This window comes from Patescibacteria group bacterium, from assembly GCA_041667185.1.
Taxonomy (GTDB): Bacteria; Patescibacteriota; Patescibacteriia; order SG8-24; family SG8-24; genus JBAYFM01.
The window spans coordinates 1-44,259 of record JBAYFM010000014.1; the positions used below are offsets into that span (position 1 = coordinate 1).

Below are 44,259 nucleotides of genomic sequence, written 5' to 3' on the forward strand. Positions count from 1 at the left end.
AGTGCTGGAGTGCTGGAGTGCTGGAGTGCTGGAGTGCTGGAGTGCTGGAGTGCTGGAGTGCTGGAGTGCTGGAGTGCTGGAGTGCTGGAGTGCTGGAGTGCTGGAGTGATTCATCACTCCCTGACTCCGTCACGTCGCTCGCGAGCGACGTGGCTCCGTCTCTCACAACTCCCTCACTCCTGCACTCCCGCACTCTCTAACTTTTCCACACCCCCCTTACCGCGCTGGTAATAAAAACCCCGCCGGCAGGGGCAGGGTATGGGTCGGACGGGGTTATTTTTTTGGCGTTGGCGCGGGGGCGGCCTCGGCCTTGATGGCCGCGCGCTCCGTTTGGATCTGTTTCAGCCAGAATTCGTATTGGGTATTCACTTGGTCCTGTTCGTTCCGCAGTTTGCTGAAGTCGTTGCGCAGACGGATCTGCTCGTCAACGATATACCAGGACCAGCGGGCCGCGCCGGCGGCGATGAATAGGGCGAACACAGCGATGATGATGGCCGCCACGGTCGGGGTCGGGATGACGTCAGCACTGTCTTTTTTGGAACAGAACCACATAGATATTTATGGTAAACATGTTAAGACTGAATTCACTTTAACATCTTTTGCCGCCGCAAACCAAGGGGATGGCTTATTTGAGAGTGAGAGAGTGCAGGAGTGAAGGAGTGAAGGAGTGTGGGAGTTTTTGTCGGGTCTCCCTAACTCCTGCACTCCCGCACTCTCCCGTTCATTGGACCATCCTTTTGACTCCGGACTCCGAAGGCGGTATCCTTGCTTTCGACTAACTTCGCCAATGTATGCATTATTCTCGCTTGTTCGGAAAAACCTCGAAGACCGCTCCGGCCGACGCTGATTCCGTGAACGCCCGCCTGCTCGTGCAGGGCGGCTTCATCGACCAGCTCATGGCCGGCGTCTATTCTTATCTGCCGCTCGGCTTGCGTGTGTTCGAGAAGGTCAAGAACATCATCCGCGAGGAGATCAACGCTATCGATGGCCAGGAGATCCTGATGCCGGCGCTCTTGCCCCGCGAGAACTGGGAGCAGACCGGCCGCTGGTCCGATCCGGGTCCCGAGGTGATGTTCCAGTTCAAAGGCCGCGGCGACAAGGACCTCGGTCTCGGTTGGACGCACGAGGAGATCGTCACGCCGCTCGCCAAGAAATTCATCCGTTCCTACAAGGACCTGCCGTTCGCTGTCTACCAGATCCAGGACAAGTTCCGCAACGAGCCCCGCGCCAAGTCCGGCCTGCTGCGCGGCCGCGAGTTCAGCATGAAGGATCTCTACAGCTTCCATCGCGACGAGGCTGATCTCGAAGCGTATTACGAACGGTCCAAGCAGGCGTATCTCAATATCTTCCGGCGCTGCGGCCTCAAAGCGCTCATCGTCGAGGCTTCGGGCGGCGCGTTCTCGAAATATTCCCACGAGTTCCAGGTGCTCACCGAGTTCGGCGAGGACATCGTCTATTATTGCGAGCAGTGCGCGTACGCCCAGAACCGCGAGATCAGCGAATATAAGGCTGGCGACAAGTGCCCCAAGTGTGGCGGCGCGATGCAAGAGGGGAAAGCGATCGAGGTCGGCAATATCTTCCAGCTGAAGACACGCTTCACCGACGCTTTCGATGTGGTTTACGATGACACGGACGGCGCCAAGAAGAAGGTCATCATGGGCTGCTACGGCATCGGGCCGTCGCGCGTGGTCGGCACGGTCGTCGAGCTGCATCATGACGACAAAGGCATCGTCTGGCCGAAGGCGCTCGCGCCGTTCGCGGTTCAGCTGGTGCTTTTGACCGCCAAGGATCCGGCCATGACCGCCAAGGTCAAGGTGGCCGCGGACCAGCTTTACGCCGAACTCGAAGCGGCCGGCATCGAGACGTTGTACGACGACCGCGAGGACGCCCGGGCCGGCGAGAAGTTCGCCGACGCCGACCTCATCGGCCTGCCTATCCGGCTGGTTATCTCGGAAAAGATGCTGGCTGCCGGCTCGGTCGAGTGGAAAGAGCGTACTGGGGCCGCGAGCGAACTGGTCAAGGCGTCCGACGTCGTGGCGAAAGCCGCGGAATTCATGAAATGATCCCGCTCAGGTGCGGAAACGATAAAAATATGGCCGGCTTCCCTTTCCGGGAGCCGGTTTCAGTTCCGGTTCACCCCCGCAGGTCTTGTAGCGCCCGCCCGAGTCGTGTATCATGGTGCGCGACCGTTAATTAGCCGCCTGAATTTTTCGGCGGAAACGTTCGGATCGTTCGCCGACTGACGCGTATGAAAAAAACCGCCAAGCGGTTCTGGAAATTGGGCCGCGAAGAATTCAATACCCAGTTCTTCGACATCACGCGCAAGAATACTTTGCTGGTGCGCGAAGGCAACAACCAATACAATCTGCTCGACCTCGTGAAGAAATACGGCAGCCCGCTCGAGGTCTTTTTTCCGTTCATTGTCGAGGCTCGCGTGCGGCGGCTCATCGACCTGTTCGGAGCCTACATCAAGATCCACGGCTACAAAGGCAAGTTTTTCTACCACTATCCGATGAAGGTCAACCAGAACAAGTCCTGCGTGCTGACCTTGATTTCCGAGGGCGCGAATCTCGAAACTTCGTCGGTGAATGAACTTTGGATCGTCAAAAGACTGTGGGAGGAGGAGCGGATCAATGGCAAGACGCGCGTGCTCTGCAACGGCCCCAAGACCGAAAAATATATCGCTTTGATCGATGAACTCGACCGCAAGGGTGTGGCCATCACGCCGATCATCGAATCCCTGCAGGAGCTCGAACAGATGAAACGTTATCGCGGCGAGGTCGGCGTGCGCGTGGACATGCAGGTCAAGGTCCGGTCGCACTGGGACAAGAAGTTCAATCATTTCGGCCTGGCCGAAACGGACCTGCTCCGGCTCGGCAAGATCAAGAATCTGGGACTGTTGTCGTATCATATTTCCAGCCAGATCGAGACCGTGGACGGGCTCGTCGCGCCGATCCGGCGCGCGCTCATGCTGTACGCCAAGCTGCGCGAGAAGAATCCTAAGCTCGACACCATCGATATCGGCGGCGGCGGGGGAGTGCCTTATGAGAAGCGGCAGTTCTATTCGGGCAAGACGGCCATCAATCGCATCGTCAAGACCTTCAAGACTGTCTGCCAGCGCCTGCAGATCAAGGAGCCGAACATCATCTGCGAGTGGGGCCGCTACGTGGCCGCGCCGTCGCAGGTGTCGCTGTTCCGCGTGCTGGGCGAGCGCTCGATCCATCCTTCGCTCGCGAAGAAGTGGTACGTCATCGACGGCAGCTTCATGAACGACCTGCCGGATACTCTGCTCGTCCATCAACGCTGGCACGTCGTGCCGGCCAACAATCTGGCTTCGCGGCGGCTGCAAAAGGTCTGGCTCTCCGGTTCGAGCTGCGACTCCGATGACAAGTACACCGCCGGCGGCGCTCACGTGGTCCTGCCGAAGCTTGAGGAGGACGAGGAGCAGTACATCGCCGTGCTCGACACCGGCGCTTATCAGGACGCTCTCGCGAGCCAGCATTGTCTTTTGGCCGGGCCGTCGAAGCTAGTCGCCGAGAACGGCCGTGTCTTCGTCGTCCGCAAACGCGAAACACCGGAGGATATCGGCCGCCGCTTCGGTTGGTAAATAAGCCTATTTTTAAAGGTGTCAGGCACTTTTAGCACCCCAAAAGTACCTGACACCTTTTGTGGATAAGTCGGTCTGGTTGTGGCGGCGGACAAGGTCGTCGGTTGTCTTTAAGGCTGGTCCGTATATACTGAATCTGATCGGGGTCAGGCGGTTTTTGACCAAGGAACAGAAAGAACATGAACCAGATGACAGCGCGACAATCTGACACGCACCGTCCGAACAGTGTTCTTCGCCAGATCGTTCTTATAGGCGGTCCGTGTTCCGGCAAGAGTTCGGTCTTGCGCGAACTCGGGGCCGATCTGAGCGGTCAGTTGCAGTGCGTGCCGGAAGCGGTCACGGCGCTCGTGACGCAGTTGGGGCTGAAGCTTCCTTTCGCCGGCTTGGACGAACAGAAGGATTTTGTCACAGCGGCCCGTCTTGCCTACCAGAGTTTCGAGGCCGCGGGCGAACTCCAGGCGCGGTCAGATGGAAAGCAGGGGTTGTTGCTGGATTGTTGCGTTCTGACTTGCGCCGCCTACTGGCCGGATACTCTTGAGGCTTTTGAAAAGCAGTATAGCGTCAATATCCGGCAAGAGCGGCTGAAATATGACGGCGTAATCTTTCTCGATGTGCCGTCTCCGGATGTGTTCAGGGAGGCTTGCGCCGATAATCCGGCCCGTCATCACGACTATGGCGAATCCGTAGCCATCAGCAACAAGCTGTTGCGGATGTGGGGCGATCATCCGCAGTTTGTCCGGATATCGGCATATCCCAGCTGGGAAAGAAAACTAGAGACGATCCGCGCCGCTATCAGGTCGTTTCTGACTCCAAAACAATGATCGTCAGACGAAGTCCGGAATATCAAAAGAGGCCGCCCGACAGGCGACCTCTTTATCTTTTTGCGGACTATTTCTTGCCCTTGAGCGAATCCTTGAGCGCCTTGCCGGCCTTGAACTTCGGCACGACGACCGGCGGAATCTGGATCTTCTGGCTCGGGTTCTGCGGGTTGACGCCCGTGCGCCCGGCGCGTTGCTTGGCGGAAAAAGCTCCGAAACCGGCAATAGTTACCTCGCCGCCAGCTTTGAGCGTCTCCGTGACGGTGTCCGTGAAGCATTCGATGGCCGCTTCGGCCTGTTTCTTGGAGATTTCGACCTTTTCCGCGATCTTGGCGACGAGCTCTGCTTTATTCATAGCTCTTTTAACCGCTTAGGGTTAATGAATATTTATATATTTGATAAGTGGTTGGATGTCCGTGGCGCGGCCCTGTTCCTCGGTGATGACGATGCCGCACACGATGGCTTCGCCCTCGGTCGGAGTTTCGGCCTGCATCGGGAGCTGGGTCAGGAAATGGCTCACGGCCGCTTTTTGCTCCACGCCGATCACGCCGTCGCGCGCGCCGCACATGCCGATGTCCGAGATGTAGGCGGTGCCGCCCGGCAGGACGCGCTCATCCCGCGTCGGGACGTGCGTGTGCGTGCCCCAGACCGCCGTGACGCGGCCGGCGGCATGCCAGCCGAGCGCGACTTTTTCCGAGGTCGCTTCGGCGTGGAAATCCACCAGGATCACCGACGGCTTGAGGTGGGCGTGAGCCTTGATCACCTCGTCAAAAGTGCGGAACGGATCGTCGCCGGAGACCCGGCTGAAAATCCTGCCCAGCAAGTTTAGCACAAGGACGTTTTTCGTGCCAATAGTGAGGAATTTCGACCCTTGGCCGGGCGTGCCGGGCGGGTAATTCGCCGGCCGGATCAGCCTGGCGCTGAGGTCGCGGTCGGCGAAGATGTCGTGGATCTCCTGGCGGTCCCAGACGTGGTTGCCCGAGGTGAAGAAGTCGATCCCCGCGGCGATCATTTCGCGGAGCAGATCGGCTGTGACGCCTTTGCCGTGCGCCAGATTTTCCGCGTTCGCGATGATCAGGTCGGGATCGTGCTCAGCCTTGATCTCGGGCAGGACTTTTTTCACGGCCTCCCGCCCGATCCGTCCCATGATGTCGCCAAAAACAATTATTTTCACAGCTTTTTAGCTATCAGCCGCCAGCTGATCAGCGCGCGTACTCTACCACCCGCGTCTCGCGGATGACGGTCACGCGGATCTCGCCCGGATACTTCAGCTCAGCCTCGATCTTCTGGGCGACGTCTTTGGCCAGGCGGAAAGCGCCGAAGTCATCGATGATCTTCGGTTCCACGAACACGCGGACCTCGCGGCCGGCCTGGATGGCGTAGGCTTTCTCGATGCCGGGGAAGCTGGTCGCGACCTTCTCGAGTTCCTCCAGGCGCTGGATGTACTGTTCGTAGGATTCCTTGCGGGCTCCCGGACGTGCGCCGGAGATGGCGTCGGCGGTCTTCACGATCACGCCTTCGATGGTGAGCGGCTTGTCCTCATGATGCCCGAGCGACTGGTAGCAGATGGCCTCGGGCAAGTTGAACTTCTTCATGATGTTGTAGCCGATCTCCGGATGCGCGCCCTGGACGTCGTGGTCCACGGCCTTGCCGATGTCATGCATCAGGCCGCCGCGCTTGCAGACGACTACGTCAGCCTTGAGCTCCTGGGCGATCATGGTCGCGAGCGTGGCGACCTCGATCGAGTGGCGCAGGACGTTCTGGCCGTAGCTGGTGCGGTACTTCAACCGGCCCAGGATGGCGATCAGCTTGGGGTCGAAAGCCGTGAGCGGGATGCCGAGCTCGTAGAGCGCGTCCTCGCCGGCCTTCTTGATGTCGACGGCCAGATCCCGTTTGGCGGCCTCGACGGCATCTTCGATCTTGGCCGGCTGGATGCGGCCGTCCTGGATCAGCTTCTCGAGCGCGATCTTCGCGACCTGGCGGCGGATGGGGGAGAAGCCGGAGACCGTGATGGCCTGCGGGGTGTCGTCAACGATGATCTCCGTGCCGGTGATCTGTTCGAGGGCCTTGATGTTGCGGCCTTCCTTGCCGATGATGCGGCCCTTCATCTCGTCGTTCGGCAGCGGCACGGTCGTGGTCGTGGTCTCGACGGCGTGCGACGAGGCGACGCGCTGGATGATCGGCGCCAGGATCTCGTTGGCCCGCTTTTCGAGTTCGTCCGAACTGGCCCGCTCGATCTTGCGCAGCCGGCTGGAGAATTCTTCGCTGGAGATGTCCTCGACCTCTTTCATCAGGATGGCCTTAGCCTCGTCCCGGTTGAGTCCGGCGACCGCCTCGAGTTTCACGACCTGCTCGGCCTTGATCTTCTCGGTCTCGGCCTTGATGGCGTCGATCTGCGTCAGTTTTTCCGCGACCTGTTCCTGTTTCTTCAGGAGCGTCTGAGCCTGCTCGCGGTTGGCGATCTCGATCTTTTCGAGCTTGCCCTGGATGATGCGCAGTTCCTTGCGGCGGTCCTCGTCTTCGCGCTTGGAGTCCTCGATCATCTTCAGGGCTTTCTCTTTGCCCTCGACGAGCAGCTTCTGCTTCTTGAGTTCCGCTTCCTGGACCGTCTTTTCGGCCCGGGTTTCGGCGGAATCGATCTTCCGCCGGGCGATCTGGTGGCGGATGGCGTAACCGGCTCCGAGGCCGGCTCCGGCGGCGACGAGCGCTGCCAGTACGAGCGTTAGCGTTGGCATAAAAATATCCTGGCCCGCGGGGCCGGATCATCAGACTGCTGTTGTTCGCCAAAACTCAAACTGCGGCGTCTAATTGCCGCCTGTAGTGTTCTGAGTTTCGTCTGAACCGAGGAGCGGCTTCCCGCTGAGCGGGGCCGCGTTCATGGAGTCGAACGCTGTCGGAAAAAAAGTCTGTAAGACGTCGCGCATCCATTCCCGATCCAATTCTGGCGAATTCGGCATAGTCTGTTCGGGAGTAGCGCCGGTCTGTCGGGTCTGGGGCACGCGCCTCAGCCGTCTCGCGACCGCCGCACTTCCGCAAGATCCAACCTCTGGGTATTACCGATGATTGATTGATAAATTAACCACGGATAGAAAATATCACGCCCGGGCCTTTGAGGCAAGACCCTGCCCACTGGCCGACGGGCGGCGCGGCCGGGCGAGGGGCGTTGGTTTGACATTTTAGCCGGCTTTTTTTACGATGCGCTATTGATTCGTTCCTTTTTAAATCAGCTCACTCCCACCAGGTTGAAAGCAGCGTTTTTGAGCTCAAGTTGGGCCTAAAAACGCCGCTTTCAACCGAAGGCAACTGCTAAGCGCGGATTCCCCGCGACTACAGCAAGCCAGCGGCTTCGCCAAAGGAGTGTTGTCATGACGACCAAGAACGTTGTCACCGACCAACAGTTGGGCATCCTCGCCCGCCGCCAGAACGACTTGTTCCGCCGCGTTCGCGAGGGCACACTGCCCGTCGACCGCGTCCTCACCGGAATGCAGGATCTCATCGAGGGCAAATTCGATACTGCCCCGGCCAGCACCTGCCATCTGATTGACTGCGATGCGCGGCCGCTCACCAAGTATGGTTGGTCGATCAGGTCCGAAGACCAGCTCCCGAACGTCGTACACGATCAGATCGAGTTCGATCCGACCAATGTCGTGTTCCACCTCGACGACGCCCAGAAGAAGGGCGTGGTCCTCGGTCACGACCTCAAGCAGAAGCTTGCTGGTAAGACGGTCTACAATGCCCGGGTGCTGGATTATCTGCTCGCCCATCCCGAGATCATTCCTGAGTCATGGAAGACCTACGAGCAGGACCATATCCGCTACACCGTCTTCTGGGGCACGGTCTATCGCGATCCCGACGGCGATCAGCGCGTCTGCTACCTGTACTGGATCAATAGCAGGTGGCACTCGGGCTACGGCTGTCTCAGCAACGACTTCGGTGACCATCTCTTCGCTGCGGTCTCTGCGAGTTAGCGATTAGTGCTTGGGGTTTTGGAGCCTTGGTACGTCGGTCGCGACCGACGTGCCTTGGGTGAGATCTTCGCCTTTTGATCCTCAGCTCGTGGATTCTCCACGACTACGGCAAGCCAGTGGCTTCGCCAAAGGAGTGTTGTCATGATCGACTGCAACAGCCGGCCGTTCATCCCGAGGGGCTGGTCCGTCTGGGACGAGGAACAGCTCCCGAACGTCGTCCGCGGCCAGATTGAGTTCGACCCGTCCAAGGTCGCGTTCCACCTCGACGACGCCCAGAAGAAGGATGCGATCGTCGGGAACGACCTCAAGAAGAAGCTCACGACAGGCATCATGGTATACGGCGCACAGGTGCTCGATTACCTGCTCGCTAACACCAACCTTATTCCCGAGTCGTGGAAGACCGACGAGCAGGGTCGCACCCGTTACATCTACTTTTGGGGCACGATCTATCGCGATTCCCGCGGCCGCCCGTGCGTCCGCTGCCTAGACTTGTATGTCGGCAGGTGGGGCTGGGACTGCTGCTGGCTCTGCGGCGATTTCGGTGGCCAGCGCCCGGCCGCGGTTTTCGCGAGTTAGCGCTTGGGGCTTTGGAGCCTTGGCGCGTCAGTCGCGACCGACGTGCCTTGGGCGAATCTTTGCCCTTTGATCATCAGCCCTCGGTTCTTTCTCTCCGTCCGATGGAGCCTCGCACACTTCTGTGCAGGCTCCTTTTTGTTATCTGAAAAAGGGGGACCACCCCTTGAGTGGGAGAGTGCGGGAGTGGAGGAGTCGGGGAGAACCGATTTTATTTTTTCTCAGATCACCGGTCCACGCTGGCGACGGCGCGGCGGCCAGGCATTTTTTACACTAGGGGACGCACATCAACAAAAAAATGGCTTATTTTAGCGCCGCCATTTTCACTCCGGGACAGTCCCCAAAAAGGGACTGTCCCTTAAACGGGAGAGTGCGGGAGTGCTGAAGTGTAGGAGAGACAAAGCCGCGTCGCTTGCGAGCGATGTGACTCCGTCTCTCCCCATAGCGACACCTTGACTTTTTGGCTGAAATCAGCTAATCTTTCCGTTGTTCATTGATCGGAGGTGAGTGATGTTCGGACCATTGGAATTAGCCTGTTCTCTCTACAAAAGATTGCTTTCATCCTCCAACATCATCAGACAGGACATCGATCCTTTCCTGAAGCAGATCCGCGAAAACGGAGCCATTCCGCTCGGCTGCCGCTACGCCGCGGATGGTGAACTGGAGTATTGCTGGCTCATCTATCGCCGTAACTTCGCCGTTTCGACCGCGGAACTTGCGGGCCAGCTGCGCGATCTCAGCCCGCCTCACGCCAAACTGGTTCTCATCTTTCTGTGACGACATGACCCGCACTCTGCGGGTCTTTTTTTATCCGCCGCCGCTCCCGTGGCTTGGTTGTAAGAAAACTTGGCTCAGCGCGTCATAAATGATAGGCTAGCGCCGCTGTATAAGGAGGTATTCATGACACGCTCTGGCTATTATCAGCCGATGCACTTTTATAATGAGCTCATTCCGGAGATCCTGCGCGACCGATCCAGACTCCTGGCCCTGCTCATCACGCGTTGTGGCGTTGACCGCTACGCCAGCGGTCGGGTGATTACCAAGCGAACCGGACTCGAGATCGAGATCCGGTCCGGCGCGATCGACTATCCGGTCGATATCACTGACCGGCTGCGCCAGGAACAGCTCGATTCCTTCATCGTCGTCTTCGCCGATGAGGATGATCTCGATGCGGCTGCAGACCTGCTGCGGCAACTGCGCCGGGAACTGCCAAGCGCGGTCCTGACCCTGATGATCGACGATACTTCGATCTTCCTCGTCCCGCAAAAACGTCTCCAGCAGATCCTGAACAGCGTCAGTGACCTGCATCTCGTCGTCACCGGCTTCGTCGGCGGACGACTCCCGATGCGCAAAGTCCTGGACCACCTTCTTTTGAGTTGGCCCCACTGATCGTCGGCTACCGCCCCCCCCCTCTCGGGCGGTTTTTATTTTCCGACGCCCGTCGGAAGCGGGGTCAAGCCATTACCAGCGGGGAGCAGGACATGGATAATGAGGCTATGCTAAGCGATTATATCTGCGCGAGGCTTCAGCAGGGGCAGAGCGGTCCAGCTTGACTGCGAGATCTGGGCCCAGCGGTATCTCGACCGTCTGCGTAGCGTAATCGTCGGGTACGGGGATAAGCTCTCCTCTTTCGCACGCAGACAGTCCTAGTCCCCCCACTCGCGCATCCGCGCGGCAAAGAGCACGCTCGCTCCTGCCGTTCGGGTGCTCTCTTTTTTCGCCGCCGTCACGTCGTTCGTGAACGACGTGGCTCCGTCAACCCCCCCCAGTCTTTCAATCCGGGGAAGTCTTCATATCGGCGTCCGGCACGGACGAGACCGGCGCGAAAAGACCGCTGTTGTGAGCGGTCTTTTTATGTTAGTGACACCCTCTAAAAATCGCGAAGTCGCGACCGTTACTTGCCGGGATCATTTTCCGCCGCGTGATCGAGCGGCAGTGCGATGTGAAAACGGCTGCCACCACCCTCTTCTGACTCGAACCAGATATCGCCGCCCAGCATCTCGATGAACCGTTTCGATAAGTTCAGACCAAGACCGGTACCCTCGATACTGGCACCCACGGCATTCGAGGCTCGGAAAAACCGACCGAATAATTTCTCCTGCTCGGCTTTCGGAATGCCGATGCCGTGATCGGCCACATCCACGCGCAAACGCTGGACGCCGGAAATGGTTTCCTCCGTCAGGCTGATGTCGATGGCGGCGCCGCGCGGCGAGAATTTTGCGGCGTTGCCGATGATATTGATCAGCACCTGAATCACCCGCTTGCCGTCGGTCCGCAGCTGAGAAGAAATGTTTGCCGGCTTCTGCCACTGCAGGTTGGTGCCCTGATCGGCATGATTGAGCCGAACCTCATCGATGGCCGTCGAGACCAGCGTTATCATGTCAGCCGCTTCCGGCTTCATGACGATGGCGCCGCGTTCCAACCTGGAAAATTCCAGCAATTCATTGACCAGGGAGATCATCCGGATATTGGTGACGCCAGCCTGACGCACCATGTCTTTCTTGGATTCAACGGTCATGCTGTCCCAATCGTCCAGCAACATCTCAAGGGCCCACTTCACCGCCCCGGACGGCGTCTTGAGTTCGTGGGCGACGTAATTGACGAAGTCCCGCTGCTCGCGGATCTTTTCGCGCAACTGTCCGTCGCGTTCCCGGATCGCCACGGACATCATATTGAAGACGCTGATCAGCTGGCCGACCTCGTCGGGACCGATAGCGCCGCCCACGGCGGCATTATAGTCTCCGGTCCGGACTGAAGCGACGGCTCGCCGCAGCCGAGCCAGCGGCACGAGAAGTTTACGCAAGCCGAAGAACAACGGCAGACAGGCGACTAGACCCAGAAGAAAACCCACCTCCAGGGCAGTAACCAGGATCGACACCGTCTCGCGGTCGCGCTGTTCTTGCGAATAATACGTATAAATATAGGCGTCCGGCTGATCATCTAAGGCTGACTTCAGGGCGGCCGCATGATAAGAAAAACTGGAAGCGGTCGAGCCGCTGGCCACGACGCCGTACTGCGACCCAGCATCGGTGATGACCTTCAGATCAGCCAAATTCGGAACTTCGCCATAGGATTCGATCAGGCTGCTGTCCAATGCCAGGACACCGCCGCTATCGCGATAATCCACAACCCCGGAAACGAACTCCAGCGGACGAGAAACACGCACCGCTTCGCCACGTTCATCAGACAGCACGACCGACAAGACCGCCCTCCCCCCAGCGCCCCTCTTAATCTCCGTGCCGCTGGCCGCCGGTTTTTCTTCGTCAGTCAGGCGCTCGACATCCCATTCCTTGACCCGGCCAGAAACAGACGTGTTGATCAGCGCATTCTCGGCGACCGCGATCGCGTCTTCAACCATCAGATTGTAATAACCGGCTTCCTGACCCAGCATCAGCACCTGATTGCTGTCGCTCCTACGGTCGGAGATCCCGGTGAACAGGATCGCACCAGCTGCGGCTGATGCGTAAACAAAGATGAATAACACGATAACAAACAGCAGTACCGCCTTGGCGGTCAAGCTGCGGCGGATGAGCAAAGACGGACTGGCGACGAGATCCGCATCCTCGCTCACCGCTGATAAGACGCCGATGCTCATGAACGCCTGTTGCGTCAGCAGAAGCAGAAAGACCATCAACATCGCGAACGGCGAAAGCGTAGCGCTGGTGATCGCTCCGAAGATCGTAGATAACAGGGTTTGAAAACCGCCGATCGCCAGGACCAGATCGCGTCCCAAATGATGGCGTTTATAATTTATGGCGGCGCTCACGGCCAGAAACAACATGCCGAACAGGAGCGGCAGATAGGCCGCGGCGGCATCATCGGGCCGGGTCGAAGGATAAAGAGTGCCGATGATGTAGGGCGAAAAATCGCGCTGCCGCTGCAAAGTCACGAAAAAGAACAATGTGACCGCGGCCAGGATCGATGACATCTGCACGATCACGCGCGAGCGTTTCAGATAAAGCTCGGACGCTAACAAAGCCACCCCCAGGCCCGACGGCAACATCAAGTCCGGCGCACACTGGATGACCTGACGGCCGAATTCCACGGCGCCATGCGCCGCCAGAGTTTCGCCGATCGCGATCATCACAAAAGCTGCGAAAGCGGTGGACTGGAACAAAAAGCCGAAAAAGAACCTCTTGGTCCACTTGCGCGGACCATGCGTGAACAACAACACAAGACCAGTGAAGGCCAAAAAGGGGTTCACTGCCATGAGAAAGAAGAGCGTCGTCTGCAGTATTTGATGCCACATAGCCTTAACTGGAGTCTTATCCGAATAATAACGGCCCTTCTAGCTACTTTAATATATTATACCACCGATCCGACCGAAAATGACGGACAAAAAATCTCCTTTGCGCCCTTCGATTACCCGGACGCATCCAAATGAAAGATCCGCGCGACGAACACGCGGCCGAAATGAATAATGAACTGCGGTCAGATCAGATCGCAACCGCGCCGCCATCATAAACGCCGGCCATCTGGCCGCTTGCGCTTTTTTCAGACCCATGTTAAGACGGCGCGGCCATGAAAAATACACGGCCAACAAGATCCAAAAAACAGTTCCAATCCTTCCGCCAAACTAATCCCTGGTGCGAGCTCGGCTCGCGCTTTTTTTAAATTTAGTATGAGCATCAAGACGCTTTCCGCCGCCCTGGTCGGACTCGACGCTGTGCCGATCGAAGTCGAAGCCGATATCGCCCAGGGGATGCCGAACTTCGCCATCGTCGGACTCCCCGACAAAGCCATTCAGGAAGCGCGCGAGCGGGTGAAGGCCGCGCTCAAGAACTGTGGCCTCCCTTTTCCGCGCAACCGGCTGACGGTCAATCTCGCGCCGGCCGACATCAAGAAAGAAGGCCCAGCCTACGACCTGCCGATCGCGGTCGCCATCCTGGTTGCCGGCGAATGCATTCCCGATCCGGGCGCGCGCAGCCCGCGTCGGTTGTTCCTCGGCGAGCTCTCTCTCGACGGAGCGCTCCGACCGATCACCGGCTGCCTGCCGGCCGCGCTGCTGGCTCTGGAGCAAGGCTTTGAAGAATTGTACCTGCCCGTCGCTAACGCCGCCGAAGCCGCGCTGGTGCTCGACAGTTCCGGAACGACCGGCTGCGGCCTGAAGATCTTTCCGGTCCCGGACCTGCCGCGGCTCGCGCTGCACTTGCGCGGCGAAAATCCGCTTGCGCCCTACGAGCCGACGGACCAACCGAGCGCGGTGGCCGCGTCCGCGGCTCCGGAGACCGACTTCGCGCACATCAAGGGCCAGTTCCAGGCCAAGCGCGCGCTCGAGATCGCCGCGGCCGGCGGCCACAACGTCCTCCTGTCCGGACCGCCGGGTTCCGGCAAGACGCTCCTGGCGCGCTCGCTGCCGACCATCCTGCCGGAACTCGCGCGCGAGGAAAGATTGGAGATCACCAAGATCTACAGCGTCGCCGGGCTCACCGGCCACGGCCGCCTCGTCGCCGAACGGCCGTTCCGCGCGCCGCACCACACCGCTTCCGGAGCCGCGCTCATCGGCGGCGGCACCTGGCCCCGGCCCGGCGAGGTCAGCCTCGCGCACCGCGGCGTGCTCTTCCTCGACGAGTTCCCGGAGTTCGCGCGCTCGGTGCTGGAGAATTTGCGCCAGCCGCTCGAGGACGGCGCGGTCACCGTCTCGCGCGCCCAGGGCTCGTTGCGTTTTCCGGCCAAATTCATGCTCGTGGCCGCGCAAAATCCCTGTCCCTGCGGTTTTGCCACCGACCCGGAAGCGACCTGCACCTGCCTGCCGGCGCAGGTCATCAAATACCGCAAGAAGATCTCCGGGCCGCTGCTCGACCGCATCGACCTCCACGTCGAGGTGCCGAAGATCAAGGTCGAGGAGATCTTCACGGCCGCGGCGGCGGAATCCTCCGACGCCATCCGCGTCCGGGTGCAGGCGGCCCGCGAACGGCAGCGAGCGCGCTTTGCCGGAACCCGGATCCTGACCAATGCCGAGATGAGCAATCGCCTGCTCAAGAAATTCTGCGCGGTGTCCGGCGAGACCGAAGCGCTACTGCGCCAGGCGGTCGAAAAAATGAGACTGACGGCGCGAGCCTACTACCGCACCCTGAAACTCGCACGGACCATCGCTGATCTCGAAGGCGCCGAAGCGATCGGTCCGAGCCACGTCGCCGAAGCGCTGCAGTTCCGCGAGCGGGCGCCGAATTAAAAAATACCGGCCAGGTTGGCCGGTACTGCGAAGTAGCGCTATGACGATGGATCGGGCGCGGCCGACCTCTAGACTTTCCGGCCGAGCAATCTGAGCAAGCGCTCGATCTCGCCGACGCGCTTGTCGACCTGTTCCCGCTCGACTGCCAGCTCCTCCCTGATCGTCTCGATCTCGACGAGACGAAGCAGATCATCGGTCAGTTGGTTCAGGTCCAGATCGCCGGACGCGTAACGCCGCAGCAGATGGAGGTCGGCTTCCAAGCTATTGATCTTGTTGCAGATCAGGCTTTCTTTCTTAAACATCTCTTCGGCGCACAACTCGCTGCCGTAAAGATCCCATTGCGACTTATTGGCGTCGCGCTTGTCGTGCAGCTCCTGGCGTGCAGCCCGCAGGTCGCTCTCGACCCGTTCGATCGCCCGCGACAACTCCGATGTGGACTGATGATTCGTCATTGCTTCCTCCTGTTTGTGGCGGTAAAGAACGCTCCTGTCTGCCGGGACGTTAGCATCAAGAATGATCGCGGTCAAACGCGGCCGCCAGCAAGCCGACAAAAAAACCGACGCCAGGAGAGCGTCGGTTCCAAGACTGTCGCAACGTCGGAGACTACTTGCTGATCGGATCGTTGAGAGCCGGCTCGCCGGTCTCAAGCGTGACCGCGGAAAGCAGGACTTGCAGGAAATCTTCCGGCAGACTGTTCGTGTGCCGCTCAAGAAGTCCGAGATAGTCGAGATAGGCGTGATCACTCTCGATGAGACCGAGATTCAGATTGCCACCGCTTCGCACGATGCGGACCAGCGTGTCCGGACTCTCCGCCCGGATGCGCCGCAAGGTCGACATCGCCGCCGCGCACACTACGTTCGGCACCATCGTTCCGGTCTTCAAGCGCACTTGCTCCAAGACTGCCATGGGATCCTCCTGAGTGATTGGTTTTGAGCTAGGGTCATTTCCTATCAATCATTCCATCTGGCGCGACACAGCCCTCTCCTCCGCCACGTTGTTATCAAGGTACGAAACAGCTTAGGTTAGCACTTTCAGCGCCGCCAGTCAAGATACACCGCCAACGCGCGCTATATATAAGGAAAGCCCGCCATCCTGAGGAGGACAGCGGGCTTAGAGACGGAGACGCGTCAGTTCACAGGATTGTCGATGCTGAGACCCTCGACGGTGGCCGACACGGCGGAATCGAAGACTTCCTTGAAATCCGCCTTGAGGTAGCCGTCGTCGCCCACCACGCCCATGACCGACAGGTAGAAGAAGTCGTGAGCGCTCAGGAGGCCGCACAATTGCTCGTGCGCGCAGGGTTGCAGGTGATACAACGCGAGCGGATTCTCGACCAAGATTTGGACGATCGTGTTGTAGGACGCGGCTACGACCGGGGCAGGCAGGATCACGCCGGACTTCAGGGTCTTGGTGTCGAGCTGTTGCATGGTTTTCTCCTCTTTTTGGAAATGGGGTGGACCCCGTTGGAACTGATAGTGATATCAAAGAACAAGTCATCATAGCAGAAAAAGGCGGTTTTGTCAATCCTGGGCCGGTCGCTACGGTCTGGAACATCCTGCGAGGCGACGGATGACTTATCTGCTCATACCGTTCTCGAAAGGAACCGGAGTATATTCCGCGGCCTATGACGCAGTCTGACCGCGAAGCTGGCGGACAGTTACAAATTCGCGGCTAAGGCCGCCACTTCTCGGCGCAACCCGCATGACCGCGGGTTACAAAAACCGCCCTGGAGATCAGGGCGGCAGTTCGAGATTCGTCAGCCTTTATTTTTTGAGCTGGACCTTGTGCAGCTTGTTCAGCTGCTTGAGGGTTTTTCGCAGCATGGCGAGCAGTTGGTCAAAATTCACGCTTCTCAAAAGATGCGCTTTGTCCTCAGGGTCGGCTTCGGCTTGAGCGAGAGCTTGTTCCAACCAGCGCGCACCGAAGGCCAACAACAGGTGCGAGGAAACGTGCGGATAGTTATGCTCTCCGAACGCCTGCTTGCCGGACTGGTAGTCCGTACACTCGTTTATCGCGTCCTCGAGCTCGGCGAGGAAACGACCACCTGCCTCGCCGTTCGGCCAGCCGAGCGGCTCCTCAATCATGTAGGCCATGAGCTGGCCGATCTCTTTCGGGAAGTGGAACTCTGGCTTGAACGGAACAAGAATCATACCGCTCAGGCCGAGTCGCTCTTCCTTAATGAGCTGGCGGCAGGCTTGCAGCACTTCGGAAATCTGGCGCTCCAGAAGCTCGGCGACGTCCTGTACATAAAGCATGCCACCATGACACTGACCGAGGTATTCCTGCTTCTCGAAGCGGATGAAGACGTCCATGACGGCATCCTTGAGCGGCATCCCCTCCCACCGTTCTCGGTACTTGGCCTGGACCTCATCGCGGACGAACTTGCGGACCAAAGCTTTGTGCGCGCACAGACTGGCGTCGTCGCAAAGCTCCGGGCCGATTCGTCCGGCGAGCAGGTCAGCGATCATCTCATCCTCGTTCTTCGTCGACTCGCGAATGAAACGCGGTGCGTCGTTAACGTCCTGGGCGTACTGACACTCACAGTACAGATAGGGCTCCGGCTCCATATCCGTAAAGGTCGGATTGGAGAGCATAATCAGGGCAACCTCGTGCCCCTTGGGGTTCCAGCGACGGAGCACCTCAAAGTGCAATCCGGTCTTCTCATCAACCTTGACGAAGTCCATGGGCATGGCTAGCTCCTTCAACTGTTGCGTTGGCAAAGAACGGTTGTCCGCACTTTAACTACCCGCAGCCCTCCTGTCAAAAGCCAGCGCCTCACGGCGGCAGGCCGAAACATGGTAAGATACCCTTGTAATTAACCTCAACTTATTTATGCCTCCAGCCGCTACTCCAGCCGCCTCGGCCGTCAAGCCTAAACGCCGCCTTTGGCTTTGGGTCCTGATCGTCATCGGCGGCCTCGTGGCCTTATCCGTCGCCGGTTTCATCGCTCTCCTGGTCATCATCGCTAATTCCGATGGCCTGACCTCGACCAACGGCGTCGTCACCCAGAATCTCATGATGAAATCGGGCGGCGCGGCCGGTTTGGCCATCTCGTCCGCTCCGGTCTTTGATACGGCCGAATCCGCCAACGAATCCTTCAGCCGCGGCGGCATGATGCCGCCTGTGCCGGTCGAGCCGCGCGCCGGCCAGACCGCCGCCGAAGTCGACCAGAAGATCATCAAGAACGGTTCGCTACAGCTCGTGGTCGATGATGTCTCCGCTGCCACCGCGAAGATCACCGCCGCCGCATCCGGCAAAGGCGGGTTCACCCAGAATTCGACCATTACGGAACGGGCCGACGGCACGCACTCCGGCTACATCACGATCCGCGTCCCTGCGGGAGATTTCGAAACCCTGATGGCCGAGATCAAGACTTTTGCCACGGCGGTCAAGAACGAATCTGCGAACGGCCAAGACGTGACCGAGCAGTACTCCGACCTCGAGGCCCAGCTCCGGAACGCGCAGGCCCAGGAAAAGACCTACCTCGCAGTGCTCGACAAAGCGAAGTCGGTCGAGGAGATCCTCAAGGTCCAGGATTATCTCGGCCAGATCCGCGGCACCATCGAGTCGCTCCAGGGTCGGCTGAAATATCTCAGCAACGTCACGTCCTACTCGACCATCAACGTCTCGCTCGAAGAGGAGCCGAGGATCCAGCTGCCGACCAAGGAATTCCGTCCGGGCACGGAACTGAAAGCTGCGGTCCAGACACTGGTTGCGTCCCTCCAGGGCATCGTGGTATCCATGATCTGGTTCGTGGTCGTCGTCGGCGGTTCGCTCCTGCCGATCGCCATCCTGATCTGGATCATCGTGCTCGTGGTCAAAAAACTGCGCCGGAAAAAATAACCCGATTTGCCAGGTGGGGACACTCTTGCCCTCAATACTTGGCTCAACCCAGCCAACCATTTCTGACCTGGGGACAGTCCCCAAAAAACTCCGGGCTCGCCAGGCCCGGGGTTTTGGTTCAAAAAATAAAAAACCGACCCTCAGAGAGAGTCGGCAGATACGTTCCGCTGAAAGAACTGGACGCCGAATGCGCGGCGAAATATGGAGGGTCGAGATGGTCGCCAAGCAGCAGCTCCACCCGACCGGCCGGCAATCTTCAGTTGGCACTCAACTGCCGCAGGATCACGGCCAACCGCTCCTCCAGGATCAGCTGATCCGCGGTCATGATGCCGCCGTGCGCTCCATACAAGAGCGGTGGCAGCAATTCCTCGCGCACCACTTTACCGGTCTTGGGCCTCACGACCCGGACGAAGAAACGCGGCGCGAACTCCTCGGTCACGAAGACTCGGAACAGCAGCCCGTCCTCGAAATGACGCCCGAACAGGTGCTTTTTTATCTTACGATTCGTCATGATCGCTTTCTCCTGTGGTTGGAAAGAACGCGGTTCCTAGAAATTAAACGAATCTTCAATATTTGTCAAAACTAGCGGCTGATCGCCAAAGAGCAACTGACGTCCGCGACTAAAAAACCGGACCTGAAGTTCAGATCCGGTTCTATTCCTGGCTTATTTGATGTAATCCAGCGGATTCAGTCGATGACTGACGCTGCTGGTCATGACCTCGAAGTGCAAGTGCGGTCCGGTCGAGCGGCCAGTCGAACCCAGAAGTGCGATGGTGTCGCCGCGGGTCACGACATCGCCGGTCTTGACCAATAATTTGGTGGCATGCGCGTAACGGGTGAAAAGTCCGCCGCCATGATCGAGCAGCACCATGTTGCCGTAACCGCCGCGGTTCCAACCCGCGAAGACCACCCGGCCACTCTCAACCGCGAACAACGGCGAGCGCATCGGGCCGCCGATATCCAGGCCGGTGTGGCCGCGCTTGTAGTATTGGGTGATGCGGCGCGAAGTCGTCGGCCAAAGCAGTATGCCTTTGGAGAGGCGGTTCGGATCCACGGCCACGTTGCCGATCTTGGGCGCGGCGACATACTGCGGAGTCGGCGGCAGCGGCAGCCGGCCTCCGGGGAGAACCAATTCGGAGCCGACCTGAAGACCGGTCGAGCCAGCGAGACGATTGTATTCGCTGATCTGGGCGGCGTCGCTCTTGTAGGTCTTGGCGATCTTCTCAAGCGTGTCGCCCTTCTTTATCTTATACAGGATGCCGTCGACTGGCGGGATGCGCAGTTTCTGACCGATGCGAATGAGCGCGCGCGCGCCGAGGCCGTTCGCCTGCAAGACCGTCGCCGTCTTCAAACCAAAACTCCTGGCGATGGTCTCGATCGTATCGCCATCAGCGACCTCGTGTTCGATAATCTCCGTCCTGGTCGGCACGAAGACCTCGGATGACACCACTTCGGGCTGGCTCCAGATGGCGTTCAGATACATGGCCACGCTCTCCTCATCCTCGTCGGATGGCATAGCCTCGTCTTCCGCGGTCGCGACGCCGACTTCTTGATTGGCCCCCTGGGCGCTCAGCGCCTGGCCATCAAGATAAGAGACGTCGTTCATCGGCTCGAACTGCTCCTCTGACTCCTCGATCAGCAGATCATCCTCGAATTCCAGGGTCAACTTGGAGATCAGACTTTTGTTGCCGTCGATATTGGTATCCTGGTCGCCGTTGCTGGCGTAAAGGTTGGTTGCGGTGATCAAGAAAGTCAGGATCAGGATGCCGATATTGGCCGCCCAGCGCCGGGTCAACAAAGTGTTGAACTTTTCCAAGCTTAAAATGTGAGTCCGGACGAACTGGCGGACCACCAAATAAAGCCGGTAAACCAAAGTCAGCAAAGGATGAAAAATGGCTCTCCATAGCCAAGAAAACGGTTTTTTGGCCGCAAAAATAAAGAAGGTTAAACACTTTTTTAAGGTGATCAACCCCCTAAAAGCCCCGAGGAGCAATTTAATTCCGAGTTTTTTAGCAAATCGCGGTATATGGGAGAATTAGGTTTATCTTGTTTGGCTCACTGAAAACTGCTGTATTGAGCCATATTTCCACCGTACTCCTACCTTGATTTCGTGTTAGACAGTGTAGCAAAGAACGGCTGAACGGTCAATATACCCGGTCGTCCGGCGGCGATCCGGACTGGATTGACAGAGCGGGTCAGATTTCCTATCATTTGGCGGTAACAAGTCGCGGATTTTTATTATTTTCTGCCGGTTTCCGCCCGGCCGCACGTTTCAGAGGTATGAACTATCCGCTTATACTGGCCCTCGCCGCTGCCGCTCTGGCTATCGGTTACGGAGCACTGCTCATCCGCTGGGTCCTGTCGAAACCCCAGGGTGACGAAAAGATGATCTCGATCGCGACCGCCATTCAAGAGGGCGCCAGCGCTTATCTCGTCCGGCAGACCAAGTCGGCCGCCGCCGTCGCCGCCATCATCTTCGTGCTGCTGCTCTGGAAGGTCAACGCCGTCACGGCCGTCGGCTTCCTCGTCGGCGCCGTGCTCTCCGGCCTCACCGGTTTCATCGGCATGCAGGTCTCGGTCCGCGCCAACATCCGCACCACTGAGGCGGCCAAGGGCGGTCTGGGCAAAGCGCTCATCATGGCTTTCCGCGGCGGCACGGTCACCGGCATGTTCGTCGTCGGTCTCGCGCTCCTGGGCGTCGCTGCTTTCTACGCCGTCACGCACGACGTCAACGCGCTCGTCGGCCTCGGCTTCGGCGGTTCGCTCATCTCCGTCTTCGCCCGTCTCGGCGGCGGCATCTTCACCAAGGCCGCTGACGTCGGAGCCGACCTCGTCGGCAAAGTCGAAGCCGGCATTCCGGAAGACGACCCGCGCAACCCGGCCGTCATCGCTGACAACGTCGGCGACAACGTCGGCGACTGCGCCGGCATGGCCGCCGATCTCTTCGAGACCTACGCCGTCACGGCCGTCGCCGCGATGCTCCTGGGCTCGCTCGTCTTCGGCTCCGAGAACGCCGTCCTCTATCCGCTCGCGCTCGGCGGCGTCTCCATCATCGCTTCGATCATCGGTAGTTTCGCGGTCCGCCTCAGCGCCAGCAAGAACATCATGGGCGCGCTCTATAAAGGCCTGATCGTCGCGGCTGGCGGCGCGCTGATCCTCTTCTATCCCGTCACCAAGTGGCTGATGGCTTCGAACGGCATCTACAGCACCAACCGGCTGTATCTCGCCTCGGTCGTCGGCATCGCCGTCACCGCGCTCATCGTCGTCATCACTGAGTACTACACTGGCACCAAATATCATCCGGTGCAGAGCATCGCCAAGGCTTCGGAGACCGGACACGGCACCAACATCATCGCCGGCCTCGCCGTCTCGATGCGCTCGACTGCCCTGCCAGTCATCACCATCTGCGCTGGCATCCTTTCGGCCTTCGCGCTCGCCGGCATCTACGGCGTCGCGGTCGCCTCGATGGCCATGTTGTCGCTCACCGGCATCATCGTCGCCATCGACGCCTTCGGTCCGATCACTGATAACGCTGGCGGCATCGCCGAAATGGCCGGTCTGCCGGAAGAGGTCCGCAATGTCACCGACCCGCTCGACGCCGTCGGCAACACTACCAAAGCCGTCACCAAAGGCTACGCCATCGGCTCGGCTGGTCTTGCCGCGGTCGTCCTCTTCGCCGCCTACACCGAGGAGCTGAAGAAGCTCGGCGCGGACCTGGTCTTCTCGATTTCTGAGCCTAAAGTCCTCATCGGCCTCTTCCTCGGCGGCCTCATCACCTATCTGTTCGGCGCCATCGCCATGGAGGCTGTCGGCCGCGCGGCCGGCGGCGTGGTCGAAGAAGTCCGCCGCCAGTTCCGCGAGATCAAGGGCATCATGGAAGGCACCGCCAAGCCGGATTACGCCCGCTGCGTCGACATCGTCACCAAAGCCGCCATCAAGGAAATGATCGTCCCGGCTCTCCTGCCGGTCGTCGCTCCGGTCGTCGTCGGCCTGGTCTTCAAGGATCAGCTCGGTCCTGAGGCCTTGGGCGGCATGCTCGTGGGCGCCATCGTCACCGGTCTCTTCGTGGCCATCTCTATGACCACGGGCGGCGCCGCCTGGGACAACGCCAAGAAGTACATCGAGGCCGGCCATCACGGCGGCAAGAAGTCCTTTGCGCACCAGGCTGCGGTCACGGGCGACACCGTCGGCGATCCTTACAAGGACACCGCCGGCCCGGCCATCAACCCGATGATCAAGATCTTGAACATCGTTGCGCTACTCATCGTCGCGCTGATGGTCTGATCAGATGATCAGATTCTGGAAATAGAAAAAACCGGTCCGCAAGCGCGGGCCGGTTTTGATTCGTGCGAGATCGGCGGAAGCTGAGGTTACTTCTGCGCCTTGATCCGATAATTGTGCTCCCCGTTGCGTTCAATGACGATCTTCGCACCACGGGGAAAGCCGATACTGTGGGTCTCGTTTGTCAGCACGCAAACTTGGCCATCGTCGAAGTGGATGATCGTCGTCAAACGATGGTCGGTGCTGGGCACATACTCGGCACGGTCGAATGCGCCTTGGGCCACTCTATGCCAGGTCACAAGCCCCTCCTCGTACTGCATACCCATTGTTACGATCAGGGCAATGAAGCCACCGAGGAAGACAGCGCAGAAACCAACAGCGCTCGGGTCACAATTGTGAATAAAGACGTTGTCGTAAAAGCAAACACCAGCTATTACGATCCCGAGGAGTGGGCCGAAAACGATCGCCGGCAGCGGCTTGGAAGCCGCTTCGTGACTGGAAACATCCGAACGCTGATCAGGCTGCATGATTTCCTCCTTTGAAAGGAACCGCCAGCATCTTGTCAGTTGATAAACAGGATGTCAAACATAAGAAAAACCGGTCCGCGAGCGCGGGTCGGTTTTGATTCGTGCGAGATTGACAGAAGCTGATGCTACTTCTGCACCTTGATCCGATAATCGTACAGCTTGTTGCGTTCGACGACGATTTTCGTGCCGCGGGGAAAGTCGATGTCGTGGACCGCGTCTGTCAGCACGCAAGCCCGGCCGTCATCGTAATAGACGACTGTCGCCAGGTGATGATAGCGGCCGCGCGGCACGTATTCAACGCGGTCGAAGACGCCCTGGGCCACTTCCTGCCAGTCCGCGGCCAACTTCTTCTCTGTACGATCGGATGACTCGCCCCCGGAGCTGGCAAGGGTGACAATAACAAAGATGGCGCCAGAGAGGGTCAGGGCGATGTCAAGATCGCCGATCAAAATGCAGATGCCGAAGGCGATGCCGCCCAATACGATCCCGACGCCCAAGCCGATGACAATCACCGGCAACGGCTTGGCAGCCGCTTCTTGACTGGAAACATTCGAACGCTTATCAGGCCGCATGATTTCCTCCTTTGAAAGGAACCGCCAGCATCTTGTCAGTTGATAAACAGGATGTCAAACATAAGAAAAACCGGTCCGCGAGCGCGGACCGGTTTTGATTTCGTGCGAATGAAGGAACTGGCGGTGCGGCTGCTAGCGGCTACTGCTGCACCGGCGCGATCTTTTCGATCTCGATCGTCTGGACGTAATCACATCCGCCCTTGCCAAGACGATACTCGTCAGGGGAATCTTCACAATAAACGCTCGCGACTGGCAGCCGTTTCCAGATGACGCTGACGGGTGTTCCCGCAACGATTCCGTTGACCGATGACGGATCAAAATGGCTGTCAGTGAGGCAGGAGCTGCTGTCGCGGAAACGCAGCAGGGTCTGGATGGTGTTTGCGGCGCCATACGTGCTCTGGGTCACGTATTCGACCCGCTCCAACACACCGCGGCAATAGACGCCGCGCTCGACCAGCTCCTGCTGGCACTGTGCTTCGGTCTTTTCGATCGAGCTGCACTTTTTGAACGTCGGTGTTGTGGACACCGATTGACAGCCGACCAAGGGCAGACAAAACATCGCCGCCGCCAAAGATATCTTCGCCAAACGTTGCCGATTACGGACCATCGTCTCCTCCTTTGTCAAAGTACCGCTGACACCTTGTCTCACTGGTAATAAAATGTCAATCATAAGAAAAAACCGGTCCAGCCAGTCCCTCCGTTCGCGAACGGAGGGACGAGCGTGGGTCGGTTTTAGTTCGAGCGGATGAGAGACTATTCGTAGGAGACAAAGAACCGATGCGTGCGACGCCAACGATGATCACGGGTGCTCCAACGGAGACGTAACCGCGGCTTGCCGTCGATCAGGACCGCGTACGGAATGACTTCTTCACCGGAAGATAATTTCCATGCATCCTCCCACTGCTTGCTGCGCGTGGTATAATATATTCAAATATAATCGAGCGGACTCTCTTATTCGATCAAGATCGCCATCAAGGCTATGTGGCATCAAATACTGCAAACCACGCTCTTTTTTCTCATCGGGGCAAACCCGTTTTTAGCCTTGGCCGGCCTTATTTTATTGTTCACGCACGGTCCGCGCAAGTGGACCAGAAGGGTCTTTTTCGGCTTTTTGTTCCTGTTCACCGCCTTCGCGTCCTACGTGCTGCTCGCGATCGGCGAAACTCTGGCGGCGCATGGCGCCGTGGAATTCGGCCGCCAGGTCATTCAATTCGAGATCGACATGATGTTGCCGTCCGGTCTGGCGGTGGCCCTGTTCGCGTCCGAGCTTTACCTGAAACGTTGGCGCACGACCGTGCAGGCCTCTTCGCTTCTGGCCGCGGTCACGCTGTTCTTTTTCGTGACTTTGCAGCGGCAGCGCGATTTTTCGCCCTACATCATCGGCTCCCTCTATCCTTCGACCCGGCCTGATGATGCCGCCGCGGCTTATCTGCCGCTGCTGTTCGGCATGCTGTTCCTGGCCGTGAACGCCGCCATAAATTATAAACGCCATCATTTGGGACGCGATCTGATCCTGTCGATTGTCGGTTTCCACACCTTGTTCGTTACGATCTTCGGAGCGATCACCAGCGCTACGCTTTCGCCGATTACGATGGCGGCAGTATTATTGCTCCTTTTGACGCAGCAGGCGCTCATGGTGATGGGCGTCCTGTCAGCGGTGAGCGATGACAAGGATCTCGTTGCCAGCCCGTCTTTGTTCATTCGCCGCAGCCTGACCGCTAAAGCGGTACTGTTGTTTGTTGTCATATTGTTCATTTTTGTTTACGCATCAGCCGCAGCTGGCGCGATCCTGTTCACCGGAATTTCCGACCGGAGGAGCGACAGCAATCAGGTGTTGATGTTGAATCAGGAAGTCGGTTATTACAGTTTGTTGGTTGAAGACGCGACTGCGGTCGCCGAGAATGCGCTGATCAACACGTCTATTTCCGGCCGGGTCAAGGAGTGGAATGTCGAACGCCTGACTGGTGAAGAAAAGCCGGCGGCCGGCGGCGCGGAGATCAAGCAAGATGCCCGGGGGAAAGCGGTCTTGTCGGTCGCCATGTCCGACGAGCGCGGTGAAACAGTGCGTGTTTCTCGTCCGTTGGAGTTCGCCTCCGGTGTCGCGGATTATCGCGATAGCGGCGGCATCCTGGCATTGGACGGCAGTCTGATCGAGTCTTACGGCGAGGTTCCGAACTCGGCTGATCTGAAGGCCATCACCGGCGCTGTCTTGCAGTACGGCGTCGTGGTCAGCGGCTCGACCTCTTCCAGTTTTTCTTATCATGTGGCCGTCTTGCGGTCAGTCCTGGATGGGCGCCCGGATGCCTATGTTTATACGTATTATTCGCAGGAACAGCGCGATCGCGAGACGGTTTCGATCCTGGTCACGGCTTTGGAAATAGGTTTTCTTCTGGGTTGGTTCGCTTGTCTGCCGTTGTTCTTCGGCTTGCGCAAACTGCTTGTGCCGCTGGCACGGTTGCGGCGGGCCGCCACTTCCGTCCAGACCGGAGATTATAACGCCTCCGTGGACGGCGCTGTCAGTTCCGACGAGGTCGGCCAGCTGATCAACGTCTTCAATATGATGTCCGCGGCGATCAGGGAGCGCGATGGACAACTGCGCGAAAAGATCCGCGAGCAGCGGGATTACATCAATTACGTCGCCCACGAGCTCAAGACGCCATCCGGAGCGGTGAAGTGGGCTCTGGAGATGCTGCTGGATGATTGGGACAGCATGACGGTTGAATCCAGGAAAGACATGGTGCGCCAGGCCAGCATCACCAATATCCGGATGATCTCCGTGGTCAATGAATTGCTGGAATTTTCCAGGCTGGAGCGCGGCGCCATCGTCATGAAGCCGGAAGAGGTTGATATGGCGGATTTGATCTCGACGGCCATTGAGGAGGTCCGACTCAATCATGCTGACCAGAACATCAATCTGCAGTGGCAGAAGCCGGCAGACGCTTCTTTCCAGTTGCGAACCGACGGCAAACGGGTGACCCAGGTACTGATCAACATCATCGGCAATGCCGCAAAATTCTCGCCGCATGGCGCCGCCATTGATATCAGCCTGGCGGAAGAAACTATTTCCGGCGTCCGGCGTTTGCGCGTGGATGTGGCCGATCACGGCATCGGCATTCCGAAAGCCGAGCAGGAGAAGTTGTTCGGCCGGTTTTTCCGGGCTTCGAATGCCGTGGATGCCAGTATCGAGGGCACTGGTCTCGGTTTGAATTTGTCGAAACGGTTCATCGAGATGTTGGGTGGCGATATCTGGTTCGAGTCAGAAGAGGGCAACGGCAGCCGTTTTCATATCGCGCTGCCGCTTGATCGCACGGTGGAAATCGATCTGGGCAAGTAATGGTCGTGATTTTCAGAGGGCATCTGGCATAAAAGACCGCTCGCAACAGCGGTCTTTTTGCGCCCGCTCCGTCCGTGTCGATCATTGCTATAAAAAAACGGACGCAGTTCGCGTCCGTATCGCTTTACTTCTTTCCGTATCGCCGCAGCAGCTCTTTCGCATGCGCGAGGGCCGCGTCGACCTCCGCGCGGTCGAGCGGATGGTCATCGTAAGATGGCGTGAGATGTACCGGACCGCATGACTTCCGGCATAGCTCCGGATAGGCCTGATGGTAGCGGTCGATGTCCTGGGGCGAGTGGAAGCCCTTGCCGGCGCAGACTGGGCATTTTTCTTTCGCGTCGTTCGCGTTCGTGTCTTCGCCGGTGCCATCGCAGGCGAAACAGTGCTGGTGTCCGGCCGGGACCGGTCCGGTCGGGCCGAAAGGAACGAGAATGGGGTAGTCGGTCATGGCGTGCCTCCAGTCAAAATACCGCGAGCTACTTTGGCGTCCGGGGCGAACGGTAGTAGTCGCAGCCGGGTATCGGCTTGCCGGTCCAGATCGGCAGCGTGGCGTAAAAACGATTGAGATCGAGATTGCGCTTGGCCATGAGCAGGACTCGCCGGCGAGCGGCGATATCGCAACGGCGCCAATAGCGCCACCACGGCGTTCGCTGGTATTCTTCGTAGGCTGCATCGGCCAAGTCGCCCAATTCTTCGGACGTGTGGTTGCGTTGCAGTTGCTGAGCCAGTCTCATGTCGTTTTCGAAACGGCGTCGATGCACAAAGAACCCGGTGGCCGTGAGCACGACCACATTGCGGCCTTCCTCCGGCAGATGTTTGCTTCCGTATTTCATGAAAAGACCTCCGTTCAGCGAAAGAACTGTCCGATCGGTACTTTAAGACATCAAGCTGAAAATATCAAACCAGGACCGGGTCGGCGGCCGAAGCCGCGAGCCGGTTTGACGAAAGTCGCCGGATAGCGGAAACTGTGAGCGCCCGAACAAACTCAAGGAAGGAGGATGACGATGCAAGTCGAAATCCAGATGTTCTGGCAGTCCCAGCCGTTGCTCCTGGCGAATGTCCAGGATACGTTCCAGCAAGGCGATCTTTATTGCGTCAAGCTGTTCGATGGCGCCATCCAAAAGTTCCCGCTGCAGCACATCTATCGCATCATCGAGTATCCCATTCCGGGCATGGTCGCGAAGCGGTAGGTCGTTGACAGTTCCGTCCGGCGGCAGTAGGATCACGCGTCCTTTCAACTGCCAGTCCGAGGAGGTTCGCATGCGCTCATTGAGTCTCGAAGAGAACGAAGTGCTCAGTTTCATCCGCGCCAACAGTTGCGTCTCCGTGCGGGACGTCTGCGACGTCAGCTACGCGGACGAAGCGGTTGTCGATCGCATCCTGAAGAAGCTGATCGATCTCCGGCTCATCCGCGAGACCGACGCCGGCCTCGCGCCCGCCGATTCGGCCGCTGCCGACGAGTGATCACGGCTGCGCGCTGCTTCCGTCAAACGCCTGAATCCAGGCGTTTTTTATTTGCCGCATCAAAAAAAACACCGCACCAGAGTTGATGCGGCGTTCGGCGCGAGCGGCGGCGTTCAGCGCCGGCCGCGGATCCGGCAGAGGCGCTCGATGTCGGCGGCGGCATCGCGGAGGCCGAGGTCCTGAGCGATCGCCAGAGCGTCGAGGTTGGTGTTCGTGAATTTCAATCGTTCGACGACAGCGCTGTCGATCCTCGCGAGTTCTGCGAAGAACCAGCTGGTCTGGCCAAAGTAATCAGCGAAGAGCAGGTGTCGGGCCGCGTCTGCGCCCAGGCGGCGTCCGACAAGCTCGATGAGGCCTTGGACGAGCCGGACCTGGACCGGGTAAGGATGGTCGTTGATCAGACAGGCGGCCAGGTTCGGTTCGACCAGGTCGGTCTCGGCGATGAGCCGGCGGCGGATCTTGGCGGCGATGACCTCGGTGAGTCCTTCGTTGAGATCCCTGAAGGACCGTTTCGGTCGCTCCCACCCGCCATCGTCGATCATGATTGAGAGACCGCTCTGCATGAAGACGGTCGCCCGATCCTTGCCGAGTTCCGGATCGATCACAGCCCGGAACGAGGCGAGATGCGCCAGCTCGTGAGTCAGATAGCGCAGGGAGTAGGAGAGCAGGATGAGCCGCGGCAGGTAGACGTGTCCATACGTCATGAGAGCCTGACCGTGGCCCCGCCATTGCCGGGCGAAGGCGCATTCGCTTTGGATGTGCACGTGCGTCGGGTCGAGCCGCGCGGGATCAAGGCCGATCTCGCGCCGGATGTCGTTCAGGATCGCGAGTGTTTTTTCGATCGCCCGGTTTTCCTGAGCGGTCTTCGGCAATTCTTCTTCGGGTTCGGCCAGGAGTCCGAGGAGCTTGAGGATCGTCTCCCCGTCCAGCGGGTCGAAATCCGTCCGGTCGATCGTGACGAGGCTCGTTCGCGGGTCGCATTCGCGGGCGATTCCGGTCGACATGACAACCTCCTATTTTTTGGTGGGAAAGGAGCAACAGACCAAAATGCCCCAAAAACGGGATTTTGTCAACGGTCGGCTGCCGGGTCAGGATCATTGACAGCGCGGCAAAAATATGAATAAATGAAGCGAAGTTCTTTGAATCCGCCAACCCGGAGGTGTTCCATGGATTTTCTGATCTCTTGCATCGTCGCGGTCGCAGTGATCGCAGTGATCGTTCTTGCCGGATACGTCATCTTGGCCGTCGCGGCCAGGTTTCAGGATCCGGAGCTGTGTCTGTGGCCGAGCATCACCCGCTGCCGACTCTGTGAAAAACTGGTCTATGTCTGGCAGAAGAATGAATTTCGCGACTACGAGATCGAGATCCGGAATCCGGGCGGCTTGCCCGAAGAGCTGTTGGCCGGCGTCTCGGCGCGAGGGATCGTCCATTGCCGCTGCCAAGGCACGCCCAAGGCCACCTTCACGGCCTATGCGGCTCCAGGCCGCGAGCGGCCCCCGGCGCGGCAGACGGTCCGTCGGTTGCGATCGAACCGCTGCGATAATTAGATCGTTCCTTTCACCACCACCAGGAGGTTATCATGAAGGTCGGAGAATCTGGCGCTGAATCGATAGGGTTGTTGGCTGTCGTGCGCGAACCTACATCATCGCCGCGGCTGGAAGATTGCGCTATCGTCAGGCGGTCGTTCTTCCGCCGGAAATACGGTTGCGGCCACCGCGGCCCCAAACTCTTCGCTTTCTCGATCTGGGGGAGCGAGGTCCGGCTGATCGACGAGTTTCTGTTGCAGAACGAGGAGTGTCCGGTCTGCTTGCTGACCCGCTGGCAGCCGCAGATCATCCGCTGTCCGGATTGCGAACAGCCGATCATCCCCGGCGATCCGGTGGTCCTGCCCTGCCGCGACGAGCGCGATGACGGCAAGGATTGGCTTGTGGTCGTACCCGGAGATTCCGGCGGCGACCAGGTTGTCTGCTGCCCTTGCGGCGACAATTGTCTCGGTCTCAGGGGCCAGTTCAAATGGAACGGCAGTGCGGTCGAATTTCCCCGGACGGACAAGCCTGACAAGTGATCGAATTCTTACGACAAGATCCGCCCGTGCGCGGATCTTTCTTTTTATATAAAAGCGCCGGCGGCAGAGGAGCCGCGCGGCGCGATTTTTTGTCCGAAAAAGATCATTGACCGGTTAATTCCTCGAGTCTCTCGGTCGGTCGGTCGCTTTTAGCGGCCTCTCTCGCGAGTCCGAAGAATTTTTTCCAGTCGCCGTCGGCATAGGCGAACGCGCGTTCGAACGGAACGGTGTCGGCATAGGCTAAGTGGCCGATCATGACGGCGTTGTTGAGTGCGCGGAGTTCGGCATTCCGATAAGCTTCGGTCCGGAACCCAGAGCGAAAGGCCAGGAAATCCGAGTGCATCCCTGAGAAGAAGGCCTGGCGCGCGGTTTCGAGGTCGGCGGGGCGGCTAGCGTAGAGCTCTCCGAGTTTCAGGGCCGCGGCGCGCATGAAGTCGTCGTAGCGCCGGCTGTCGGCGATGTCGTCGCGGAGCGCGGCCACGCGCAGGTCGTCGGCGCTGTACTTCCTGATCAGGAAGTCGATGGCGCCCTCGCGGCCGACGAACTCGGCCAGCGATTCGTTGAACTCGGTCTGGCCGGCGGCGAAAACCGTGCCATGCGCGAGTTCGTGGATGACGAGCATCGCGATCTCGCTTTCGTCGAGTTCGAGCATCAGCGGCAGGATCGGATCCTTGAACCAGCCGAGCGTGGAATAAGCGAGCGCCGGACGCAGGTAGACATCGTAGCCTTCGGCCGCCAGACGATCGCGCTCTTTTTTGGCCTTGCCTAGGTCGAAGTAACCTTTGTAGGCGACGCTGCCTACGACAGGGAACCACCAAGTGGCCGGTTCGAGCCGGTCGCGGTAGCTCGCGGTGACGACGTAGGCCAGAGGTTCTTTCGGGCCGGGATAGTAGGTCGTGTAGTTGTCCGAACTCCCGAGTCCCAGGTCGCGTTCGGCGAAGCCGCGGATCCGCTGGATGTCGCGCAGCTTGTCCTTGTCGGCGTCGCTCAGATCATCCGAAGCCAGCGCTTCCTCCAGGCCGATCGAGTCGTAGGTGAGCCGCAGTTGTCCGGAGCCGATATGCGCCAGATAGCAACTATTGAGAACCGTCAGGCTGATGATCGTGAGCAGGGTGGAAAGGGCTCTATGACGGACGATCCCGAACCGCAGGTCTTCCGAAAATAGCCTCATGATAACCTCCAGATCCATTGTCAAAGGACTGCTGAGTCAACCTTAATGAGGTCGCCGCCGGGCGTCAAGCGGGAAAAATCGGCAGTTTTGTGTTAAGATAATTCAAACTTTATGCTGACTTGGACCCCGGAAATGAGCATTGGTATTCAGGAGATTGACGCTCAACACCAATCGTTCGTCGCCACGCTGAACGAGATGATGGCGCTTTTTGAAAGCGGTAATGCCGACGCGGTTGCGGGTCCGATCATCGATGGGTTGTGTGCTTACGCTGAGTATCATTTCGCCACGGAGGAGAAATATTTCCTCATGTTCGATTATGAGTTAGCCGCTGAGCACATCATTGAACATCGCCGCATGGCCGAGCGTCTCGCGCAGTTTCGCCGCGCTCATTTTGAAAGAGGCGAGCACATCATCGGCGAACTTTTCGTCTTCGCGGCTGATTGGCTTACGGAACATCTGATGGTGCAGGATCGCAAGTACGTCGAGTGTTTTCATGAACACGGCTTATATTGAGGATCAGGCGCCGCCGCGGCGCGTTAAAATATTTTTTTTTAGCAGGTGGTCATATGATCAGCTGGACGACCCAATACAGCGTCAACATCAAAGAGATCGACTCGCAGCATAACGCGATCGTCGCTGTCATAAACGAGCTGGCCGAGTTCATCGATAAAGGCGGCGAACGCGAAGTGATCGGCACGATCATCCGCAAGCTGATCAGCATCGCGGGTTTTCATTTCGCCACCGAAGAGAAATATTTTGTCTTGTTCAAGTACGAGGAAGCCGAGGTCCACATCAAACTCCATCGCGCCATGACGGCTCGATTAGAGGATTTTCGTCGCGATTTTTTTGAGAACGGCAAGGATGTCACCGCTGAGCTTTCAAATTTCACGATGGTCTGGCTCGCCGATCATGTGCTGAATCAGGACAAGAAATACGTGAAGTGTTTTTCCGAGCACGGACTCAAGTAGTCTTTAGTCAAAGGCTGCTGATTGATAGTTATCCGGTTCGTATCATCGGCGGGCAAAGAAAAACCGCGGCGCAAGAGCGTCGCGGTTTTAGAAGCGTTCATTTCGGCGGTTGCGGATCCGGCTCCTGATCGTAGAAATGCCGGATGTCATCCATGATTTCGGGGCAGCCGAGCGCGTCGGCCGCTCGGAAAGCCTCGTCCGGTTTCGTGCCCATGGTCCGGAGCAGGAGCAGGGCCGGACGGTTATGGGCGTAGAGCCGGTTCAGGAAACGGCTGGTGCCGGCGAGGTAGTCCTGGTGCAACTCCCGCTGAGGGTTGCTGTCAGGGTCGGCTTCCAGCAACTGGTTGCGCAGGTACAGGACGATCTTGATCTGGGGCAGATAGAGCCAGGATTTCGCGAGCAATCGGAGATCATCGGGTGAGAGGATCTGCGAATGTTCGGCGAGACCGAGTCGGAGATCATGAGCGACTATTTCCGTCATGGCCTCGTTCAGACCGTTGAATAGTGGATCGTCCATTGCTGGCTCAAGACCGTAGAGCGATAAACCCGATCGCCGCGGCAGGATTTGCAGGTCACGGCTGTCGTCGGATTGGGTCGCGGCGGTCACTTCGATCGCCAGGAAAGAAAGCAGGTGCGCCAGCTCATGGGTGAGCTTGTGAGCGAAATCGACCAGGTCGGTCTGGCGGCGCAGGTAGACGTGGCTGTAGGCGCATTTGCCGCGGCAGCGGTGGCCGAACTTGGCGTCGAATTCGTCGTCCGCGAGGATGTGGATGCGGGCTTCGGAGATCGGCGAATCAGGCAGGCCCAGCTTCGGCAGCAGGTCGTTCGCTGCGGCTACGGTCTCGATGATGAGGCTTCGCTCGTTGTCGGTCTTGGGCAGATCGACGACATGGTGAATGTCAGGCAGTGAACTGAACAGGGCATTGCAGATCAGACTGGTCTTTTGGGGATCGCAGCCGACACAGGTCACTTCGTCAACCCAACGCTCGCACATGGTGGTTCGGTCGTCGTTTCCGGTCATGGCAACCTCCGTTTTCAAAGGACGGTTCCGGATGTCGGAACAGAATATCTTAATCGAAGCCGCGGCAGTCGTCAACTGTCGCTTCTTTCCCCTTCCCCTGCACTGTACAGTGCAGGGTGCGGGGGATTAGCATCTTTTATTCAACCTCGGCTGACGCCCGAGGTTACATATTGGTGGTGAAAAAAACCGCCTGTGATGTGCACAGGCGGTCGAAGTTCAGCGCTCGAATTTCTGCAGGAACTCGAGCAATTCGGACGGAGTCACGAAACCGATGATGCGGTCGTCTGTAGGCTGGCAGGCGCCATCAAAAAAGATGATGACGGGAATGCCGCTGACGCCGTTCGCTTGCGCCAGTTCCGGGTTAGCGTCGGTGTCGACATGGACGCGTCCGTAGTTCGCCAGCGCGCGCTGTACTTGCGGATCGGCAAGCGTCTCTTTTTCGAGCAGTCGGCAGTAAGGACACCAGTTGGCGCCGAAGACGACCAGGGTCGTCTGATTCGCGGCGCAGGCTTCGGCCAGACAGTTGTGGTCCGGGCTCTGTTGGCACCAGCCATTTTCCTGGATCAGCAAGCAGTGATTCAGGATGAGGATGGCGCCCACGATGAACAGCTTGATGCCGACAAGTTTGCGTAGTTTGATCCGCCAGTCGCCGTCGAAGTGCAGGTGGATCGCGCCCAGGATCAGGCCGAGGCCGAGGAATGCGATGCCGAGGTCCAGGTCGGCCGGTCGCTGCAGGATCGGGAAGACCCCGCGCAGGAACCAGAATGCCGCTAGGAGCAAGGCGAGGCCGAAGACGCTTTTGACGGCGCGGATCCAGGGACCGCTCTTCGGCAGACGAAGCGCGAAGACGCCGACCAGGAAGAACGGCAGGCCGAAGCCGAGGGCGTAAGCGGCGAGCAGCGCCGCTCCCCAGATCGCGTCGCGTCCGATGGCGACGAAGGCCAGGAGGCCAGCGAGCACCGGACCGATGCAGGGGACGGCGACGAGGCCGGCGACGAGTCCGGCCGCGAGAGCGCCGAGCCAGCCTTGGCCGCTGCGGCCGGAGAGCCGGTTGGCGATGAAGCCGGGCAGGCGCGGTTCGTAGAGTTCGAACGAGCCGGCCGCGAGCAACACGAAGACCGCCGCGATACCGACGATCACCGCCGGCGAGCCGAGGAGCGAACCGAAGACCTGGCCGGTCAGGCTGAAGAACAGCCCGAGAGCGGTGAAAGCGGCGACGATGCCAGCGAGATAACAGGCGCTGCGGATGATCGCCTGGCGGCGCGAGGTCGAACGCGTGACACCGAGCGTTCCCAGGGTGATGGTCACCATAGGGAGTACGCACGGGGTCGCGACCGACAACAGACCGGCCGCGAAAGCCAATAGTATGGCTAGGGCTGAGCCGCCGCTCAGGGCGTCCTGGAGCAGAGTTTCCATCGTGAACCTCCGTGATTTTCAAGGAACATTTCAGTTTCAATCGTGCGCTTACCTTAAACGGCAGCCGGAGATAAGTCAAAGCCGGGGTTTTCGCGAGTTCGCCGGCCGCGAAAATGGTGGCAGGGTCTGAAGAAGATCCGGCGCTGATCGGCGGCGCAACCAAGATCATTGACGTTTGGTCGGCGCTTGTTATAAAGTCCGGCTGTTCTTTGATAAAGTTTTTCAGACTGCCAAAGGAGGCCGCGATGTTCAAGAAAACGGAGCGCGTTCGTCTTGAAGAGGCCAAGGCTGCCGAGCTCAGCCGTTTGCGTTGGAAGTTGTATCTGTTCACGATCCTGCTCGTCGGTTCGGGCGTTTCGATCCTGGCGCTCGCCTTCGGCGGCGATCCGGAATTCGTCTACCGCGCGACTTTCTTCGGGCTTCTGCTCGCGGCCGTAGTGGCCGTCGGTATTCCTCATGGCGATCTCTTGCCGGCGCCGCTTTACGCGCTGCTGGGATCCCTATGCCTCGCCGCGGTAGCCTGGTTGTCCGATCGTTTCCATGATCCATCCGCGCTGGCGATCATTGCTGGAGCCGCCATGCTGATCATGTCCGGATTGGCTTGGATGATCGTCAATGATCTGGGCCTCAGCCGCTTCACCGCGATCCTCGGTTGTCTAGCCTTGGCTGGAGCCGTGGCCGCGCTGATCGGTTTCAGCAGCCTGTATTTTTCGGTCCCGTTCGCCATCTTCACGATCGTCGGCATCGCCACTCACATAGCAGAGATCCGGCGCGTCGTCCGTTCCGCCTGACAAGCTCCCGTCCCGCAACACTGCGGGACGGTTTTTTTCATCACCAATATGTAACCTCGGGCGTCAGCCCGAGATTTTATAATTCGTGAATCCCCTGACTTGTCCCCCGGAGCTTTAGCGAAGGGGGAAGCCGCAGGCGGAGGGTGATCGAGCCGTTTCGTCGCGGGCCGCTGATCAGTCAATATATATAAATGAAACCGCCCCATCAGAGTTGATGGAGCGGCTAAGTGAAGCGGGGTGGGGAAGTCATTACGCGACGAGGGCGTACCAGGTGCGCGGGGCGCCTTTCTTTTCGGCGATGGGGATGATGCCTTGCAACATCAACCGGAGCACTGGTTCGATCCGGTTCATCCGTTCGGTGTTGCCGGTCAGTGCGAAGCCGATGAAGTAGGCGAGCGGATAGTACAGATGCCGCTGGATCATGCGGCGCAGTTCGCTGTTGCCGTAGGCCAGGCAGTCTGAGACCAGCTTGTCCACGAGCCTGGCCAGATCGTCTTCCAGGAAGCTCATGATCTTGTTGCCGCGCTCGTGGCCGAGTTCCTCCCACAGAGCGGAGTGGTTGCGACTGTATAACCGCTCCCGAAGGCTGTCTTCGGTGTCCCGGGCGAGTTCGCTCGCGGTCTCGCCGTTGCGGATGGCGAGGCGGGGGTCGGTCACGCTCACGAGGATGATCTTTTCCACGGGGCGGTTGCTGAGAGTGGCGATGACTTGCATGATCTCGGTCTCGTTCAGGTTGGCTTTTCCGGCCAGATGGAAGCCTTCGGCCGCGGCGGCCTCAAAGGCGGCGATCATGGTGGTGGCCTGTCTGGCCGGTTCGAGTGACCAGGCATTCTGAGCGACGAAGTCCGACAGCTCTGCGTTCATGACTGACTCCTCCCTTGGTGAGTTGTGAAAGTCCTTTTTGCGGCTTCGATTATTTATTTCTCGACTGGTATTTATAGCACGTTCAGGCGAGATTGTCAAGTCTCAGGTGTCGTTATTTTGGCTTGTTTAAGCTAAATATTTTAGATCCAAAAATAAAACCCGCGGTTTCACAGCCGCGGGCGCTGAAATTTTAGCCTTAGCCGCACGAAGAGCAGCCGCCGCAGCCGCTCTTTTTTTCGAGCGCGTAGATCCGCAGCCAGTCCAGCATGATGATCGAGGTCGCGGCTTCGATCCGGCCTTCGTCAACGGCCTGGAAAGCTTCATCCCAGGAATAGCGCCAGACCGAAAGGGTTTCGTTGCCGTCGCCGCAAGCGCGCGGTTTGCCGTTCACGCCGTCAATCACCGCCAGGTAGCCAGTGATCGTTTCCGTGCAGCCGCCCATGGTGGGATAAAAACGGTTGATCCGGTGCAGACGTTCGGCCGGCAGGCGATAGCCGGTCTCTTCGTGAAGCTCGCGGAGCGCCGCGGCGAGCGGTTCCTCTCCGGGCTCGATGATGCCGGCGGGGATCTCCAGGCTCAGCACATCCTTGGGGGCGCAGGTGAAGGCGCGGCCCGGCCGGCCTTTCAGGACGGTCTTCATCTGTGCGCGGCCGGAGGCCGTGTCCACGAAAGCCCGGGCGTGCCGCGGCTGTTCGATCAGGACGACCTCGTGCCGGCCGACATCAACGGCCATGATGGCGACCGCGTGGCCGCGATCCATGAGCTCGTGGCGATGTTTTTCGTTCGAGGCCTGGAACGACATGATGTTCAGGAAGCCGCGGCGTTCGGCGCGCGGTTCACTGTAGCGGAAGCGCTGAGTTTTTTTTCCGACCTGGCAGATGAGTTTGGGCATATGATCACCGCTAAAAGTATCATTCCGGAACCGTCGCGTCAAAGGTCGGTATGTTTGGCTATCCGTGTCCTAGGGGGTAGCCTGGAATCTTTGACTACGATATGATATAAACCACATCTATTATGATGAAAAGATACGTTTCACTGCTGATAGTGCTGATACTTTTGCCTCACTGCGCGGCACAGGCTTCTTCGATGTTTCCGCAGACGGCGGTTCGAACCGAGGCCTCCGGAGCGGCCGCCGAGCAGCCTTGTCATGAATCCGGATCGAAAGAATCGACCCCATCAGTTCCCGGACATGCCGATTGTTGCGTCCGCCCGCTCGCCGGTCAGACGGAGTTCGAAGCCGTCCAGGCTCCGCTGGTCATGACCTTGGAGTGGTCCGTCCGTGGCGCCGACCCGGTTTTTGTCGGCGAGAGTGTGGCCGGAGACGGCGACTTTTTCGCGAAATATCGCCACAGGCACGATCTTCTGGGTGTCGTTATGAGGGATTGAGCGCGCAGGCGGAAGTTTTAGCGCGCGAAAAATATCTTCAATAACGGCTTATCCTGAATTATGCGACAGATCAATTTGTATTTCCGTGATTATAGTTCGGACCAGTTGCGGGCTCTTGATGATGCGGCTGGTTCTTCGTCCGGAGTCGTCCGGGTTGACGTCTGGTCCGATCATGCCGAGATCGTGGTTGACAGCCAGGCGGCTGTTCAAACTTGTCTTGATCGCCTGGCGCGCAAGGGTTTTGTTTTCGAGCGTCAGACGGTCGTTGATGTCGGGGCGGAGAACGCCAGCGGGGCGTTCGAGGTCAGCATCAAAGGCATGACTTGCCGCAGTTGCGAGATCCTGATCGAAAAAAGATTCGGTTCGCTGCCTGGCGTAGCCGCAGTCGAGGCTGATTCGGCGACCGGGACCGCGCGGGTCAAATTCAACGGCGACCGGCGGCAGATCGTCGGTCAGCTCGGCTCGGCGCTTTCCGGCACTGCCTATGCCGTGGCGACGGTTGGCAAGGTCGGTTCCGTTGCGCCCGTGCCGGTCGAACGCCCATCAGTGGTGGAGGCCGCCGGCTACTTATTGCTCGCCTCGGTCATTGGTTGGATCATGGTCAGAACCGGCATTTTCGCTAGCCGGGCGACTCCGAACGGACAGGTCGGTCTCGCGGACGCCGTGATCCTGGGTCTCGTGGCCGGGGTTTCTTCCTGCATCGCTGTTTCCGCCGGTTTGCTTATCGCGGCTGTGGGTCGCGCTCGTCAGAACGGCAGATCCGGCCTGCGTTTGGCTGCTTTTTTCGTCGTCGGACGAACGTTGGCTTATGGGATCTTTGGCGGCCTGATCGGTCTGCTCGGAAAGATCCTGCTGCCTTCGCCGCTCGTGACCGGACTTCTGGTCGCCGCGGCATCGCTGCTCATGCTCGTTGCCGGTCTGGAACTGATGGAGATCGCGCCGTCGTGGCTCAAGCGGGCGCTGCCGGCCATGCCCAAGGCGGTTTCGCATCGGCTGACTGATCTGGGACAACTGCCGGTCTGGATCGCTCCGGGACTGCTTGGTGCGGCGACTTTTTTTCTGCCCTGCGGTTTCACTCAGTCATTGCAGATCTACGCCTTGTCAACGAGATCGTTTGGCGGCGGCGCTTTGGTCCTGGCTGGTTTCGCCGTCGGTACGGCGCCGGCTCTCCTGGCGTTCGGCTGGCTGGCCGGACCCCTGGCTTCGGGCAGCCGCTGGCGTCGTCCACTCTTGCGCGCGGCCGGTGCTTTGGTGATCGTAATGGGTCTCATGACTCTGAAGAGCGGCTTGACCCTGACCGGACTGCCGTTAACTTTCGGATCAGGAACGTCCACTACCGTGGTCCGGGATGATCAGGCTGCCGCTTTGCCGGCGATCGTTGATGGCAAGCAGGTCATCAAGATGGTCATCGGAGCCAACGGAGCGGCTTACGAACCGGATACATTCACGGTTCAAGCCGGCATCCCGGTGCGTTGGGAGATCGACCAGCACAGCCGCTCGGGCTGCTTGGCTTATGTCGTTTCTGCGCCGCTCGGCATCAACGCGCCGCTCGGGTACGGCGCCAATGTCGTCGAATTTACGCCGACGAATCCCGGACGCTTCGTCTTCAGCTGCTCGATGGGCATGTACACCGGGATCATTAACGTCGTTTCAGGAAAATGATTATGAACAAGACCAGATTATCCATTGCGGGCATGCATTGCGCTTCTTGCGCCATGAGTATCGAAGGCGGTCTCAAGGGTCTTGAAGGCGTGTCCGAGGCCAGTGTCAATTTTGCTTCGGGATCAGCCGTGATCACGCATGATCCGAACAAGACCAAGGAGAAAGATCTCCGTTCAGTCATCGAGGGGCTGGGTTACAAATTGATTGAAGCCGGCGGACCGGATCTGAGCCGGCGCATGTCGCAGGAATTATCCGAGTCGGCTTATCGGGCCGGAGCGGCGCTTCTTTTATCGTTGCCGGTGATCTTCCTGGCCATGACCGGCTGGCCGCTGCCGAACGCCTGGGGCGAGATCGGTTTGTCGGCTTGGATCCAGATGGGGCTGACCATAGTCATTGTCTTTTGGTATGGCCGCGATTTCCACATCGGTGCGCTGCAGCGTCTGCGGCATCTGACGACGAATATGGACACGCTCATCTCTATCGGCACGATTGCCGCTTTCGGTTACAGCGTGTCGGAGATGTTTCATGGACGGTCGGAATTATATTTCGATTCCGCCGCGGCCATCGCCGCCTTCGTCCTGCTCGGCCGGTATCTGGAGAATAAGAGCCGCGGCCGCGCTTCGGCGGCCGTGGAAAAATTGGTGACGCTCGGCGTCAAGCAGGCGCGGCGTCTCAAAACCGACGGTTCGTTCGAAGAGGTCGCGGTGGAGCTGGTCAAGGTCGGCGACAGCCTGTTGGTCAAGCCGGGAGAAAAATTTCCGCTCGACGGCCGGGTGCTCAAAGGCGATTCCTCCGTTGATGAATCCATGCTGACCGGCGAAAGCCTGCCGGTGGGCAAACATCTGGGCGATTCCGTTTACGGCAGCACGATCAATCGGAGCGGAGCGATCATGATGGAGGTCATGAAGACCGGTGAAGATACCATCCTGGCGCAGATCGTGAAAGCTGTCGGCGAAGCGATGGACCGCAAACCGCCCATTCAGAAATTAGCCGATCGGGTCGCCGGGATTTTCGTGCCGATGGTCATGGTGATCTCCGCGGCCACGCTGGTCGGCTGGTATTTCGCGACCGGTAATTTCGGCTCGGCGCTGATGCCGGCCGTGGCCGTCCTGGTCGTGGCTTGTCCGTGCGCTCTGGGTTTGGCCACGCCGACCGCGGTCATGGTGGGCACCGGCGTTAGCGCGCGTCTCGGCATTCTTATCAAGAACAGCGAGTCGCTCGAGAAAGCGGCCGCCATCGATACCGTGGTCTTCGACAAGACCGGCACTTTGACCGAAGGCCGGCCGGCCATCACGGACGTCAATGTCTGCAGTGCGGCGATAACGCCTGAAGAGGTGTTGCGGCTCGCGGCTTCCTTGGAGTTCAATTCCGTCCACCCGTTGGCGAGAGCGGTGGTCGAAGAGGCTAAGCGGCACGATGCCTTGCTGACCGATGTCTTTAATTTTGAAGAATTGCCTGGCCGCGGCGTGACCGGGAATGTGGATGGCCGCGCGCTGGCCGTCGGCTCCGGACGTTTGGGCAGCCACGACCGGTCCTACACCGAAGCGGAGGCTGCTTGCCATACGGCCCAGCTGGAGATCGCTGGCAAGACGGTCTTGAGGCTTTACATTGCCGGTGCGTTGGTCGGGGCGATCGGCGTAGCTGACCGTCCGAAAGAGGATGCCGCCGCCGCGATCAAAGAACTCAAACGCAGCGGTCTCGCGGTCGCCATGATCACCGGCGACAACTCTATTACCGCCAGGGCCGTCGGCGCGGAGATCGGCATCGAGGATGTCTCGGCCGAAATCATGCCAGCCGCCAAGGCTCACGAGATCAATCTGATGCGCGAGGCTGGCAAGCGGACGGCTTTCGTCGGCGATGGCATCAATGACGCGCCGGCGCTGGCGCAATCCGATCTCGGTATCGCGATCGGGACCGGGACTGACATTGCCATCGAGGCTGGCGACATCGTGCTCATGAGCGGTCGGCCTTCGAAGGTCGTCGAGGCTCTGGAGTTGTCCCGGCTGACTTTCCGGGTCATCCGCCAGAATCTGTTCTGGGCATTCTTCTATAATATGTTGGCCGTACCGATTGCCGCCCTGGGTCTGCTCACGCCGATGGTGGCCTCGCTGGCCATGGCTTTCTCCTCCGTCTCCGTCGTGGTCAATTCCCTGTTCATCGCCCGGTATCGTCCGAAGGTGTTGCCGCGTCCCTGAGCAGTCGTCAAACCGAATCAAAAGGTCCGCGCTCCAGGCGCGGATCTTTTTGCGAGCGGCGCTGCTGCCGGTCGTCTAAGCGGTTGGGCGGGTGTATAATTAATAGCGGACTCAGAGATCATTATGCTGATCCTCGCCCAGATCAAAGCCGGAAAATTCCGCCGCCATAGAAAGTCCCTGGCCCTGCTCGCCGCCGCGGCCGTTCTTGGAGCCGGGTTGTTGTTCATGAACACCTTGTCCGCCAATCTGGGACTGGAGGAAGCCGATATCGGTCTGGGCGCGACTTTTTCCAAGCCCTATGCCAGCAGTCTGGATCTGGATTGGCGGGAGACTTTTCTCGCCGCGCTCGACGATCTGAAGATCAGGTTGTGGCGTCTGCCGGCTTATTGGGATGATCTGGAACCGGAGCCGGGAAGCTACGATTTTTCGATCATCGACTGGCAGGTCCGGGAAGCGGCCAGCCGCGGCTCGCGGATCATCCTGGCTGTCGGCCGCAAATTGCCGCGCTGGCCCGAGTGCCGCGTCCCCAAATGGACTGCCGGACTCGACGAGGAGATCGTGCGGAAGAAGATCCTGGCGATGATCGGGGAAACGGTGAGACACTTCCGGTCTGAACCGGCCATCGTCGCCTGGCAGGTGGAGAATGAACCGCTCTTCAAATTCGGAGAATGTCCGGCCCCGGACGTCAATTTTCTGAAGACCGAGATCGCCCTGGTCAAAAGCCTGGACGCGAGGCCGGTCGTCATCACCGAGAGCGGCGAATTGTCGACCTGGGTCAGAGCGGCGAATCTGGCCGACATCCTCGGCGTCAGCACTTATCGCGTCGTCTGGAATCCGCTGATCGGATATTTTTATTGGCCGATCACGCCGAAGGATTATGCGCGCCGCGCGCTGGCCGTGAGCGCCATCGTGCCCAAGATCATCAGTTCCGAGCTTCAGGCCGAACCCTGGGTGACGGAAGCGATCACGTCGCTGCCGATCGACCGGCAGCTGCAGCTCATGGATCCCGCCCAGCTCCGCTCGAATGTCGCGTTCGCGCGCCGCATCGGTTTCAGCGAGGCGTATCTCTGGGGCGTTGAGTGGTGGTACTGGCTCAAGCGCCAGGGCCGGCCGGAGATGTGGGAGGCCGCGAAACAGCTGTATGCCGAAGCCGCGGCCAGGACTTCGGGCGCGGTCAAAGCGGCCAAATAAAATCGGATGAAAAAACCGCCCGGGTGGGCGGCTTTTTTGGCTCGCGGATCATCAGCCGAAAGTGAAGGAATACAGCTTGACCCCCGGCTGGCCGATCTCTAGTTCGAGCAAGTGCTCGCCGCAGGTCGCACCGAGGTCCACGAGCCGGTACAGCCGCGGTTCGTTGATGATCGCGTGGGAGCCAGCGTCCGTGATCGCGGCGTCAGCGCCTTGTTCGCCGGTCCGGAGCGGTCGGCCGTCGAGTTTGATGTTGATCCGGCAGCCGGGAGCGTCGCCGGGAGCGGCCACGAGGTTGATGCTCGCCGCTCGGCAGCGGAAGATCAGCTTGGCCGGCAATTCCGTCGGCACGGCGCAGTCGGGGTCGAGG

At 59.1% G+C, this 44,259-nt stretch carries 45 protein-coding genes; 22 read left to right on the forward strand and 23 right to left on the reverse strand.

Annotated elements, in window-relative coordinates:
* Positions 1-273 precede the first annotated feature (273 nt).
* A complete protein-coding gene (locus WCT10_05080; GenBank protein ID MFA6604174.1) occupies positions 274-552 on the reverse strand; it encodes a hypothetical protein in 279 nt (92 codons plus the stop codon).
* 239 nt (positions 553-791) lie between these two features.
* On the opposite strand from WCT10_05080, the gene WCT10_05085 reads away from it, so the two are divergent.
* The 3 genes from WCT10_05085 (at position 792) to WCT10_05095 (ending at position 4,428) form a co-directional block, all read left to right on the forward strand.
* The gene (locus WCT10_05085; GenBank protein MFA6604175.1) at positions 792-2,063 is read left to right on the forward strand and encodes an aminoacyl--tRNA ligase-related protein; all 1,272 of its coding nucleotides are present in this window, start codon (positions 792-794) and stop codon (positions 2,061-2,063) included.
* 185 nt (positions 2,064-2,248) lie between these two features.
* Positions 2,249-3,607 carry a hypothetical protein gene (locus tag WCT10_05090; GenBank protein MFA6604176.1) on the forward strand — a complete coding sequence of 453 codons (1,359 nt, stop codon included), beginning with the start codon at positions 2,249-2,251 and terminating at the stop codon, positions 3,605-3,607.
* A 179-nt stretch (positions 3,608-3,786) separates the two neighbouring features.
* Positions 3,787-4,428, forward strand: coding sequence for an ATP-binding protein (locus WCT10_05095; GenBank protein MFA6604177.1), 642 nt, complete (start codon positions 3,787-3,789; stop codon positions 4,426-4,428).
* Positions 4,429-4,495: 67 nt separating this feature from the next.
* Here the strand turns inward: WCT10_05095 and WCT10_05100 are convergent, their stop codons facing one another.
* Genes WCT10_05100 through rny form a run of 3 tightly spaced genes read right to left on the reverse strand, consistent with a single transcriptional unit; the run spans position 4,496 to position 7,160 of the window.
* On the reverse strand, positions 4,496-4,780 hold the full coding sequence (locus WCT10_05100; protein MFA6604178.1) for an HU family DNA-binding protein: 285 nt from the start codon (positions 4,778-4,780) through the stop codon (positions 4,496-4,498).
* A gap of 21 nt (positions 4,781-4,801) precedes the next feature.
* Entirely contained in the window at positions 4,802-5,599 is a 798-nt protein-coding gene (locus tag WCT10_05105; GenBank protein MFA6604179.1) for a TIGR00282 family metallophosphoesterase, read from the reverse strand.
* A gap of 28 nt (positions 5,600-5,627) precedes the next feature.
* Positions 5,628-7,160 (reverse strand): ribonuclease Y, encoded by a 1,533-nt coding sequence (rny, locus tag WCT10_05110; GenBank protein ID MFA6604180.1) that lies wholly within the window; start codon positions 7,158-7,160, stop codon positions 5,628-5,630.
* Between the two features lie 630 nt (positions 7,161-7,790).
* Between rny and WCT10_05115 the strand changes: the two genes are divergently transcribed.
* The 4 genes from WCT10_05115 to WCT10_05130 all read left to right on the forward strand — a co-directional run bounded on the left by WCT10_05115 (position 7,791) and on the right by WCT10_05130 (position 10,355).
* Positions 7,791-8,393: a hypothetical protein gene (locus WCT10_05115; GenBank protein MFA6604181.1), complete on the forward strand. Its 603-nt coding sequence runs from the start codon at positions 7,791-7,793 to the stop codon at positions 8,391-8,393.
* 141 nt (positions 8,394-8,534) lie between these two features.
* Positions 8,535-8,969: a hypothetical protein gene (locus WCT10_05120; GenBank protein ID MFA6604182.1), complete on the forward strand. Its 435-nt coding sequence runs from the start codon at positions 8,535-8,537 to the stop codon at positions 8,967-8,969.
* A 507-nt stretch (positions 8,970-9,476) separates the two neighbouring features.
* Entirely contained in the window at positions 9,477-9,743 is a 267-nt protein-coding gene (locus tag WCT10_05125; GenBank protein ID MFA6604183.1) for a hypothetical protein, read from the forward strand.
* Between the two features lie 123 nt (positions 9,744-9,866).
* Positions 9,867-10,355, forward strand: coding sequence for a hypothetical protein (locus WCT10_05130; GenBank protein MFA6604184.1), 489 nt, complete (start codon positions 9,867-9,869; stop codon positions 10,353-10,355).
* Between the two features lie 505 nt (positions 10,356-10,860).
* Here the strand turns inward: WCT10_05130 and WCT10_05135 are convergent.
* Positions 10,861-13,215, reverse strand: a complete 2,355-nt coding sequence (locus WCT10_05135; GenBank protein MFA6604185.1) for a HAMP domain-containing sensor histidine kinase — start codon at positions 13,213-13,215, stop codon at positions 10,861-10,863.
* A 372-nt stretch (positions 13,216-13,587) separates the two neighbouring features.
* Here WCT10_05135 and WCT10_05140 point away from each other — a divergent pair, with 372 nt between their 5' ends.
* Positions 13,588-15,141, forward strand: coding sequence for a YifB family Mg chelatase-like AAA ATPase (locus tag WCT10_05140; protein MFA6604186.1), 1,554 nt, complete (start codon positions 13,588-13,590; stop codon positions 15,139-15,141).
* 68 nt (positions 15,142-15,209) lie between these two features.
* Here WCT10_05140 and WCT10_05145 read toward each other — a convergent pair whose 3' ends face one another.
* From WCT10_05145 to WCT10_05160, 4 genes are all read right to left on the reverse strand, one after another.
* Complete coding sequence (locus tag WCT10_05145) at positions 15,210-15,593, reverse strand: hypothetical protein (GenBank protein MFA6604187.1); 384 nt, start codon at positions 15,591-15,593, stop codon at positions 15,210-15,212.
* Positions 15,594-15,744: 151 nt separating this feature from the next.
* Entirely contained in the window at positions 15,745-16,047 is a 303-nt protein-coding gene (locus WCT10_05150) for a hypothetical protein (GenBank protein MFA6604188.1), read from the reverse strand.
* Positions 16,048-16,268: 221 nt separating this feature from the next.
* Positions 16,269-16,568 (reverse strand): hypothetical protein, encoded by a 300-nt coding sequence (locus WCT10_05155; GenBank protein MFA6604189.1) that lies wholly within the window; start codon positions 16,566-16,568, stop codon positions 16,269-16,271.
* 336 nt (positions 16,569-16,904) lie between these two features.
* A complete protein-coding gene (locus tag WCT10_05160; GenBank protein MFA6604190.1) occupies positions 16,905-17,825 on the reverse strand; it encodes a hypothetical protein in 921 nt (306 codons plus the stop codon).
* Positions 17,826-17,973: 148 nt separating this feature from the next.
* On the opposite strand from WCT10_05160, the gene WCT10_05165 reads away from it, so the two are divergent.
* A complete protein-coding gene (locus tag WCT10_05165) occupies positions 17,974-18,984 on the forward strand; it encodes a DUF4349 domain-containing protein (GenBank protein ID MFA6604191.1) in 1,011 nt (336 codons plus the stop codon).
* Between the two features lie 256 nt (positions 18,985-19,240).
* Here the strand turns inward: WCT10_05165 and WCT10_05170 are convergent, their stop codons facing one another.
* Together WCT10_05170 and WCT10_05175 are read right to left on the reverse strand one after the other, a co-directional pair.
* On the reverse strand, positions 19,241-19,495 hold the full coding sequence (locus WCT10_05170; GenBank protein ID MFA6604192.1) for a hypothetical protein: 255 nt from the start codon (positions 19,493-19,495) through the stop codon (positions 19,241-19,243).
* A gap of 153 nt (positions 19,496-19,648) precedes the next feature.
* Complete coding sequence (locus WCT10_05175; GenBank protein ID MFA6604193.1) at positions 19,649-20,800, reverse strand: M23 family metallopeptidase; 1,152 nt, start codon at positions 20,798-20,800, stop codon at positions 19,649-19,651.
* A gap of 464 nt (positions 20,801-21,264) precedes the next feature.
* Between WCT10_05175 and WCT10_05180 the strand changes: the two genes are divergently transcribed.
* Positions 21,265-23,268, forward strand: coding sequence for a sodium-translocating pyrophosphatase (locus WCT10_05180; GenBank protein MFA6604194.1), 2,004 nt, complete (start codon positions 21,265-21,267; stop codon positions 23,266-23,268).
* Between the two features lie 86 nt (positions 23,269-23,354).
* Here WCT10_05180 and WCT10_05185 read toward each other — a convergent pair whose 3' ends face one another.
* The 3 genes from WCT10_05185 to WCT10_05195 all read right to left on the reverse strand — a co-directional run bounded on the left by WCT10_05185 (position 23,355) and on the right by WCT10_05195 (position 24,971).
* Positions 23,355-23,792, reverse strand: coding sequence for a hypothetical protein (locus WCT10_05185; GenBank protein MFA6604195.1), 438 nt, complete (start codon positions 23,790-23,792; stop codon positions 23,355-23,357).
* Positions 23,793-23,917: 125 nt separating this feature from the next.
* Positions 23,918-24,364, reverse strand: coding sequence for a hypothetical protein (locus WCT10_05190; protein MFA6604196.1), 447 nt, complete (start codon positions 24,362-24,364; stop codon positions 23,918-23,920).
* A gap of 139 nt (positions 24,365-24,503) precedes the next feature.
* Positions 24,504-24,971: a hypothetical protein gene (locus WCT10_05195; GenBank protein ID MFA6604197.1), complete on the reverse strand. Its 468-nt coding sequence runs from the start codon at positions 24,969-24,971 to the stop codon at positions 24,504-24,506.
* Positions 24,972-25,475: 504 nt separating this feature from the next.
* Here WCT10_05195 and WCT10_05200 point away from each other — a divergent pair.
* The gene (locus WCT10_05200; GenBank protein ID MFA6604198.1) at positions 25,476-27,698 is read left to right on the forward strand and encodes a HAMP domain-containing sensor histidine kinase; all 2,223 of its coding nucleotides are present in this window, start codon (positions 25,476-25,478) and stop codon (positions 27,696-27,698) included.
* A gap of 124 nt (positions 27,699-27,822) precedes the next feature.
* Here the strand turns inward: WCT10_05200 and WCT10_05205 are convergent, their stop codons facing one another.
* Together WCT10_05205 and WCT10_05210 are read right to left on the reverse strand one after the other, a co-directional pair.
* Positions 27,823-28,146 carry a hypothetical protein gene (locus WCT10_05205; GenBank protein ID MFA6604199.1) on the reverse strand — a complete coding sequence of 108 codons (324 nt, stop codon included), beginning with the start codon at positions 28,144-28,146 and terminating at the stop codon, positions 27,823-27,825.
* A 28-nt stretch (positions 28,147-28,174) separates the two neighbouring features.
* Entirely contained in the window at positions 28,175-28,531 is a 357-nt protein-coding gene (locus WCT10_05210) for a hypothetical protein (protein MFA6604200.1), read from the reverse strand.
* A 171-nt stretch (positions 28,532-28,702) separates the two neighbouring features.
* Here WCT10_05210 and WCT10_05215 point away from each other — a divergent pair, with 171 nt between their 5' ends.
* Positions 28,703-28,888: a hypothetical protein gene (locus WCT10_05215; GenBank protein ID MFA6604201.1), complete on the forward strand. Its 186-nt coding sequence runs from the start codon at positions 28,703-28,705 to the stop codon at positions 28,886-28,888.
* Positions 28,889-28,958: 70 nt separating this feature from the next.
* Positions 28,959-29,162: a hypothetical protein gene (locus WCT10_05220; GenBank protein ID MFA6604202.1), complete on the forward strand. Its 204-nt coding sequence runs from the start codon at positions 28,959-28,961 to the stop codon at positions 29,160-29,162.
* Between the two features lie 113 nt (positions 29,163-29,275).
* Here the strand turns inward: WCT10_05220 and WCT10_05225 are convergent, their stop codons facing one another.
* A complete protein-coding gene (locus WCT10_05225; protein ID MFA6604203.1) occupies positions 29,276-30,166 on the reverse strand; it encodes a hypothetical protein in 891 nt (296 codons plus the stop codon).
* A gap of 162 nt (positions 30,167-30,328) precedes the next feature.
* On the opposite strand from WCT10_05225, the gene WCT10_05230 reads away from it, so the two are divergent.
* Both WCT10_05230 and WCT10_05235 read left to right on the forward strand, forming a co-directional pair.
* Positions 30,329-30,709 (forward strand): hypothetical protein, encoded by a 381-nt coding sequence (locus WCT10_05230; protein MFA6604204.1) that lies wholly within the window; start codon positions 30,329-30,331, stop codon positions 30,707-30,709.
* A gap of 32 nt (positions 30,710-30,741) precedes the next feature.
* Positions 30,742-31,227 carry a hypothetical protein gene (locus WCT10_05235; GenBank protein MFA6604205.1) on the forward strand — a complete coding sequence of 162 codons (486 nt, stop codon included), beginning with the start codon at positions 30,742-30,744 and terminating at the stop codon, positions 31,225-31,227.
* 103 nt (positions 31,228-31,330) lie between these two features.
* On the opposite strand, the gene WCT10_05240 is transcribed toward WCT10_05235, so the two are convergent.
* On the reverse strand, positions 31,331-32,398 hold the full coding sequence (locus tag WCT10_05240; GenBank protein MFA6604206.1) for an aminopeptidase: 1,068 nt from the start codon (positions 32,396-32,398) through the stop codon (positions 31,331-31,333).
* Between the two features lie 111 nt (positions 32,399-32,509).
* Between WCT10_05240 and WCT10_05245 the strand changes: the two genes are divergently transcribed.
* Together WCT10_05245 and WCT10_05250 are read left to right on the forward strand one after the other, a co-directional pair.
* Positions 32,510-32,911, forward strand: coding sequence for a bacteriohemerythrin (locus WCT10_05245; GenBank protein ID MFA6604207.1), 402 nt, complete (start codon positions 32,510-32,512; stop codon positions 32,909-32,911).
* A gap of 53 nt (positions 32,912-32,964) precedes the next feature.
* A complete protein-coding gene (locus WCT10_05250) occupies positions 32,965-33,366 on the forward strand; it encodes a bacteriohemerythrin (GenBank protein ID MFA6604208.1) in 402 nt (133 codons plus the stop codon).
* A gap of 97 nt (positions 33,367-33,463) precedes the next feature.
* On the opposite strand, the gene WCT10_05255 is transcribed toward WCT10_05250, so the two are convergent.
* On the reverse strand, positions 33,464-34,387 hold the full coding sequence (locus WCT10_05255) for a hypothetical protein (GenBank protein MFA6604209.1): 924 nt from the start codon (positions 34,385-34,387) through the stop codon (positions 33,464-33,466).
* Positions 34,388-34,603: 216 nt separating this feature from the next.
* A complete protein-coding gene (locus tag WCT10_05260) occupies positions 34,604-35,803 on the reverse strand; it encodes a cytochrome c biogenesis protein CcdA (GenBank protein ID MFA6604210.1) in 1,200 nt (399 codons plus the stop codon).
* A 245-nt stretch (positions 35,804-36,048) separates the two neighbouring features.
* Here WCT10_05260 and WCT10_05265 point away from each other — a divergent pair, with 245 nt between their 5' ends.
* Positions 36,049-36,594: a hypothetical protein gene (locus WCT10_05265; GenBank protein MFA6604211.1), complete on the forward strand. Its 546-nt coding sequence runs from the start codon at positions 36,049-36,051 to the stop codon at positions 36,592-36,594.
* Between the two features lie 249 nt (positions 36,595-36,843).
* Here WCT10_05265 and WCT10_05270 read toward each other — a convergent pair whose 3' ends face one another.
* Positions 36,844-37,458 carry a hypothetical protein gene (locus WCT10_05270; protein ID MFA6604212.1) on the reverse strand — a complete coding sequence of 205 codons (615 nt, stop codon included), beginning with the start codon at positions 37,456-37,458 and terminating at the stop codon, positions 36,844-36,846.
* A 196-nt stretch (positions 37,459-37,654) separates the two neighbouring features.
* The gene (locus tag WCT10_05275; protein MFA6604213.1) at positions 37,655-38,350 is read right to left on the reverse strand and encodes an NUDIX hydrolase; all 696 of its coding nucleotides are present in this window, start codon (positions 38,348-38,350) and stop codon (positions 37,655-37,657) included.
* A gap of 194 nt (positions 38,351-38,544) precedes the next feature.
* On the opposite strand from WCT10_05275, the gene WCT10_05280 reads away from it, so the two are divergent.
* From WCT10_05280 to WCT10_05295, 4 genes are all read left to right on the forward strand, one after another.
* Positions 38,545-38,844 (forward strand): hypothetical protein, encoded by a 300-nt coding sequence (locus WCT10_05280; GenBank protein MFA6604214.1) that lies wholly within the window; start codon positions 38,545-38,547, stop codon positions 38,842-38,844.
* A gap of 60 nt (positions 38,845-38,904) precedes the next feature.
* A complete protein-coding gene (locus WCT10_05285; protein MFA6604215.1) occupies positions 38,905-40,506 on the forward strand; it encodes a sulfite exporter TauE/SafE family protein in 1,602 nt (533 codons plus the stop codon).
* A gap of 2 nt (positions 40,507-40,508) precedes the next feature.
* A complete protein-coding gene (locus WCT10_05290; protein MFA6604216.1) occupies positions 40,509-42,701 on the forward strand; it encodes a heavy metal translocating P-type ATPase in 2,193 nt (730 codons plus the stop codon).
* 123 nt (positions 42,702-42,824) lie between these two features.
* A complete protein-coding gene (locus WCT10_05295) occupies positions 42,825-43,892 on the forward strand; it encodes a beta-galactosidase (GenBank protein MFA6604217.1) in 1,068 nt (355 codons plus the stop codon).
* Between the two features lie 51 nt (positions 43,893-43,943).
* Here WCT10_05295 and WCT10_05300 read toward each other — a convergent pair.
* The coding region (locus tag WCT10_05300) for a hypothetical protein (protein ID MFA6604218.1) at positions 43,944-44,259 on the reverse strand (316 nt) is incomplete at its 5' end.

Bases quoted from the DNA above. Each gene is read 5' to 3' on its own strand.
- WCT10_05285 (MFA6604215.1), top strand. From the start codon at position 38,905: ATGCGACAGATCAATTTGTATTTCCGTGATTATAGTTCGGACCAGTTG.
- WCT10_05205 (MFA6604199.1), bottom strand. From the start codon at position 28,146: ATGACCGACTACCCCATTCTCGTTCCTTTCGGCCCGACCGGACCGGTC.
- WCT10_05080 (MFA6604174.1), bottom strand. From the start codon at position 552: ATGTGGTTCTGTTCCAAAAAAGACAGTGCTGACGTCATCCCGACCCCG.
- WCT10_05235 (MFA6604205.1), top strand. From the start codon at position 30,742: ATGAAGGTCGGAGAATCTGGCGCTGAATCGATAGGGTTGTTGGCTGTC.
- rny (MFA6604180.1), bottom strand. From the start codon at position 7,160: ATGCCAACGCTAACGCTCGTACTGGCAGCGCTCGTCGCCGCCGGAGCC.
- WCT10_05290 (MFA6604216.1), top strand. From the start codon at position 40,509: ATGAACAAGACCAGATTATCCATTGCGGGCATGCATTGCGCTTCTTGC.
- WCT10_05115 (MFA6604181.1), top strand. From the start codon at position 7,791: ATGACGACCAAGAACGTTGTCACCGACCAACAGTTGGGCATCCTCGCC.
- WCT10_05145 (MFA6604187.1), bottom strand. From the start codon at position 15,593: ATGACGAATCATCAGTCCACATCGGAGTTGTCGCGGGCGATCGAACGG.
- WCT10_05255 (MFA6604209.1), bottom strand. From the start codon at position 34,387: ATGACCGGAAACGACGACCGAACCACCATGTGCGAGCGTTGGGTTGAC.
- WCT10_05210 (MFA6604200.1), bottom strand. From the start codon at position 28,531: ATGAAATACGGAAGCAAACATCTGCCGGAGGAAGGCCGCAATGTGGTC.
- WCT10_05125 (MFA6604183.1), top strand. From the start codon at position 9,477: ATGTTCGGACCATTGGAATTAGCCTGTTCTCTCTACAAAAGATTGCTT.
- WCT10_05275 (MFA6604213.1), bottom strand. From the start codon at position 38,350: ATGCCCAAACTCATCTGCCAGGTCGGAAAAAAAACTCAGCGCTTCCGC.
- WCT10_05265 (MFA6604211.1), top strand. From the start codon at position 36,049: ATGTTCAAGAAAACGGAGCGCGTTCGTCTTGAAGAGGCCAAGGCTGCC.
- WCT10_05090 (MFA6604176.1), top strand. From the start codon at position 2,249: ATGAAAAAAACCGCCAAGCGGTTCTGGAAATTGGGCCGCGAAGAATTC.
- WCT10_05295 (MFA6604217.1), top strand. From the start codon at position 42,825: ATGCTGATCCTCGCCCAGATCAAAGCCGGAAAATTCCGCCGCCATAGA.
- WCT10_05190 (MFA6604196.1), bottom strand. From the start codon at position 24,364: ATGCGGCCTGATAAGCGTTCGAATGTTTCCAGTCAAGAAGCGGCTGCC.
- WCT10_05195 (MFA6604197.1), bottom strand. From the start codon at position 24,971: ATGGTCCGTAATCGGCAACGTTTGGCGAAGATATCTTTGGCGGCGGCG.
- WCT10_05250 (MFA6604208.1), top strand. From the start codon at position 32,965: ATGATCAGCTGGACGACCCAATACAGCGTCAACATCAAAGAGATCGAC.
- WCT10_05160 (MFA6604190.1), bottom strand. From the start codon at position 17,825: ATGGACTTCGTCAAGGTTGATGAGAAGACCGGATTGCACTTTGAGGTG.
- WCT10_05155 (MFA6604189.1), bottom strand. From the start codon at position 16,568: ATGCAACAGCTCGACACCAAGACCCTGAAGTCCGGCGTGATCCTGCCT.
- WCT10_05095 (MFA6604177.1), top strand. From the start codon at position 3,787: ATGAACCAGATGACAGCGCGACAATCTGACACGCACCGTCCGAACAGT.
- WCT10_05280 (MFA6604214.1), top strand. From the start codon at position 38,545: ATGTTTCCGCAGACGGCGGTTCGAACCGAGGCCTCCGGAGCGGCCGCC.
- WCT10_05245 (MFA6604207.1), top strand. From the start codon at position 32,510: ATGCTGACTTGGACCCCGGAAATGAGCATTGGTATTCAGGAGATTGAC.
- WCT10_05100 (MFA6604178.1), bottom strand. From the start codon at position 4,780: ATGAATAAAGCAGAGCTCGTCGCCAAGATCGCGGAAAAGGTCGAAATC.
- WCT10_05260 (MFA6604210.1), bottom strand. From the start codon at position 35,803: ATGGAAACTCTGCTCCAGGACGCCCTGAGCGGCGGCTCAGCCCTAGCC.
- WCT10_05215 (MFA6604201.1), top strand. From the start codon at position 28,703: ATGCAAGTCGAAATCCAGATGTTCTGGCAGTCCCAGCCGTTGCTCCTG.
- WCT10_05140 (MFA6604186.1), top strand. From the start codon at position 13,588: ATGAGCATCAAGACGCTTTCCGCCGCCCTGGTCGGACTCGACGCTGTG.
- WCT10_05185 (MFA6604195.1), bottom strand. From the start codon at position 23,792: ATGCAGCCTGATCAGCGTTCGGATGTTTCCAGTCACGAAGCGGCTTCC.
- WCT10_05230 (MFA6604204.1), top strand. From the start codon at position 30,329: ATGGATTTTCTGATCTCTTGCATCGTCGCGGTCGCAGTGATCGCAGTG.
- WCT10_05150 (MFA6604188.1), bottom strand. From the start codon at position 16,047: ATGGCAGTCTTGGAGCAAGTGCGCTTGAAGACCGGAACGATGGTGCCG.
- WCT10_05225 (MFA6604203.1), bottom strand. From the start codon at position 30,166: ATGTCGACCGGAATCGCCCGCGAATGCGACCCGCGAACGAGCCTCGTC.
- WCT10_05130 (MFA6604184.1), top strand. From the start codon at position 9,867: ATGACACGCTCTGGCTATTATCAGCCGATGCACTTTTATAATGAGCTC.
- WCT10_05085 (MFA6604175.1), top strand. From the start codon at position 792: ATGCATTATTCTCGCTTGTTCGGAAAAACCTCGAAGACCGCTCCGGCC.
- WCT10_05240 (MFA6604206.1), bottom strand. From the start codon at position 32,398: ATGAGGCTATTTTCGGAAGACCTGCGGTTCGGGATCGTCCGTCATAGA.
- WCT10_05220 (MFA6604202.1), top strand. From the start codon at position 28,959: ATGCGCTCATTGAGTCTCGAAGAGAACGAAGTGCTCAGTTTCATCCGC.
- WCT10_05180 (MFA6604194.1), top strand. From the start codon at position 21,265: ATGAACTATCCGCTTATACTGGCCCTCGCCGCTGCCGCTCTGGCTATC.
- WCT10_05135 (MFA6604185.1), bottom strand. From the start codon at position 13,215: ATGTGGCATCAAATACTGCAGACGACGCTCTTCTTTCTCATGGCAGTG.
- WCT10_05170 (MFA6604192.1), bottom strand. From the start codon at position 19,495: ATGACGAATCGTAAGATAAAAAAGCACCTGTTCGGGCGTCATTTCGAG.
- WCT10_05165 (MFA6604191.1), top strand. From the start codon at position 17,974: ATGCCTCCAGCCGCTACTCCAGCCGCCTCGGCCGTCAAGCCTAAACGC.
- WCT10_05120 (MFA6604182.1), top strand. From the start codon at position 8,535: ATGATCGACTGCAACAGCCGGCCGTTCATCCCGAGGGGCTGGTCCGTC.
- WCT10_05270 (MFA6604212.1), bottom strand. From the start codon at position 37,458: ATGAACGCAGAGCTGTCGGACTTCGTCGCTCAGAATGCCTGGTCACTC.